At 36.6% G+C, this 57,671-nt stretch carries 54 protein-coding genes, 1 tRNA gene and 1 other annotated feature (2 of these 56 only partly in view); of the genes, 20 read left to right on the top strand and 35 right to left on the bottom strand.

Going from position 1 to position 57,671, the window contains the following annotated elements:
* A protein-coding gene (locus JP39_RS01475; RefSeq protein WP_048698764.1) for a hypothetical protein crosses the window boundary here: on the bottom strand, positions 1-362 show its 5' portion. 421 nt of this gene lie to the left of the window's left edge; only the first 362 of its 783 coding nucleotides appear in the window; its start codon is at positions 360-362; its stop codon lies beyond the left edge, outside the window.
* Between the two features lie 474 nt (positions 363-836).
* On the bottom strand, positions 837-1,706 hold the full coding sequence (locus tag JP39_RS01470) for a DegV family protein (protein WP_041499830.1): 870 nt from the start codon (positions 1,704-1,706) through the stop codon (positions 837-839).
* 334 nt (positions 1,707-2,040) lie between these two features.
* Here JP39_RS01470 and JP39_RS12720 point away from each other — a divergent pair, with 334 nt between their 5' ends.
* The 3 genes from JP39_RS12720 to JP39_RS01455 all read left to right on the top strand — a co-directional run bounded on the left by JP39_RS12720 (position 2,041) and on the right by JP39_RS01455 (position 4,557).
* Positions 2,041-3,006: an SHOCT domain-containing protein gene (locus tag JP39_RS12720; protein ID WP_041499828.1), complete on the top strand. Its 966-nt coding sequence runs from the start codon at positions 2,041-2,043 to the stop codon at positions 3,004-3,006.
* Between the two features lie 305 nt (positions 3,007-3,311).
* Entirely contained in the window at positions 3,312-3,758 is a 447-nt protein-coding gene (locus JP39_RS01460) for a DUF6978 family protein (protein WP_041499826.1), read from the top strand.
* A gap of 28 nt (positions 3,759-3,786) precedes the next feature.
* Complete coding sequence (locus tag JP39_RS01455; RefSeq protein WP_041499824.1) at positions 3,787-4,557, top strand: DUF1828 domain-containing protein; 771 nt, start codon at positions 3,787-3,789, stop codon at positions 4,555-4,557.
* 109 nt (positions 4,558-4,666) lie between these two features.
* On the opposite strand, the gene JP39_RS01450 is transcribed toward JP39_RS01455, so the two are convergent.
* Positions 4,667-4,740 (bottom strand) — tRNA-Thr (locus JP39_RS01450).
* Positions 4,741-4,793: 53 nt separating this feature from the next.
* Positions 4,794-5,315, bottom strand: a complete 522-nt coding sequence (locus JP39_RS01445; RefSeq protein WP_041499822.1) for an HdeD family acid-resistance protein — start codon at positions 5,313-5,315, stop codon at positions 4,794-4,796.
* Positions 5,316-5,431: 116 nt separating this feature from the next.
* Here JP39_RS01445 and JP39_RS01440 point away from each other — a divergent pair, with 116 nt between their 5' ends.
* Complete coding sequence (locus JP39_RS01440) at positions 5,432-6,082, top strand: metal-dependent transcriptional regulator (protein WP_041499821.1); 651 nt, start codon at positions 5,432-5,434, stop codon at positions 6,080-6,082.
* A 525-nt stretch (positions 6,083-6,607) separates the two neighbouring features.
* On the opposite strand, the gene JP39_RS01435 is transcribed toward JP39_RS01440, so the two are convergent.
* Genes JP39_RS01435 through JP39_RS01420 form a run of 4 tightly spaced genes read right to left on the bottom strand, consistent with a single transcriptional unit; the run spans position 6,608 to position 9,354 of the window.
* The gene (locus tag JP39_RS01435) at positions 6,608-7,402 is read right to left on the bottom strand and encodes a DUF975 family protein (protein WP_041499819.1); all 795 of its coding nucleotides are present in this window, start codon (positions 7,400-7,402) and stop codon (positions 6,608-6,610) included.
* Positions 7,403-7,459: 57 nt separating this feature from the next.
* Positions 7,460-8,392, bottom strand: a complete 933-nt coding sequence (locus JP39_RS01430) for a DUF4097 family beta strand repeat-containing protein (protein WP_041499818.1) — start codon at positions 8,390-8,392, stop codon at positions 7,460-7,462.
* Positions 8,385-9,047: a DUF1700 domain-containing protein gene (locus JP39_RS01425; RefSeq protein ID WP_041499816.1), complete on the bottom strand. Its 663-nt coding sequence runs from the start codon at positions 9,045-9,047 to the stop codon at positions 8,385-8,387. The genes JP39_RS01430 and JP39_RS01425 overlap by 8 nt, the downstream gene beginning before the upstream one ends.
* Positions 9,037-9,354: a PadR family transcriptional regulator gene (locus JP39_RS01420; protein WP_041499815.1), complete on the bottom strand. Its 318-nt coding sequence runs from the start codon at positions 9,352-9,354 to the stop codon at positions 9,037-9,039. Before JP39_RS01420 ends, JP39_RS01425 begins: the two co-directional genes overlap by 11 nt.
* A 758-nt stretch (positions 9,355-10,112) precedes the next feature.
* Positions 10,113-10,333: a binding site (T-box leader), on the top strand.
* Positions 10,334-10,505: 172 nt separating this feature from the next.
* On the opposite strand from JP39_RS01420, the gene JP39_RS01415 reads away from it, so the two are divergent.
* Genes JP39_RS01415 through JP39_RS01405 form a run of 3 tightly spaced genes read left to right on the top strand, consistent with a single transcriptional unit; the run spans position 10,506 to position 12,684 of the window.
* The gene (locus JP39_RS01415; RefSeq protein WP_041499813.1) at positions 10,506-11,159 is read left to right on the top strand and encodes an amino acid ABC transporter permease; all 654 of its coding nucleotides are present in this window, start codon (positions 10,506-10,508) and stop codon (positions 11,157-11,159) included.
* A gap of 12 nt (positions 11,160-11,171) precedes the next feature.
* Positions 11,172-11,810 carry an amino acid ABC transporter ATP-binding protein gene (locus JP39_RS01410; protein WP_041499812.1) on the top strand — a complete coding sequence of 213 codons (639 nt, stop codon included), beginning with the start codon at positions 11,172-11,174 and terminating at the stop codon, positions 11,808-11,810.
* Between the two features lie 19 nt (positions 11,811-11,829).
* Entirely contained in the window at positions 11,830-12,684 is an 855-nt protein-coding gene (locus JP39_RS01405; protein ID WP_041499811.1) for an amino acid ABC transporter substrate-binding protein, read from the top strand.
* Positions 12,685-13,304: 620 nt separating this feature from the next.
* Here JP39_RS01405 and JP39_RS01400 read toward each other — a convergent pair.
* Positions 13,305-14,258 (bottom strand): ADP-ribosylglycohydrolase family protein, encoded by a 954-nt coding sequence (locus JP39_RS01400; protein ID WP_082330616.1) that lies wholly within the window; start codon positions 14,256-14,258, stop codon positions 13,305-13,307.
* Between the two features lie 1,022 nt (positions 14,259-15,280).
* On the opposite strand from JP39_RS01400, the gene JP39_RS01390 reads away from it, so the two are divergent.
* From JP39_RS01390 to JP39_RS01380, 3 genes are all read left to right on the top strand, one after another.
* Positions 15,281-15,754 (top strand): nucleoside 2-deoxyribosyltransferase, encoded by a 474-nt coding sequence (locus JP39_RS01390; RefSeq protein WP_041499806.1) that lies wholly within the window; start codon positions 15,281-15,283, stop codon positions 15,752-15,754.
* A gap of 10 nt (positions 15,755-15,764) precedes the next feature.
* Entirely contained in the window at positions 15,765-16,316 is a 552-nt protein-coding gene (locus JP39_RS01385) for a TetR/AcrR family transcriptional regulator (protein WP_041499805.1), read from the top strand.
* 492 nt (positions 16,317-16,808) lie between these two features.
* Positions 16,809-17,987, top strand: a complete 1,179-nt coding sequence (locus JP39_RS01380; RefSeq protein ID WP_041499804.1) for a CynX/NimT family MFS transporter — start codon at positions 16,809-16,811, stop codon at positions 17,985-17,987.
* Positions 17,988-18,030: 43 nt separating this feature from the next.
* Here the strand turns inward: JP39_RS01380 and JP39_RS01375 are convergent, their stop codons facing one another.
* The 6 genes from JP39_RS01375 to JP39_RS01350 form a co-directional block, all read right to left on the bottom strand.
* Positions 18,031-19,302, bottom strand: coding sequence for a PTS galactitol transporter subunit IIC (locus JP39_RS01375; RefSeq protein WP_041499802.1), 1,272 nt, complete (start codon positions 19,300-19,302; stop codon positions 18,031-18,033).
* 16 nt (positions 19,303-19,318) lie between these two features.
* Entirely contained in the window at positions 19,319-20,320 is a 1,002-nt protein-coding gene (locus JP39_RS01370) for a 2-hydroxyacid dehydrogenase (protein ID WP_041499800.1), read from the bottom strand.
* Positions 20,321-20,346: 26 nt separating this feature from the next.
* On the bottom strand, positions 20,347-21,108 hold the full coding sequence (locus tag JP39_RS01365) for an SDR family NAD(P)-dependent oxidoreductase (RefSeq protein ID WP_041499798.1): 762 nt from the start codon (positions 21,106-21,108) through the stop codon (positions 20,347-20,349).
* A gap of 18 nt (positions 21,109-21,126) precedes the next feature.
* Positions 21,127-22,689 (bottom strand): FGGY-family carbohydrate kinase, encoded by a 1,563-nt coding sequence (locus JP39_RS01360; RefSeq protein WP_041499797.1) that lies wholly within the window; start codon positions 22,687-22,689, stop codon positions 21,127-21,129.
* 21 nt (positions 22,690-22,710) lie between these two features.
* Complete coding sequence (locus JP39_RS01355) at positions 22,711-23,259, bottom strand: glycerol-3-phosphate responsive antiterminator (protein ID WP_041499796.1); 549 nt, start codon at positions 23,257-23,259, stop codon at positions 22,711-22,713.
* A gap of 82 nt (positions 23,260-23,341) precedes the next feature.
* Positions 23,342-24,151 carry a class I fructose-bisphosphate aldolase gene (locus JP39_RS01350; protein ID WP_041499794.1) on the bottom strand — a complete coding sequence of 270 codons (810 nt, stop codon included), beginning with the start codon at positions 24,149-24,151 and terminating at the stop codon, positions 23,342-23,344.
* 407 nt (positions 24,152-24,558) lie between these two features.
* On the opposite strand from JP39_RS01350, the gene JP39_RS01345 reads away from it, so the two are divergent.
* From JP39_RS01345 to JP39_RS01335, 3 genes are all read left to right on the top strand, one after another.
* Positions 24,559-25,212: an HAD hydrolase-like protein gene (locus tag JP39_RS01345; protein ID WP_041499793.1), complete on the top strand. Its 654-nt coding sequence runs from the start codon at positions 24,559-24,561 to the stop codon at positions 25,210-25,212.
* Positions 25,205-25,996, top strand: a complete 792-nt coding sequence (locus JP39_RS01340) for an ElyC/SanA/YdcF family protein (RefSeq protein WP_041499791.1) — start codon at positions 25,205-25,207, stop codon at positions 25,994-25,996. Before JP39_RS01345 ends, JP39_RS01340 begins: the two co-directional genes overlap by 8 nt.
* A gap of 123 nt (positions 25,997-26,119) precedes the next feature.
* Positions 26,120-26,569 carry a PTS sugar transporter subunit IIA gene (locus JP39_RS01335; RefSeq protein ID WP_041499789.1) on the top strand — a complete coding sequence of 150 codons (450 nt, stop codon included), beginning with the start codon at positions 26,120-26,122 and terminating at the stop codon, positions 26,567-26,569.
* A 75-nt stretch (positions 26,570-26,644) separates the two neighbouring features.
* On the opposite strand, the gene JP39_RS01330 is transcribed toward JP39_RS01335, so the two are convergent.
* Complete coding sequence (locus JP39_RS01330) at positions 26,645-28,192, bottom strand: ArnT family glycosyltransferase (protein WP_137619785.1); 1,548 nt, start codon at positions 28,190-28,192, stop codon at positions 26,645-26,647.
* A gap of 401 nt (positions 28,193-28,593) precedes the next feature.
* Here JP39_RS01330 and JP39_RS01325 point away from each other — a divergent pair, with 401 nt between their 5' ends.
* Together JP39_RS01325 and JP39_RS01320 are read left to right on the top strand one after the other, a co-directional pair.
* The gene (locus JP39_RS01325) at positions 28,594-29,028 is read left to right on the top strand and encodes a MarR family winged helix-turn-helix transcriptional regulator (RefSeq protein WP_041499786.1); all 435 of its coding nucleotides are present in this window, start codon (positions 28,594-28,596) and stop codon (positions 29,026-29,028) included.
* An 8-nt stretch (positions 29,029-29,036) separates the two neighbouring features.
* The gene (locus tag JP39_RS01320; RefSeq protein WP_041499785.1) at positions 29,037-29,471 is read left to right on the top strand and encodes a GNAT family N-acetyltransferase; all 435 of its coding nucleotides are present in this window, start codon (positions 29,037-29,039) and stop codon (positions 29,469-29,471) included.
* On the opposite strand, the gene JP39_RS01315 is transcribed toward JP39_RS01320, so the two are convergent.
* From JP39_RS01315 to JP39_RS01240, 15 genes are all read right to left on the bottom strand, one after another.
* Positions 29,468-29,956: an NUDIX hydrolase gene (locus JP39_RS01315; RefSeq protein WP_041499783.1), complete on the bottom strand. Its 489-nt coding sequence runs from the start codon at positions 29,954-29,956 to the stop codon at positions 29,468-29,470. The two genes, JP39_RS01320 and JP39_RS01315, sit on opposite strands and share 4 nt — an antisense overlap.
* Positions 29,957-30,091: 135 nt before the next feature.
* Entirely contained in the window at positions 30,092-30,880 is a 789-nt protein-coding gene (locus tag JP39_RS01310; protein ID WP_041499782.1) for a membrane protein, read from the bottom strand.
* A gap of 29 nt (positions 30,881-30,909) precedes the next feature.
* Complete coding sequence (locus JP39_RS01305; protein WP_041499781.1) at positions 30,910-32,034, bottom strand: AI-2E family transporter; 1,125 nt, start codon at positions 32,032-32,034, stop codon at positions 30,910-30,912.
* A 730-nt stretch (positions 32,035-32,764) separates the two neighbouring features.
* The gene (locus tag JP39_RS01300; protein WP_041499779.1) at positions 32,765-33,628 is read right to left on the bottom strand and encodes a helix-turn-helix domain-containing protein; all 864 of its coding nucleotides are present in this window, start codon (positions 33,626-33,628) and stop codon (positions 32,765-32,767) included.
* A gap of 223 nt (positions 33,629-33,851) precedes the next feature.
* Positions 33,852-34,757: a glycine betaine ABC transporter substrate-binding protein gene (locus JP39_RS01295; protein ID WP_041499777.1), complete on the bottom strand. Its 906-nt coding sequence runs from the start codon at positions 34,755-34,757 to the stop codon at positions 33,852-33,854.
* A 13-nt stretch (positions 34,758-34,770) separates the two neighbouring features.
* On the bottom strand, positions 34,771-35,631 hold the full coding sequence (locus JP39_RS01290) for an ABC transporter permease (protein ID WP_174795712.1): 861 nt from the start codon (positions 35,629-35,631) through the stop codon (positions 34,771-34,773).
* Positions 35,624-36,835, bottom strand: a complete 1,212-nt coding sequence (locus JP39_RS01285; protein WP_041499776.1) for a quaternary amine ABC transporter ATP-binding protein — start codon at positions 36,833-36,835, stop codon at positions 35,624-35,626. Before JP39_RS01285 ends, JP39_RS01290 begins: the two co-directional genes overlap by 8 nt.
* 736 nt (positions 36,836-37,571) lie before the next feature.
* On the bottom strand, positions 37,572-38,540 hold the full coding sequence (locus JP39_RS01280) for an electron transfer flavoprotein subunit alpha/FixB family protein (RefSeq protein WP_041499775.1): 969 nt from the start codon (positions 38,538-38,540) through the stop codon (positions 37,572-37,574).
* 1 nt (position 38,541) lies between these two features.
* The gene (locus JP39_RS01275; protein WP_041499774.1) at positions 38,542-39,339 is read right to left on the bottom strand and encodes an electron transfer flavoprotein subunit beta/FixA family protein; all 798 of its coding nucleotides are present in this window, start codon (positions 39,337-39,339) and stop codon (positions 38,542-38,544) included.
* A gap of 9 nt (positions 39,340-39,348) precedes the next feature.
* A complete protein-coding gene (locus tag JP39_RS01270) occupies positions 39,349-40,473 on the bottom strand; it encodes an acyl-CoA dehydrogenase family protein (protein WP_041499773.1) in 1,125 nt (374 codons plus the stop codon).
* Positions 40,474-41,202: 729 nt separating this feature from the next.
* Positions 41,203-42,471 carry a D-alanyl-lipoteichoic acid biosynthesis protein DltD gene (gene dltD, locus JP39_RS01260; RefSeq protein ID WP_041499769.1) on the bottom strand — a complete coding sequence of 423 codons (1,269 nt, stop codon included), beginning with the start codon at positions 42,469-42,471 and terminating at the stop codon, positions 41,203-41,205.
* Between the two features lie 3 nt (positions 42,472-42,474).
* A complete protein-coding gene (dltC, locus tag JP39_RS01255) occupies positions 42,475-42,714 on the bottom strand; it encodes a D-alanine--poly(phosphoribitol) ligase subunit DltC (protein ID WP_041499767.1) in 240 nt (79 codons plus the stop codon).
* Positions 42,715-42,725: 11 nt separating this feature from the next.
* Positions 42,726-43,937, bottom strand: coding sequence for a D-alanyl-lipoteichoic acid biosynthesis protein DltB (gene dltB / locus JP39_RS01250; RefSeq protein ID WP_041499765.1), 1,212 nt, complete (start codon positions 43,935-43,937; stop codon positions 42,726-42,728).
* Positions 43,930-45,450 (bottom strand): D-alanine--poly(phosphoribitol) ligase subunit DltA, encoded by a 1,521-nt coding sequence (gene dltA / locus JP39_RS01245; RefSeq protein WP_041499763.1) that lies wholly within the window; start codon positions 45,448-45,450, stop codon positions 43,930-43,932. The genes dltB and dltA overlap by 8 nt, the downstream gene beginning before the upstream one ends.
* A gap of 20 nt (positions 45,451-45,470) precedes the next feature.
* The gene (locus JP39_RS01240; RefSeq protein WP_041499761.1) at positions 45,471-45,620 is read right to left on the bottom strand and encodes a teichoic acid D-Ala incorporation-associated protein DltX; all 150 of its coding nucleotides are present in this window, start codon (positions 45,618-45,620) and stop codon (positions 45,471-45,473) included.
* A gap of 1,306 nt (positions 45,621-46,926) precedes the next feature.
* On the opposite strand from JP39_RS01240, the gene JP39_RS01235 reads away from it, so the two are divergent.
* The 3 genes from JP39_RS01235 to JP39_RS01225 all read left to right on the top strand — a co-directional run bounded on the left by JP39_RS01235 (position 46,927) and on the right by JP39_RS01225 (position 49,932).
* Positions 46,927-47,778, top strand: coding sequence for a WxL domain-containing protein (locus JP39_RS01235; RefSeq protein WP_041499759.1), 852 nt, complete (start codon positions 46,927-46,929; stop codon positions 47,776-47,778).
* Positions 47,779-47,932: 154 nt separating this feature from the next.
* The gene (locus tag JP39_RS01230) at positions 47,933-48,994 is read left to right on the top strand and encodes a GDSL-type esterase/lipase family protein (protein WP_041499756.1); all 1,062 of its coding nucleotides are present in this window, start codon (positions 47,933-47,935) and stop codon (positions 48,992-48,994) included.
* 215 nt (positions 48,995-49,209) lie between these two features.
* The gene (locus JP39_RS01225; RefSeq protein WP_041499755.1) at positions 49,210-49,932 is read left to right on the top strand and encodes a GntR family transcriptional regulator; all 723 of its coding nucleotides are present in this window, start codon (positions 49,210-49,212) and stop codon (positions 49,930-49,932) included.
* A gap of 614 nt (positions 49,933-50,546) precedes the next feature.
* Here JP39_RS01225 and JP39_RS01220 read toward each other — a convergent pair.
* Positions 50,547-51,278, bottom strand: coding sequence for a GntR family transcriptional regulator (locus JP39_RS01220; RefSeq protein ID WP_041499753.1), 732 nt, complete (start codon positions 51,276-51,278; stop codon positions 50,547-50,549).
* A 68-nt stretch (positions 51,279-51,346) separates the two neighbouring features.
* Complete coding sequence (locus tag JP39_RS01215) at positions 51,347-53,005, bottom strand: alpha,alpha-phosphotrehalase (protein ID WP_041499752.1); 1,659 nt, start codon at positions 53,003-53,005, stop codon at positions 51,347-51,349.
* A gap of 1,027 nt (positions 53,006-54,032) precedes the next feature.
* On the opposite strand from JP39_RS01215, the gene JP39_RS01210 reads away from it, so the two are divergent.
* A complete protein-coding gene (locus tag JP39_RS01210) occupies positions 54,033-54,575 on the top strand; it encodes a GNAT family N-acetyltransferase (RefSeq protein WP_041499751.1) in 543 nt (180 codons plus the stop codon).
* A 55-nt stretch (positions 54,576-54,630) separates the two neighbouring features.
* On the opposite strand, the gene JP39_RS01205 is transcribed toward JP39_RS01210, so the two are convergent.
* On the bottom strand, positions 54,631-55,314 hold the full coding sequence (locus JP39_RS01205) for a GTP pyrophosphokinase (RefSeq protein WP_041499749.1): 684 nt from the start codon (positions 55,312-55,314) through the stop codon (positions 54,631-54,633).
* Between the two features lie 588 nt (positions 55,315-55,902).
* Complete coding sequence (gene codA, locus JP39_RS01200) at positions 55,903-57,135, bottom strand: cytosine deaminase (RefSeq protein WP_041499747.1); 1,233 nt, start codon at positions 57,133-57,135, stop codon at positions 55,903-55,905.
* Between the two features lie 203 nt (positions 57,136-57,338).
* Between codA and JP39_RS01195 the strand changes: the two genes are divergently transcribed.
* A protein-coding gene (locus JP39_RS01195) for a cytosine permease (protein WP_041499745.1) crosses the window boundary here: on the top strand, positions 57,339-57,671 show its 5' end (the start). Its footprint extends 1,023 nt past the window's final position; 333 of the gene's 1,356 nt are visible here — the first part of the coding sequence; the start codon lies at positions 57,339-57,341; its stop codon lies off the right edge, out of view.

The raw sequence follows: 57,671 nt of genomic DNA, 5'->3' as shown, positions 1-57,671 counted from the left end.
ACATTGCCATAAAAATCCCCGACGGCCACGTTACCATTTGTATGTGCATTCAAATGTGCTTCGTTAGCAAAAATATGGAAGTTAGATGCATAACCAAGTTGATTTGAGTCTTCATTAGAGAAGTCATCACTAACATGTCCACCATCTTGAACAGAATCATTAGCAGCTTGAGTTACTGCTGTGCCATTACTTGCAGATTGTGTAGTAGCCACACTATTAATTCCATTTTTAGCAATACTTGTATTTGTTGAATTAGCATTACCAGTTGTATCAGCTTGAACAGTAGTACTGATTCCCATAAGTACAGCTGCACTAAGTGCGACACATGATAAAGCCCATTCTTTTCCCTTTTTATTTAACATAATTAACTAAACCACCCTCATTAATTTAGAATAATTATTATCTGTTATAAATATGGTAATAAATTATTTATGAAAATTATTACGCTACTCTAAAATATTGTCAAATCAGGATTTATATCACTATTAATGCATTTAATGGTCTATACAATCTAAAAATAAGAGACGTAAAATATCCGATAAATTTGAATTAACCTTCTAATATAAGCAAACAAACTAGTCGGAAGAACTGAGAATATTTACCCGCTGTGGGTGTGGCGTTATGGCTTTAGCCATTACACCACTGGGCGTGTTTGGAGACTTACCGGTCTTTGGTAAGGCTTCAAACCGAGGGACGAGACCTTGGCTCGGCCCGATCCGCATAGCAGGTAAATATTCTCAGTTCTGAAGACGGCCAACTAAAAAACGCCTAACAATTTGTTAGACGTTCATTTCTTTTTTTATTTCTTAGTCGTTAAATCGGGGAGGAATTTAACATTAATTTCTTGGTTCATCACCCATAGCAAAGACTGCCACGCAACCAAATCCTGTGTGACTGGAAATCGTCATACCAATCGGATAAATTTGAACGTCAGCTGTACTAATATGTTCAATAATCCGTGCTTTGACAACCTCCGCAGCTTCATAATCGCCACTTGTCGTAACAATCACTGGTTGTGTTGGGTCACTCTTCATTGCTTCTAGCGTTTTGTCAGCTAGTTCAAACAATGATTTCTTGCGCGTTCTCGTTTTAGAAACCATTCGTAATTTACCATCGGGATCAACATCTAAGATAGGTTTCACCTGCAATATTGTCCCTAGAGCGGCTGAGGTTCTGGAAATACGGCCACCATGATAAAGATAATTTAAATTATCAACTGTAAACCATGATTGTAATAACATTTTATTTTCGTCAAACCATTTTACGAATTCATCTAAAGTAGCTCCAGATTTTTGTAACCTGATAGCTTTAAGAACCATTAAACCTTCACCACCACTGGCAGCGAGCGTATCAACAATACGAATATCGGCGTCAGGATAAGTTTCTAACAATATCTCTCTAGCTTGATTAGCACTCGACAATGAACCACTTAGTCCGCCGGAAAATCCGACGTAAACAATTGGTGTTTTACTTTCAACATATGGTTTAAAGAATTCTAAGTATTCGCCAACGTTGACCTGTGTCGTAGTGGGCATAATGCCAGCTTGAATTTTTTTGTAGAAGTCATTGATATCATAACTTTTTCCAAAATCATTGATTAAATCTTGATCACCAATCTTCGTATGAAAACTGATAGCGGCAACGTTACTTGCCTCTAAAGTAGCTAGCGGTAAATCGCATTCTGAATCAGTCAGTATTTGATACATTCTCCCGCCCCCTATGGTTGGATTAGTGAGTTAATTACAGTTCGTATTTAAGCCACTGAATAATAATACCATTTATTTTGGTTTTGTAAACTATGTTATCTAGTTTTTAAAACTAGGTGTATTTCCCAAATAAAATACACTCGATTTAGTTATGGATCATAATTAACACTTTTGTATTCAAATAAAAGTAATGAATTCCCTCTATTCAACAATGGAACTACCTTATTCTAACATTTATAAATCATATCAACTGTTTTTCATATTATGAATTTTATTCATATAGTTACCGGATAGTTGATTTCGTATAATATAATTACTCTAATGGAGGGTTATTATGTTTTATTTTGCAGAAGTATTGTTCATAATTTTAGGCATTCTGTTCATTCACTTGGGACTACAAGGAACTGAATGGAAAAAACGAATAAAGTTCCTATTCTTCGGTGGATTTTCAATAACCATGTTTCTCTGGTCACTGTACCTTCACATAACTACGGGTAACACTGGGTTGCCAGATGAAACTACCCCACTATTTTTATTTGCCATGATTAGTAGTTTATATGTTTTGGTATTAAATACAATTTATTGGTTCGCAATCAAAAACAAATTATACTCAAATTTCAATATTTCACCGTATAAAACGATTAGTTTCTATTCAATTGCGGTCGCATTAATAACCATGTTTTTATTCAACTGGATTGGACCAACAGGTTATCAATTTTTCAGTACACTTTTAACTGTAATAGCAATAATCTTTGCATTCAATATGTGCCGCAAATCCCTATTAATATGGAATCTTAAACTGATACTCCCTGACGACCCTAATAAATATGTTTTCATCAGCTTGGATAACAATTCTAGAAAAGATATTGGTGAGACTCCTAAGCATGTTATTCACTTTATAATGAGGATGGATGATGGTAGTGTCAGATTTCCAGAAGTAACAAGTAATGTTAGATATGCTTTAACCAATGTTAATTTCACACCTAGATTCACATCGCACACAACTACGAATGAACAAACATCAGATATTTTATTAACCCTCATAAATTTAAATAATAGCGAGAAGCACATTATAAAAGCCGTTGGTGAAACTGCTGATGCTAGTCTATTAAAAACAGCTTTCCTATACCCCAAAGATTTAAACAACGATGATGAACTAAAATCAGCTTCTAATAGAAATAATTTAGATAACAAGCACATGGATCTAGATGACTTAGTCAAATTAAAATCACTGCTTGATGACGGCGTGATAACACAAGAAGACTACGATATTAAGAAAAAGCAAATACTAGGTTTGTAATAATAAATAATGTATTAAAAAACAAAAAAGTATGGAAGCATTATCTGGTAGTCTTATTATGCTCTTCGGTAATACTTCACATTTATAAAGACTACTTTATTTACCATATATCAAGTTACTCAAGAGGTATGTTCTATCTCCTGCTTTCAAATCTTTAATCACTTAACTATCTATTAAAGACAGCATTAGTGGATAATGAACCATTTAATTCCCACAATACAAGTATTTTCCCGTTATAAAGATGTATTCCTCGTATGTTCAATATATAATGAATATGCAAATTATATTTTTGAGGAGAACTAATCATGGAAAAAAATGATTTTTCAAAATTAAAGAATCTTGAGAAAGATTCTGAACTTAATTTACTAGCTGTTCCCGCCAAAGGATTACAAAAATATTTTAAAGTAAAGGGAAAATTCACCTCAAAAGAAAAATTTGATAGTATAGTTGCACGGACAGGGCATGTAAATAAAAACAAGCTAACAATAATACTTAATTCTAAGTCACATGGGCCGATGATGAGATTTGATATAATCGGAACGGATCATGACGATATTCCTACACCCCACCTCCATATCTTTAATGGCGGAGATTCTATAATTAATCAAACGGTTTTGTCTAAGGACGAACTACCTGATCAATTGAAAGATTGCATAAATAATTTAGACAATGTTGTAGAAGATTTTACCTTATTTCTAAAATTTATTAATGTAGACCTATCTGACGTACAAATCACTGCTGATTTTGTATAATATACTTACTTGAAAGGAGGAATTAATCATGAACACTGACAAATGGATAAACGATTATATACAATGGATGAAAACTAAATATTCAATTAAATCATTTGACGATGGCGATGAAATAATGACTCCTTTTACAAATATTATCGGGGATCGAATAGCGATATATGTTTCTCAAATCGATGATAATGAAATTCAACTATCTGATGATGGGAATACCCTTAATGATTTAGTTTTGCTGGGTATCGATATCAATAGTAATGTACGATTAAGAATTATAAAAGATATTCTTCAATCCTTTAAAGTCCAATTAACTTCTGATCAAGTCTTAAAGATCAATGGTAAAAAAGAAGACTTTCCAATAATGAAACAGTCATTAATTCAAACCATTCTGAGAATTGATGATTTATTAATGACTCGTAAAAGTAATGTTAAAAATTTATTCTTTGAAGATGTTATGAGTTACTTTGACGATAAAGAATTCAAAGGATTACCTAATTACCCTGTAACTGGAGGCAGTGGAAATACTTATAAAATTTCATATGCAATCGGAAAATCAAAAAGCAGGCCCTTACAATTAATTCAAATACTGAATAATGCAGATTTCCAAAGAATCTCTGCAGAGATTGTTACGTTTGAAGATTTAAGGGGAAATATCGATTACAAAAAAAATAATATGAATTATTCAGTTGTTTTTAACGATATCGACAATAGTATTTCAGACAAAACTAAAAACATTGCGCAAATACGTGGCTTGGATATAATTCCATGGAGTAATAAAGAAACGATTTTAAAGCTGAGAAATTGACGCACAATTTGACGGTCTAACTAACGCAGACCGTTTTTTTGCGTAAAAAAATAGATGGGTACCATTGCCAGCCCACATCTATTAACTGCACTATATACATCATTCATTAAGCCGTCTATCGGATTTGAACCGACGACCCCCACCTTACCATGGTGATGCTCTACCTATCTGAGCTAAGACGGCGTAAACACTTTCTACATTTTAGCAAATTTCCTAAACGTAGAAAATGCTTTTAATTAAAATGCTTCGATAATTTCGGAAATTCCGGTGGCAAAGAAGAAAAATGCCAACATGAAGACGATGAAACTACCGGCCAAAACTGGATTGAATAACAAAATGATAGCGAATAGCAAGTTCAAGCAAGCTAAAATCACAATCAAGATGTAATACTTTTTCCCAAAGAAGTGGTAGAAACGTGATGTTAAAATTTGGAAAATAGCATCTATCAAGAACCAGATGGCAAACATATAGACGATTACTGCGACTCCCACATTCAGGTGAGAAATAAAAATAATACCAATAATAATATTAACAACGGCTCCAAAAATCGTCCAACCACTGCGAACGCCTAGAAATCTTGTCATCTGTGATCCAAACCACAATTGATAAACTCCACGCAAAATAACGAAGACCCCAAAAATTACGGCCAGAGTCGATAAACTCTTCAATGGATACCAAATAACTAAATATCCGGCGTATAAAGAAATCAGCCCAATAATAAAACCGAACCAGTCAAAACGACGCTTTGGTTCACTCATAAATATCCCCTCCTCTCCTCAAAAATATTTTAACATTATCCATTATCAAAGTTGAATGATATGCGCTATAATAGAAAGGCTAAGAATATTATTAGGTTAAGCGAAAGGTTGTAAAATTGTCCCCTAACAAAGAAAATTATTTAAAAACTATATATGAACTAAATTATGACTTTACCAAAATAACTAACAAACGCATCTCCGAAATCATGAATGTTTCCGCCCCATCAGTAACAGAAATGTTGAATGCGTTGGCTAGTGAAGGCTATTTAACACACTCACCATATAACAAAATCGTGTTGACTCCTAAAGGGAATAAAGTTTCCGAAAAACTAGTCCGCACGCATAGATTATGGGAAGTCTTTTTGCATGAGAAGCTTAAATATCCCGTTGATAACGTACACCATAACGCCGATGCCCTAGAACATTCATCAGATGACGACCTAGTTGATCACCTGAATGATTTTCTAGATCATCCACAACGTTGCCCACATGGTGGAATTATCCCCGGAAACGGCCAAGGTGAAACTGATGCCGATGATAAACTACTAAGTATGGTGCCAGATGGTGCCAAAGTTCAAATCGTCAGAGTATCCGATAATTATGACTTCCTACAATATTTTGGAAGTCTAAATTTGGAAATTGACGATACCATAGAAATTATTAAACATGAGAAGTTTGATAATTCATTAGTAGTTCGCAAAGCTGATGGTACCAACATTACAATCGGTGCAAAAGCTATCGATTATATCTTCGTTGAAAATAGATAAATTAAAGAAGTTCGGCAAAAAGCTGAGCTTCTTTTTTTTTGTTGCCGCTTCCGGTGGGCAGTAATGTAGTTCCGCTAGATTTTTTTATCTGATGAATTACCCAGACACAATTTAAAATACTCATTCATGATTTACATACTAATGAATCTAACATAATCAACAATTGAAAATTTATACCACCGTTATAACGAACAAAAAACAATCATTTACAAAATTCCAATCAACCATTAACTCAAGTTTTTTTGAAGATAACTAACCATTCAAGTCTATAAACAAACCCAGCCACCGGGTGCAAGTGATTGGGCTAGCCGTGAAGGTAGTATAAGTGCGTAAGCACTCATACTACGGGACGACTTTTGAGACTTGCCGGTTTTGCAAGGCTCAAAAGCGAGGTTCGAGACCGCTCTTTGGCTCGAACCGGTCCCCACAGCCAGCCCAAATCACTTGCACCCGGTGGCGGCATACTTCAATACACAAACAAAAAAAGTCCCAATGAATAAAAATATATTCATCAGAACTAAGATATTATTTTTGTTGATTATTCTCTAAAACTTTTTGATAAAAGACTGTCATTGTTAATTGCTCGTAAGGCTGTAACCAAACGGACAATAATTCATGCGTCATAGCGTTCAAAATTTCCCAGAAGAAAAATTCTAAGCACAATGAAAAGTACGTCCACTTATAACCTCGCATCAAAATTGAACTACGACTAAAAGTTGAAAATGCCATTCGTAATGACCACTTACCTTGTTGACTCTCAACATCATCCTTAAATACTAAGAATACTTGTGAAAAAATCAACAGGAACCAGACACCTGGAATGAAATACAACATAAACCCTGCTTCCAGAAATAGTCCAAACAGTGCTGTAATGAAAATCATTGGGAAGAAATAACGTCCCGAGAAAGCCTGCAAACTGTCACGTAAAGCATTGATTTGATAATCTGGATTTCGTAATTTATCAAGTACTGTATAGGAAACTCCAACACAAGCCATGATAAAGAAGAACATAAAAGCGTAGACAATAACACTTGTCTGTGGCGTTAAAGTTAACATATATTTATCAACTGAACTTGGATCATTCGCCATGTTAGACGAAATTTCGGCTAAGCGTTGACTTGTCTGATTTGGATCGGCCAAATTAACGTTCAGATTAGCCATCCAAGAAGTATAAAGTTTTGTTCCAAAAAACACTGCCAAGAATCTCAATAAGATTGGAATTACATTTAAAGAAATATTTCCTTTAATATCTTTTCGAAAAGCTCTGTGAGCCTCACGACGAATTTCTATGGCAGATATTCGATTAAAGTTAGTATTCATCAATATCCCTCACAATAGATAACGCCATTATAACAAAGATGACTACAACAACCTAATCTACTTAACTGTAATCGTTCCTTTAGTAGCTTTTACGTCAAGCAAGTTAGTGGCATCAGTTTTATTTTCAAAACTAGTTCCATAACTCTTATCGAAATAACGAACAACACCTTTATCCGTATTGAGTTTTAATCCGTCAACAGTCAACTTCTCACCTTCAAAACGGCTAGTATTCAACAGTCTAACTTGATTATTGTTCATAAAGACAGATTTTTCTATTTCAACTTTTCCATGATTAACAAAAACCTTCATTGAATCAATATTTGATTCATCAACGTCCAAACTGGATTGATCCAAATTAATACTAGGATTTTTTAGTGTTGCATTTTCTGCTTCAATTTCTGAATGTGCGCTGGCAGTCAATGAAAGATTTGTAATATTAGAATTTTTCAATTCAAAGTCAGCGTTATATAAATCAATCTTTTTGGCGTTATGTATCGTTACATCATTCAGCGACATATCGGCATCATAATCCATATCTTTAGCGGTTTTAATCAAATTATTTATCGTTACATCACTGATACGAATTTTGCTATTAGCAGTTCTTAAATCAACGTTATCTAAAGTTTTATTCATTGGAATGGTGATGGTTACTTTTTCACGTCCTAAAACGTCAACACCTACACGTCCCTTTTTGTCGCTGCCATTCACTGTCAAAGTACCATCTTTAACACTATAAGTTGGGGCTTGAGACTTATCACCATCGATATGAATCTTATAACGGTCACCAAACTTAATATTGATATCAGTATCTCGGCCTTCAACGTAAATATTGTCAAAGTCAGATAACGGATAAGTCTCATTTTTAACTTGAGCCACCTTGAAACCGTGATCCCAAACAACTGAACGATTGGCGCCCATTAGGATTCCACCTAGTAATAATAAGCCACCGGCAATCAATAAATAAAATCCCGTCACGAAATACTTACGCATTTTCTTTTTCCCCCTTCATTGGAGTTTTTCTTCCACGTAACATCTTTTTACCTAACCAACGGAAGAAAATCACGATGACACTGAAGAACCATTTGAGTAATGCAATGATGATTGGAATGATGAAGAAGTCGACACCTAGAATCAATAGTCCGACACCAACATAGAAAACTGTTGTCGCAAATGATTGGAACATAACCGATAATCCGATAAAGATAGCTCCAATTCCGCCGACTACTGACATGGCGACCATGAATAGGAATAGAAGAATGAACAAAACTCCTAAACCTAAGAACAAGACAATTAATGGAATCAATATAACAGCAATCATAATTGCCACTGGTGATGCCATTAACGCCAAGATAACTAAGCCAATCATTTTCAAATTTTTGGAAAAACGTTGATTGCCTGTCATCTGTCCATTATCGACACTTTGATAATTTTCCTCTGACATCTTAATCGAATAGTCTGCCAAAACCTTACGTGCCAAATGTTTTGGTGTTCCCAACTCATTAATAATGGCATCTGATGATTGTAAATTAGCATCAATGATATATTCTCGATAAAATTCAAGCACATCTTGTTTTTCTTTATCACTTAATTGATGTAAATATATTTCAAATTCATCAATATAAGTATCAATCGCTTTATTCTTCATTATTCCCCTCCAAGATAGCATCCGTAGCTGCCTTTAATTCTTGCCAATTGCCTCTGATTTCATCCAAACGTCTTAGACCCTGATCGGTAATCTTATAGTAGCGACGATTCCGACCTTCATAGGCCTCATCGTAGGTACTCAACCAATCCTCTTTTTTCAGGCGACGCAAGATGGGATACATAGTTGATTCTGATATGGGAAAAACTTTCTTGATTTCCCTAGTAATCGCATAACCGTAGTAATCCTCTTTGGTCAACAGAGCTAAAACTGAACCCTCAAGAATCTCAGTCGAAACTTGAATTGCCATATTATCTCCTCGTTTCTCAATATTATACGTCGTATAATATGTTTTCATTAACAATATATTATAAAGTATATGCTATGTCAAGTTTGCCGCCGGAGGGGGTGAGGGAGTCTACAAGCCATGCGACCGGTGCGAGCCAAGGTCTCGCGCCTCGATTTTGAGCTTCGCAAGGTTCGCGAATCTCAAAATACGTCAGTGTTGTAAGAACAGAAAAGCACTGTTCTAACAACACTTTCATGGCATTTGGACTCCCTCTCACCCTCCGGCTCGTGTATTTTTTGATTCAGATATTTGATATTCTGCAATTATTAAACATATAAATAACTCAAATCTATTGAGTTTCACGAGGAGAAACTTAATTGAACTAAACTATTGATTACAAATTTCAGATCCTGTCGTTTAAAAATAAAATAATTCTAAATATTTAATAACAATTAGAAAAAAATTCACTGATATAATATCAATTTACCTACCGATACGTAAACAAATATCATTAACATTGCAGAACGCCAATAAAATAGCCGGAGGCTGGCAGTAATTTAACACGCTGTGGAGGTGGCGTTACGGCTTTAGCCGTTACACCACGGGGCGAGCTTTGAAATTTGCGGTCTTTGCAAAGTTCAAAGTCGAGGCGTGAGACCTTGGCTCACGCCGGTCCCCATAGCGAGTTAAATTACTGCCAGCCTCCGGCGGCAAAATAAAAAAAACTTGACTTTGGTTTTAATCCGCATTAAGATAACTTCAACATTTTAAAACAAATATAAAAAGCGACGACAGAAGAGTAATCGAGTAAATCAGTCCAGAGAGTCAACGTTGGTGTGAGTTGACCTGATCCTTGATGAAACACATCTGTAAGTTGAGTGATTGAAACAAGTAGGTCATTTCGGTAGCCCCGTTACAGCTGAAGTTATTGTAACTTCATAAGTCTAGTATCGTGAGATATTAGTAACCAGAGGTGGTACCGCGAATATTCGCCCTCTTAGTCTTTTGACTAAGAGGGTTTTTTGTTTATTTGCGAACCTTTTTACAATAACTTCCTGAGGTCAGTATCGTGAGATATTGGCAAACTCGAGGTGGAACCACGTCAAGACGTCCTCTAGCATATTTGCTAGCGGGCGTCTTTTTTTTATATTTAACAAAGGGGAGAAAAAATTATGATGAATTATATCTTTGAGATTTTACCGTCATTATTAAGCGGTACAGCAATGACATTAAAAGTTTTCTTTTGGACAATCATTTGTTCATTGCCATTAGGGGTCTTGGTATCACTCGGACGCAGCTCCAAATTTAAACCACTCAGCTGGTTGTTATCATTTTATATTTGGGTCATGCGTGGAACTCCATTACTTTTGCAATTAATTTTCGTATTCTACGGATTGCCAAACATGCCATTCGCACATATCGTTTTCGAGAGATATGACGCCGCACTCTTCGCTTTCATCCTGAACTATACAGCTTACTTTGCCGAAATCTTCCGTGGTGGTTTTGGAACTATCAGCAAGGGTCAATTCGAAGGTGCTAAGGTGCTTGGATTGAATTACTGGCAAACAATTAGAAAAATTATTATTCCTCAAGTTGTCAAAATCGTGCTTCCTTCAATTGGTAACGAAGTCATCAACTTGGTCAAGGATTCATCTTTAGTTTACGTAATTGGATTGGGCGACTTGTTGCGAGCCGGAAACATTGCCAGTTCACGTGACGTAACTTTACTTCCATTAGTCTTGGTCGGTGTCATTTATTTACTACTAACTTTGATCTGTACATGGGCATTGAAAGTCTTAGAAAAACGCTTCAGCTATTACCGTTAGGAGAGAGAAAATATGTTGAAATTAGAGAATATTACAAAAAGTTTTGATGGCAAAACCATCTTAGATAATTTAAATCTTGAAGTTAAGGATAATTCAATCCTCAGTATCGTTGGCCCTAGTGGTGCCGGTAAAACTACACTCTTACGCTGTATCGCTGGTCTTGAACGCGTTGATTCCGGAACATTCACTTTAAACGGCAAAACATTCGACCCCTTCGACGAATCAGTCAAGGAACGTGTTGTCGGCGTTGTTTTCCAAGATTTCAACCTCTTCCCTCATCTATCTGTAATGGAAAACGTTGCTTTAGCACCCGAAATGGTACTCAAACAAGACAAGAAAACTGCCGAAAAAAATGTCTCTGATATATTGGCTCAATTAGGTTTGACTAGTCTCAAGAATCAATATCCATTCGAATTATCCGGTGGTCAAAAGCAACGTGTTGCCATCGCCCGAGCTTTAGCAATGAAACCAGAAATTCTATGTTACGATGAACCAACATCAGCATTGGATCCAAGTTTGCGTGATACCGTTGCACAAGTGATCCTTGATTTGAAAAACACTGGCATTACTCAAATCGTCATTACCCATGATCCCGACTTTGCCCAAAAGATTGCTGATCAACTACTTGAAGTTAAACCATTAAACGATTAATCATAGGGGGATTAATAATATGAAGAAAAAGATATTTATATTCTTGAGTTTATTAGCCTTCTTCAGTCTGAGTTTGGCTGGTTGTGGCAATAGTCAAAAATCAGTAGCACAAGAAGCCAACACGACCGACACTTGGTCACACATCAAAAAAAGAGGTCGTGTCATTATTGGACTTGACGATACCTTTGTTCCCATGGGCTTTCGTGAAAAAAACGGCAAATTAGTTGGTTACGATATTGACCTAGCCAAAGCCGTATTCAAGCAATATGGCATCAAGGCAGATTTCCAACCAATCGACTGGAATATGAAGGAAACTGAACTTCGTAATCGGACAATCGACCTAATTTGGAACGGTTATACCATTACACCTGCTCGTAAAAAGCAGCTCCTATTCTCCAGACCTTACATGGCCAACCGCCAAGTTTTAGTAACGAAAACAGCCGAGAATATTACGACATTCAAAGGTATGCAAGGCAAAACTCTAGGAGCTCAAACAAGTTCCTCCGGTGCCAGTCTCCTAGACGAGAAGCCAACCATGTTGAAAGATTACATCAAAGGCAAGACACCGGTTCTTTATGATTCATTCAATAATGCATTGATGGATCTTGATGCCAACCGAATCCAAGGACTACTGATCGACAGTGTCTACGCTGGCTATTACATCAGTAAGGAAAAAGATCCATCATCATATCGTGTAACACGTGGCGGTTTTGATGGTGAAGACTTCGCCGTCGGAATGAGAAAAGGCGACAAGACATTGAAGTCCAAGATTGATAAAGGATTACAAGAACTAGCTAATACTGGCGAACTTCAAAAAATCAACAAGAAGTGGTTCGGAAATTCCGACAACACACTGATTCAACCTGAAAAGTAGAGTTTTGTGTTTGCCGTTCACTGCCGCTGGAGGTTTCGAGGGAGTCTCGCATGCCACGCGACCGGTGAAAGCCTTGTGTCTCGCGCCTCGATTTTGAGCTTCGCAAAGTACGCGAATCTCAAAATACGTCGGTGTTGTAAGAGCAGAAAATCACTGCTCTAACATCACCTGCACGGCATTTCGACTCCCTCGAAACCTCCAGCTATATATAATTTTTTGATGATATATCAATATAAGCCTCAAGTTCATCTTCATATTTAATAATATGTCGGATGAACTTGGGGCTTATTTTTTTAGTTTGGAATTATATAATATAGAGCTTAATTATTAAAACTTCAAAATACGTAAAATCATGACGGAAACTCCAGAGCAATTATCCAGGCCAACTTTATCGACAGAAAACCTAGCCTCCGGTCGTGCGTGATTGAGTACGCTGTGAAGGTGGCGTTACGGCTTCAGCCGTTACACCACGGGGCGACTTTGGATACTTGCCGAACTTGCAAGGATTCAAAGCGAGGTTCGAGACCGCATTTTGGCTCGGACCGGTCCCCATAGCGGACTACAATCACGCACGACCGGAGGCGGCCATACTTCAACAACAAAAAATAAAAAAGAAGCTTCTAGACAAGTGCTCTAGAGGCTTCCTTTTCAGCGAATCGATCAATGATCTTGCTTAGAAGTTCAGGATTTCTCAACTGACTTTTCCACTCATCACTGACATGATAATTTAAATTTTCACAACTGCTAATCGTTGCAGCAATGCTGGCAATTGTATCGGTATCATCACCCAAATTGACAGCAAGAATAATAGCTTTATCAATACTAGTACTGGCCAAGACGCTCCACGTGCTAGCCAACAATGTGTCGACTACATAACCTGAGGACTTAATATCTTTGCGCAAGGTCATACCAAAATTATTTTTGAACATTTCATCATATTGAGGTAATTCAGCCAACTCGTCTGGTCGATTTCGTAAGGCCTGATTCAACTGTTCGGGTAAATAATTCAAGATGGCTCTCAAAGCGCGGCCATTCAATAATCCATGTAAAATTTCTAAATAAATATAACTGCCGACGATTGCTCGTGGATGGCGGTGTGTTAAACAAGTGTACTCATAAGTTAATTGAAGTCTTTTGTTCAAATCCGACTCATCAACCAAATGAATTGCCAAAGGAGCAAGGCGCATCAAAGCACCATTTCCATTAGCTTCCACACTTGGATCTCCACATTCCAAAGCTGGATAGTGATTAACTGACCAATTTCTAACTGCTTTAGCACAAGCACTCCCAATACCAAATGCTAAATTGTCAGGTGTATATTCGTTGTGAAACATATAATTCTCGAACTTTTGCATCAATTCATCATAACTGCCATTTTCGGTTAAACTTTCCATTAATGGCAAAGTGAATGATGTATCGTCCGACCAACTCCCTTTGGTCTGTTCCCACGTTCCGCCCGCAGTCATTGAATCAACATAATAAGAATCACGCTTGGAAAATTCGACTGGAACTCCCAATGCATCCCCAACTACACCGGCGTACAAAATATTTTCTATCTGACGCTTATGCAACAATTCTCATCTCCCGTTTAAAAAACTGGGACCAAATTATTCATTTAGTCTCAGCTTCATTTCAGTCTTCTATTTTAAGAATACTATAAAACTTTTCCCATCTATAAGCACGTTTAATCCTAAAAAATTAATAAAGCAAAAGCCAAAAAGATGCCCAACATAGCGAGCAAACTAACCTTCAACTTATCATCGCGAACATTCCGCAAATTTTTATTCATAAGCATATGCCTCCGTGCCTACAAGTGTTATATCATCTAAAGCAAAAAATGAAAAGGCTTTTTTAAAAAACTTAATTTTATTTTTTTGATTATATTTTGTTTCATTATGCCGTCTCCAGAACCGAGAATATACACCTACTATACGGACCAGCTCGAGCCAAAGAGCGGTCTCGAACCTCGATTTGAAGCCTCGCACAACCCGCGAGTCTCCAAAGTCGCCCGGTGGTGTAACGGCTAAAGCCGTAACGCCACACCCACAGCGGGTGTATATTCTCAGTTCTTCCGACTAATTTAGTTTACTTTGTTAGAGGCTATTACTTCCGTTTTGAAATTTCCATCTCTCTTAAAATAATTAAATGTAGTTAAAATACTATTATGACTTTATCAATTATTAATAAGTCCAAATGATTGATTACAATAAAAACCTTTGTATAGAATTATTTATACGAGCATTTCCCGAACATTTCAGTATAATTAAGATATAACTAACGTGTAGTGCTCGCCCAAAATTTGATAATGTTTACTGACAAATATGAAGTTAGTTACATTTAATTAAAACAATAATTCAGTTGGAAGAGCTGAGAGTATTCATATGCAGCGAAAGTGGCGTTAGAGCTTTAGCTCTTACACCACCGGGCGTGTTGGAGACTTACCGGTCTTTGGTAAGGCTTCAACCGAGGTTCGAGACCGCACTTTGGCTCGGACCGTTCCGCGCAGCAGATGAATACTCTCAGCTCTGGAAACGACATCCTTCAATAATCCACTGGCACACACGTTATAAATATAAAGGAGTGCTCACATACACCTATGGAAAAAAAGAATCGTGTTTATTTAGCCGGACCATTTTTTAGTGAAAATCAAATCAAGCGTCTCGACGAAATTCAAAAGCTTTTAGAAGCTAACCCAACTATCGGAGATATTTTCCGCCCTGGTAAAGATGAATATAGTGATGCTGAATTTGGATCATTTGAATGGCAAACTGCCGTTTACAAACATGATATTAATAATATTAATGTTTCAGATGTTGTGGTCGCAATGTTAGACTATAAAATAGAAGAAAACGAATTAGAGCCTGACTCGGGAACAATGTGGGAATGTGGCTATGCGATAGCTAATAATGTCCCAGTTATCGGTGTCAGAAATATGACAGATGAACCCTTGAATTTGATGTTAGCTGGTAGTTTAACAGCTTTCTTCAATGGTCACGATAGCATTCAAAAAATTAAAGATTATAATTTTAACACATTAATGACACGCTACGAAAACGTTAAAGTACTTTAGGAGGAACGACATGTCACAAGTAACTCAACGAACAGAAAAGTCCATCATCACAGCAATGGTTTCCCTACTACAGAAAAAACCGTTCGAAAAAATCACTGTCGGTGATATTTGTGACGAAGCGTTGATCAACCATAGTACTTTTTACCGCTATTTCAATGATAAATATGCTTTGTTGCACGCAGTATTTTCATATCTATTGGATGACTTGCTCAACAACACATCTAATGCCAAAACAGTCGTCTACCAAATAGCTGACTTTATGGAAAAGAATAGTAGTTTTATTCACCATATTTCACCACAGTATCAAACAAAAGCTAACCTCTACCCTGAATTTCGCAGTATCTTGCAAGATATTGTTAAAACCAAGAGTAAGGATCCGGCCAGTCAAAATGATCCACTGATTAAGATGATTACTAAATCGGACTCGCCCGAGTTGATGATCAGCTTCATTGTTGGTGGCTTGATTGGTTTAGTCGAGTATCTCGAAGATAACGACTTCAACGTCTCACGTGATAAATTTATTGAATTTACTGCTAGCTTCTTTGAGAAATGGTCTAACTAGACTTTTTTGGGGGCCGCCGGAGGGTTCGAGGGAGTCTACAGCCATGCGACCGGTGCGAGCCAAAGTACGGTCTCGCGCCTCGATTTTGAGCTTCGCATAAACCGCGAATCTCAAAATACGTCGGTGGGGTAAGGTCTTACGACCTAACGCCACCTGCACGGCATTCCGACTCCCTCGAACCCTCCGGCTAATGTATTGATGTGCTTCTATATAATATGAGTTTTACTTAATAATCATTAAAGTTAACTCTGGATTTTCAAAAATATAACTTATATCACAAAATCATAGACTTAAAAAATAGTCTATTTTTTTTACGCTTTTTTTACATTAAATAGATTATATATATACATTCCGTCTTCATACTATAGCTACTGACTTATTTTACGGGAAATTCGAAACCGGAGGCGGTATCCTTCAACACATAACCATATTTGTCACAATTCCCTGATAAGTTTACAATTGTAATATTGCGTTTATTTCAAGGAGGTAAAAATGTCATCAGGAAAGATCAATAAAAAATGGTTCCTGCTCAGCATGATGCTGGTTGCAGCCAACTTGCGACTTCCTATTACTATTATTCCGCCACTCTTGAGTACCATTGAAAAAGATCTCGGTATTCCTAAATCATTGGCCGGTTTAATTACATCTATTCCACTAATTACTTTTGCCATTATTTCACCAATTATTGTTAAAGTTGCCAAAAAGCTTGGTAACGAATTGACGATTTTTGTCTTCTTTATTCTCTTAATCCTCGGTAGTTACTTGCGAATTATCCCGACTGTTTGGGCTCTGATGCTGGGAACATTTCTCGCTGGGGTCGGTATCGACAGTGGTAATGTCCTCGTTCCTGCAATAATTAAGGATCACTTGCCTAATCAAATTCCTTTAGGGACCAGTCTTTACACGATGTCGATGCTCCTTATTGGTGCCATCGGAACGGCTTTATCAGGTATCTTGATTACGAAATTCAATCTACAAACTACTTTGGCAATTTTATCAGTCGTTGCCATTGTTGCTTTAGTTTTCTGGATTCCTAATTTGAAATACAATCATCGTGAAACTACTACTATTCAACATAAAACTAATTATCGTAGTGTCTGGACGCAAAATCTCGGTTGGTTGATTACTGCATTTTTCGGATTACAATCAATCGTCTACTACTCACTCATCACTTGGTTACCTTCAGTTTTGGAAAATCATGGCATTAGCACTATCTTTGCCAGCAACCTTCTGACACTGTTACAACTAAGTGGGTTGCCCTGCTCATTCATCGTGCCTTTCTTGTCCGTTAGAAAACACGGGATGAGAACACTGCTAATCATGCTATTTGTTGGCTATGCCATTGCCCCACTGGGGTATCTATTTTCGACAAGCAACGCCGTATTTTTGACAATCATCACTATTGTCACCGGATTCGGTTCTGGCTTAGCTTTCAACATGGCCATCGTTTTCTTCACGGAAAAGACTACCAATCCTTATCAAACCGCAGAAGTTTCCGGTATGGCTCAGTCTGCTGGTTACTTACTGGCGGCTATCGGACCAGTGTTATTCGGTTTTATTGAAAACTCTGTTGGATCTTGGAATGTAATTGTCTTAATTCTCGTTGCATTATCAACATTGTTGGCTTTGTCAGGGTTACTTGTGGCTCGTCATAAACCAATTGCAGAATAAAAAAATCATCGTTTATCAAAAAAGATAAGCGATGATTTTTTAATTAAAACATTCCTTGAACCAATTCAGCCAATTTGATAAATATCCAACCTATCCAAGTTGTCGCTGATCCAACAATATTAGTAATTGCTGTAAAGCTCTTAACTGAACCGATATTACTCATAACAGCTGCTTTAGTAAATTCTGGAGCGATTGATGTTCCGGCATAAAATACAACCGTCACAATCAAAATACCTGCTATCAACATTCTAAACATATTTCTCTTACAGAATGGAGCAACTAGAGCAAATAAGAACATTAGAGATGCTAAATCTGCGAATGGTAATACTTTGTTTCCCGGTAGAACAAAGGCTAGGATAATTGCAAATGGTAGTAGTAACAATCCAGTTGCTAAAACAGATGGATCATCAATCAATAGTGCAGTATCCATACCAATAAAGAACTTTCTTTTTGGGAACCATTCCTTAAGCTGTGCATCAACACGGTCACGTACCATGACAAGACCTGAAACCAAAACATCAACCATGATTGGTAGTAAGTACATAGCTGCAGCAATATTAATACCTAAAGTAACAACTTTGCTTACGTCATACCCTGCTAAAATACCTAAAATAACACCGATAATCGCACCAAATGAAATTGGTTCTCCTAGAGTACCTAAACGTTTATTAACTGCTTCTGGCTGCAAGTTAATCTTGTTTAATCCAGGAATTTTTTCAATAATCCAATCTGCAGCGATACCAAATGGTATCCAAGCTATACAGGTTAGATGTGGAAACGATATTCCCTTTAGATCCTTATTTGGAAATTGCTTTTGAATTATCGGTTGTGTCAAATCTGCAACAACCAAAGTAATTGCATAAATAATCCAATCTGCAACCACAGCAACCCAGAAATTATTAGTCCCTGCATAGATTACAGCTCCCAATAATAGGAAAATCCAAAAGTTGAAAATATCAATATCAACCGTCTTAGTAACATTCAAAACTAAAAGAATAGCATTGATTACTAAGAATCCTACAACTGCAACAGGCATGATTGGAGATCCCCAACCAATTGTGGATGCAGTTGCCCAGCCAACATCTGTAACCGTTAAATGTAATCCTAAACGTGCGACCATTGCTTTTGAGGCCGGACCTAAAGCATTTAAAAGAAGGTTAATAACCATTGATACACCTGTAAAACCAACACCTACAAGCATACCAGCTTTAAACGCTTTAGCTGGTTTCATCTTAAAAATGAGACCTACAATGAAGAAGATAATGGGCATCATGACACTCGCACCTAAAGAAATAATGCTGTTAATTATTGCCATAAGTTACCATTCCCTTCTATTCTTCTATACTTTGTAAGAAACGACTTGCAAACAATTTCGGAGTATTCTTAAATGCATCGGCCGTTGAACCTGCCAAGTGAGATGTTAATGTGATATTGTCTAATGCTAAGAATGGACTATCCTTTGGCAATGGCTCTTCATCAAATGTATCAACAGCAGCACCAGCAATCTTATGATTCTTAAGAGCATCAATCAAAGCACTTTCATCAACAAGTGCGGAACGTGCTGAGTTAATGAAGTAAGTTCCTTCTCCCATCAAATCAAACATATGCTTGTCAATGATGTGATGTGTTTCCTCAGTTGCACGCATATGAATTGAAATAATATCGGCTTGCTTAACTAAATCTTCCAACTTATTTACTTTTTCAAAGCCTTCTACTGAGTCAACATATGGATCATAAAAGATAACGTTAGCATCCATACCCTTCATAAATTGAGCTACTAGACGTCCAATATGTCCAAATCCAATAATACCCATAGTCTTTCCGCCAACTTCGGGAATATTATCTTTGTTAGGGAAGTCTTTTAGCCATATATCTTTATGCATTGCTGCAGAAGTTCTTGCAATATTACGTGTTTCTGACAAAATCAAACCAACGGTAAATTCAGCAACAGCTCTGGCATTACGACCAGCAGTATTCATAACTTTAATGCCTTTACTTTCGGCATAATCTTTATTTACGTTTTCAATTCCACCACGGAGAACACCAATATATTTCAAATTCTTAGCTTTATCAATTAGCTTCTTGCCGATTGGTGTAAATTGTGTAATAATAACATCGAATTTATCAATATCCTTTAACAAACTTGGGTCGGTGATTTCGACGGCATCAGCCCCTTGTTGCTCTACCAGAATATTATCGTTTTGTAATGACTCAACTGAGTCATGACTCCAGTCACGGATTTCAACTTCGAATCCGTGATTTTTTAGTTCTGTCAAACCATTCTCCAACATTTTTGGAGTAATCAAATTATCACCAAATGCTAAAACCTTCATAATAACAAATCCCCTTTTATAAAAATTTAGTGCATTAACATACCACCAGTTAAGTCGACTGTGGCACCAGTCATATATGAATAAATATCGGAAGCAAACAACGTACCCATCTTTGCAACTTCTTCAGGTTCTACAACACGCCCCATAGGAATACGATTTACATAGTAGTTTGGATCTTTATCTAAGTTTGCTTGAATCATCCGTGTATGCATAATACCGATACACAAATTAATAACATTAATTCCATTTTTAGCCTGTTCACGAGCTAATGAAGCGGCAAATGCAATCAATCCTGCTTTAGAAGCTGCATAGTGTGAGTGACCCGTTGTTGATCCATAATATGCTGCTTGACTTGTAATATTAATGATATGACCACCGTGATTCATTGAGTTAGCATCACGAATGAACTCCTGACTCAAAATAAATGGTGCACGTAAATTGGTTTCTAGTTGACGATCCCAATCTTTGACTGAAATTTCATCTACATGACCTGTTAGCCAGATACCAGCGTTATTAACCAATATATCAATCTTCGATAATTTTTCTTTTGCCTGTTTGAAAAATTCACGACATCCCGACTCTTGAGATAAATCAGCCTTTATACCGTATGCCTTAACATCTGTCTTTTCGGCAACAAGCTTTTCAGTTTTTTCAGGATGCTCACTTTCACTGTAGTAAGTAAAAGCAACGTTTACACCTTCATTAGCCAAAGCAATTACGAATTGTTGTCCTAACCCAGTTGCTCCACCGGTTACAATTGCATTTTTACCTTTTAATCCTAATTCCATAATATTTCCTCCACTTCATTACTTATTTTCTAGAACAGGTTCTTCTAATTCTGTATCCTCCATTGTCTTCCATGCACCATGCATGCCTTGTAATTCTTTTTTATACAATGCATATTTTTGTTGATAGATCCTAGCATTGGCTGGATTTGGCTGAATTGTTCTTGAAATCTTCACCATCTTATCTGCTGCAGTTGCAAAGTCTGGATAAACACCTGACATAACAGCAGCTGCCATCGAAGTACCTAGGGCGCCGTTTTCTGAAACATCAACTAGTTCAAGTGGGCATTGGAAAACATCGGCAAACATTTGAAGCCACGTATTACTGTTGGTAATACCGCCAGCAATTCGAATAGGACCACTAATGTCAGGATTTATAGAATTCAATTTTTCACAGTGTGCCATGTGTGCAAAGACAACACCTTCATAAACTGCTCTTACGAATTCGCCCAGGCTGGTTGATTTGGTTGCTCCGACAAAACCAGCAGTAGCATTAGCGACACCAGCATTTGATCCAAAAATGAATGGGAAGAAGATCAACTTACTATCGGCTGGTTCAACGCTGTTAACTAAGCTAGAACAGTAGTCATAAATCGACATTTTTCCTTCTTTTTTCAATTCTGCTTTAATTGGACCCATGAAAGTGTTGATAAACCAAGTTAAATTACTCCCTGATGTGGGACTAGCTTCTGTAATAAGATGATATCCAGGAATTGGATAATCAGAAGTCATAAATAAATCCTTAATAACCTTAATTTCTTTACTGATATACTGATTGATACTCCAAGTACCAGTGACAATTGATAGATTATTTCCTTCTACCAGACCGGTTGAGAGTGCACTTGCAGTGATATCAAACAATCCCCCTGCTACTGGTGTTCCCTCAATTAATCCTGTGGCAGTAGCAGTTTCAGCTGTAACTTGACCACACTCATCATTAGCATTAACTAATTTAGGCATCTTTTTGAGCCAATTCTTGATTCCAAAGAAATCAAATACTTTTTCATCATAATCTTCTGTTTGTTGATTAATCATTGATGTTCCGGATGCATTTGAAAGCTCAAATCCTGCCTTTCCTGTCAACCAATAACGAACTAGATCAGTGATCATAAATACATATTTAGTTTTCTCATAAACGTCTGGTTCATTCTCATCTAACCATTTCAATAATGAAACTGGTTGTGATGCCCAAACCGTTTGATATGTTCTGGGGCGTACATCTGTTTCATACTTTGGATCTGCAAGCCATTTATCTACAATTCTATGTGCTCGATTATCAGTTGAAATGATACCGTTACGAACAACACTGCCGTTTTCTCCCATTAGATATAGGCCATTTCCATGACCTGTACATGAAATACCGACAATATCATGAGCATCTATTCCGGACTTCTTTAGAGCCCCTCGAATAGCTTCAAAGTTAACTTCTTTTAATTCATTCATATCACGTTCAGTCCAATAATGGTGCGGTGTCAACATGGTAGTGTACGTAGTATGCTTAGCAATTTCGTTACCATTAATATCATAGATAGCGGCTTTACTAGATGTTCCACCATTATCTATTCCCATTAAATACTTTGTCATGATTGAATCTTCCCTTCTAGATCATTCCCATAAATCAACCTTGCTTGTGGTGACCGCAGAAATACCTACACCAAAAATTTCTTTGATCATTTCCTTATCTCTTACAAAACCACCAGCGATATAATTGTGTTTATCATTCATCTGCGTTAATTGCTCAATTTCTTGTACACCACACTCGGCTGGTAAAACCTCAATAGCATCAAAGTGGTTATTTCTTAAAATATTAGCCGATCTTTTCAAAGATCGAGAATCAATCATGAACAATCGGTAGACTACTATTATTCCCAAAGCATTTGCCATCCGAGCTGCGTTTACATTCGTTGTAAAAATTCCGTCCAAATGATACATATTCTTTAAAAGTTTCATTCCGGTACTATCCGGCTTAAATCCACCAATCAATTCCAAATCAGCAAATACTTTCTTGCCATGCTTATGTACAAATTCAACTTGTGACATTAAGTTTCCAATATTTGTATCACTGATGAAAACGATTGGAGAATCAGCCTGACAGGCTCTTCTTAAATACTTAATTTCTCTAACCGATGGTATAACGACTGAATTCAATAACATTTTATTTACCTCAACAAAGTTTTGTCTGTGAGTCTAACGACTTATCAGCTACTTAAGCTTATTAAATTTGGGGTTATATGGACTACTTTTCTGACTTAACTTCGTTGTAAATCTTAATAGCTTCATCCACGCTCTTATCATCGTGAATAATAGCGGCCAAAGCAGCAACCTTACCAACAGGATTTGGATCTTGAGTAATATTACGTCCACAGGCAATACCTTTAACACCAGCATCCATCAAGTTACGTACAAATTGGAAGTACTCTTCATTGCTTGTCTTTGGACCACCTAAGGCAACTACTGGACGATGGGCATTTTCAACAATCTTCTTGTCTGTCTCAACATCGCCTGTCATTCTTGTCTTAATTACATCTGCACCATATTCAGCACCTAAACGTGCACCTGTACGTACATTCATTGGATCTCCAGATTCTTCACTGATTACTGGATAACTGTATGGTAATGTTTCAGCCAAAACAGGCACGTTCCATTCCTCACCTTGTTTTGCCAAGTGAGCTAACATCTTATGTGAGAATTCTTCACGTCCCTTTGCACCTGGGAATGTCATACAAACAACACCATCGGCACCCAGTTTCAAGGCATCAGTTACATCGAAGAATTCTGCTGTTTCTGGTACTGTTGGATCAAATACATTTACTGAACCATCGACACGTAATACAGTTGGAACATCAAGCAAATCTTCTTCAAACATTTGAGCTTGGCCATAAGTTACCAATGCAGCATTTAAACCATATTTCAATAAGTTTTTGACATTTTTAACACTGAAATCAACACCCTCGGTATTCTTTGAAAAACCAAATCCGTCCAAGGCGACAATAATAGTTTTGCCATCCTTTCCAAATAGTTTTGACATACGTTTTTGCTTATCCATAACAAATTCCTCCTAAAAATGTGCAAAAAAATAAAGAGCGCCTCAGAAATTACCTATAGCATTACTGCCAAAAGGTCATTTTCCAAAGCGCTCTTTATTTCTTGCTTTGTTGTTACTTATTTTGTTTACGACAACAATATAGCTCGTTATGTAAGCGCTGTCAAGCTTTCGATTAAATTTTGTTCAATAATCTGATGAAATAGTAACTAAATTTAGTACATAATTGCCCGTGTAATCATGTTTTTTTATTGAAACTAAAATATCAAAATAAATTATTTTTTTAGAAAAAATACTCAAATAAATTCCAATCTTAATTAGTCAATTTGAATTTATAATTCATTCTTAGAATAAATAAGCTATATTATAAATAGAGTCTTATTATCATTTAACAGGAGAAAAATACAAATATGAAAAATTTATTTTTTGATTTTGATGGCACTATTGCCAATACCCAAGAAGGTGTCATAAATGCACTTAATTACATGGCTAAAGAAATGAAGATGGAAAATCTGGGTGAAGATATTTATACAAAATTTATCGGACCATCCCTACCAGAAGGCTTGGCTAGATACTATCCTGACTTCCCCAAGTCACGCTACCAAGAAGCTATCAAAACTTATCAAGCCTTCTACAATACTAAAGGTATTTACCAACTGAAACTTTATGATCAAATGGAAGAAACTCTTGCCAAATTACAAACTGACGGATACAAACTTTTCGTTTCTACAGTTAAGCCTGAATCTCTTGTTAAAATTCTTGTCCCTCATCTCGGGCTGGATAAGTACTTCTCAGGCGTTTATGGTGCATCTGACGACGAGACTACCCGCAACACTAAGAAAGCCATTCTACGTTATGGCATGGACGATGCTGGTGTTTCCGCCACTGACACATTAATGATTGGCGACCGTATGACTGATATGGAGGGTGGTTTAGAAAATCATACCCATACCCTCGGCGTTCTTTATGGCTTTGGTGACAAAAAAGAATTGGCTGATTCCGGTGCTGAACGCATTGTTGAACACGTAACCGATATTCCCGCAGGAGTTGAACAATTTGCTTAACCAAAAAGATCTTGAAGCTTTCAATATACTGGGAGAGTTTTGCGGTCAACGTGATATTCCAGAATTAACCACAGCCGCCCTACAACAAAAATACAAAATTTCTCAAGCAGACGTTTTCGTTTTGTTCGGTGGCAGTATTCTTTACGGTGTCGACATTTTAGTGAAAGCCATTCAAAATAAAGTTGCCAAAAAGTATCTCATTGTTGGTGGCTACGGTCATACAACCGCTACTTTGCAACAAACTGTTGCCCATCAATATCCTGACCTGCAAACTAGCGATATGCAAGAAGCTGACTTATTTGCGGCTCTGTTGAAAAAGCGATTCAATTTACAGGCAGATTACTTGGAAACTAAATCAACTAATTGTGGCAATAACATCACCTATTTGTTAGACCTTCTCAAACAAAAACATATTGATTTCCAATCAATTATTCTGGCTCAAGACGCAACTATGCAAAAAAGAATGTCGGCTTGCTTGGATAAGTATGTTTCAGCAGATGTTAAAATAATTAATTTTGCTACATACCAAAATCATTTGACTATCAAAAACCATGAGATAACTTTTACCAAGGACATCCCCGGAATGTGGACACCTGAGCGTTACATGAAATTATTAATGGGAGAAATTCCGCGGCTAACCGATAATACTGACGGTTATGGACCCCAAGGTAAAAATTTCATCAGTCACGTCGATATTCCCGAAAAAGTTCGGCAGACGTATCTTTTTTTGAATGACAAACACCCACAGATCAACCGTCCCAGCAATAATTTGTATTCTTCTTAAAAAAAGTTCAACTTTTCCCTTGCTATGAAACGCGTTCGATAATATATCATACTTTGTGTAGAGAAGTTAAGACATGTCGAACCGCTTCGTTGAATTTATAAAAATGCAAGGGAGATATCAATTATGTTTAAAATTTTTAGAAAAAACCACACAACCGCAAATATCGAATTACAAGATAACAATCAAATGAGTGCTTTGAAATTAGCTGCTAAGAAAGCCGCCGACGAGTTCGGTGTTGATGAACAAACTATTCAAAGCAGTATCTTTGCTAGTGCTGCCGCTGGCAATACTATTATTGAAAACCGTGCTGTCTTCATGTACGCAACTAGTGAAAAGAAGAGCCGTGTTCACACAATGATGCTGACATTCAAGAACCCCGTTGTTTGGGGCAATGACAAGACTCCTATCGACTACTTGATTGTAGGCATGTTCCCAGAAGATTCAGATCAAAATACTGTTGACGCTGTTACTGAAAAAATCACTAATATTATGCACGATAAATCAGAACAACTTGATGATATTAAGTTTAATGATGGTGATTTGAATAAACTTAACCAAGCATTTACTGACTAAAATATATTTATAAAAATAAATGAGCGTACTAAAAAATCAAATTGATTTTTAGTACGCCCATTTGCTATTCAATTATTACTCTTTTTTAAATATTTCAACTTTACGATGATTAAAATACGAATGCTTTACAAAATGCCAACTTTTATCTGATAAAAATCCACCATTCTCGCTCATGTCTTCATCAAAAAGCATGGTTGAATCACCAGACTCTGCCCTACCAACATCATTAAGATCTCTCAAATATCCATAATCTTTCTGTGGAGATGGGACAATACTTTCTTTATTCTTGCGAGGTACCTTTTCCATACTTACGTATTCTGAAGAATTTATTGGCTTTTGAACCAATCTAAAAGTGTTAAAGAAGCTTGAGAGATTTTTAATATATAACTTATGACCTTTGTTATCTTTAGTCATCATTTTATTAATTTGTGCAGTCTCCTCCATTGATCCAGAAGAATTGTTGAACGATGTTATTTGATTATTGAATCCAAAATATGCTTTATATGCAAAAAGCATGAACACCGCTAGTGGCAACAAAATGAAAGTAGTCTTACCAACTTTACCAACAGCTTTAAATGACAAATATACCCCATATCCAGTCAGTACAGCTAATGGGAACCACAAGAAATTCCAGTGATTATAATTGGGTCTAATAACCATTACTCCTGGAATGAAGGCCAGTAATGATTCTAATATAATAATTCTGAAATTCTTTACGTTAGTGTTTAGAAATGAATTCTTTCCAAATAGTCCGATAGCTGTAAAAGCTAACATAAATGGAAAAATCACACCATAAGGATACGTACTATTTTGAGGTAGATTATCGCTACCCAAGTTAATCTGATTAATTCCCATAAATACATTTTGCTTAATACTACTTAAAATTGAACCCTTGGTACTAATCAAAGAACTCACTCTATTTGCTTGTAAATACGGTAGATCAAAGAACATAAATTTTGAAAACTTATCAATATGTTGAACATTTACCCTATATGCAAATACGATTAATGGCAAAACTAGTATCAATATTGCCATTGCCCAGACGAACATTTCCTTCAAAGAAAACCATTTTTTTATTAATCCAGTAAAAAGTAACCCTATTATCAAAAATGGCAAATATATCCATGAGGCAACATAACCATAAGCTGATAGCGATAGTAGTGCTGCTGACCCTAGCAAGAGCAAATATCTACCAATACTTGAAGAATTGACCATAGCCAAATACATTGTCACCAAACCTAAAGTTACAAAGATCGGTGAAATATTAGCGTCTAAGACCCATCGTCCTGAAATCAGAAACCATGGTGTCGTGACCATTGCTAACGTAATACAGATAGATAACCATTTATCGTCCGAAGTAAAATAAATTGCTAATACAATACTTAGAATTGTTACTAAAGTTAACAATGCCATAGGAAACCTAAATAAGAATATAGAAAATCCAAACAACTTTATCAATGGCGTTATAATCCAAGCATATAATATCGACTGTCCTTGTCCCCAAACACTTGCAAAATATATTGGATTCTTAAGTCCATGAATATCCGTTCCAAAATGAGCTTTACTGATAACCTCATTCATATAATTAGTTTCATCAGTATACAAACCTGGTATATAGTCCAATTTGAAAAATAGTAAAAATCCAAATACCATCATCAATATTGCTATTACAAATATTGGTAAACCTTTTTGGATTATTTTATGATAACGTTTCCCTTTAAAAATGATACTTTACCCCCGTTTTTTAACATCAACCTTCTCATTCTACTAAAGGAATTCGTCATTTCAATACTATAATTAAAAAATTTTATTCATTTACTTATATTTAATTAAAAACAGCATAAAATACTAAATAATTTTAAAATATATTGTACATTGATTTTTTCGAGGGTAATTGATTAAACGTAATCCAGACATTCAATGAATTGCTTAATTGGAGGCAGTTCTTTTATTTTGACAAAGTAGTGGACTTTGTCCACTAAAATGCTATAATAAATTTCATTAACTCATAGGAGATGAATTATTTGTTAAATAAATCTGAGATATCTTCCATCAGAAATTTCAACCGAGATTACACCAAACTACTCGGAATCATGAATAAAAAAGTTCTCAACACGCCATTCAGTTGGACTGAGGGTCGTGTCTTACTAGAAATTTCATTTAATAACGACAAAACTCCTATCGAAGTCGCCACAAATTTGGACCTCGATAAGAGTTATACAAGTAGAATTCTCAACCGCTTCGAAAAAAAAGGTCTCATCAGCAAATCACCTTCAGCCACCGATTCCCGTTCAGTCGAACTAAGTCTAACTACTGAAGGACAAAAAATGGTTAAAGAGTTAGACGACCGCTCCGACCAACAGATCAAAGACTTGTTAGCCAATCTATCATCAACTGAGCAACAACAATTTTTCCAATCTATGGCAACTTTAGACAAATTACTCTTTACTAGAAAGTAGGCATCACTATGTGGGAAACAAAAACCTTTTCAGAATTAACCACCAAAGAACTTTATGAAATCCTTTATCTTAGAACTAAAACTTTTGTTGTTGACCAAGAACGAGTTTATCAAGAAGTTGATGAACACGACTTGGAAGCTATCCATATTTTTGACATGATTGATGGCAAGGTTGCCGCCTATGCACGTGTTTTCCCACAAGGAAATAATGTCACTTTTGGACGTGTCGTTACTGCTTCCAAATACCGTGGACAAGGCTTAGGCAAAGAATTAATGGATTACGTGCTAACTGCGATTCAACACAACTTCCCGCATAAGGAAATTGAAATTGAAGCACAAGTCCAAGTTCAGGATTTCTATAAAAAATTTAATTTTGAAAGCCACGGCAAATCATTTTTATTCAACCATACGCCACATATCAAAATGACCCATCCAGCTATCTAATGCAAGACATTCCAGTGGGTATATTTAGTATCAGTTGCAACAAACTTTTTCAACAAGAGGTATTCTTTAGCCTTCAAAACTAAAGGTGAACTATTTTCCAAATTCAAATCTTCAATATCCACCCACTCAGAACCATTAGCGTCTTGACCGATAAACTGCTCATTTTTAATACGTGGAGTGCCTGAATAGTCGTCAATCAAATAGAACGTGCAGACATGATTATTCCAATTAAAGTGTTGATACGTCCAAGGATAAATAAAGCTAATCGTCCCCAACTGTTGAAAATGTAAAGTCTCCAAACCAGTTTCTTCCCTGACTTCACGAACAACAGCCTCACTGATCGACTCGCCTTCATCCAAACTACCACCAGGTAAATCATATCTTTTAATGTAGGGTCCACCGTTCTTGCTAATAACCAAAAGTTTGTTACTGGCAGAAATAATACCGTAAGCCCCAAAAGCGAAATGAACTTTTTTATGACTCATAAATAAACACCTCAAGTTTAATATGTTAATTTCCTCTGTTATGTAGCCCATACATCCATTTTAAACATGTTATTACTAAAAGTTTCAAATAAAAGCCCTTGAGATCAAAGTCTCAAAGGCTTTTTCGAATATTTTTTAATTAAAGAACCCCAATACTTTAATCACACCCATCGACAGAACAATACTGATGATGGCATGAAACATGAACAAGACCGAAAAAGCGATGAAATAAACCGAACCGCTGATAATTGCTGTTCTTATATGGAAAACATAGAAAATTGAACCAAACACAATCAATGTCACGACCCAAGGCAAAATTCCTTTATTAACTGTCATAAAATCGTTGCGGCTCAAGTCATAACCAGTGCTAGCAATCATAATCGTCAATACAACATAGAGGATAATCATCCCCCACGAAGCATTGGCAAAACTGGATTTCAAATTATCCAACACCGAGTCAAATATCATACTTGCCGACAAAGTCGTGTTGATATTCAAACTCTGTGTCAGTGAACTGATACTGAATTGGGCGTTTAACAAATATTTTTGTAATATAAACAATGCCAACGAACACATGTAATACGGCGCTAATCCAATGAAAAAGTTTCCTAATATCTGATAAACGTTACGGTCATTCCAACGATGATCAACTGAACCTAAAGCACCAGACTGTCGATAATTCAAATTCAATAACTGGACGTGGGTCACTTTATGTCCAAATAAATAGGCAAAAATAGCGTGACCTAACTCATGAATAATTACCCCGAGTCCACCCACAACTAATTGACTATTATTTCCTAAATTATCAACCAAAATTATTTTTGATAGATGACCTAACCACGAAGTTATCAGTGACGTCAGGTAAGGCACCAAAGTAAAGATGGCTACGAAAGTTATCACAAATCCAAAATAGCTATTCCACACACTAATCTCTCCTTGTGTAATTTCGTCAATTATACCTTAGCTGGATTTTCTAAACGACGATTTGCTTCATTCTTAACTAATTGATAAATAGTTGCGGCAACAGGAACACCTAATAGCATTCCTACAATACCACCAAGTCCACCACCAACTGTAATGGATGCCAAAACCCAAATACCTGGTAGGCCAATTGATGTCCCGACCACACGTGGATAAATTAAATTACTTTCTAGTTGTTGCAAGACAATAATAAAGACAACGAATAGCACAGCTTGTAATGGTGAATCAACTACGATCAACAAGAAACCAACAGCCCCACCAGCCCAAGCGCCAAGGATTGGTACCAATGATGTAATACCAACGAAAGCACCAACTGATAATGCATATGGAAACTTGAATAGTAGCATCCCTAGGGCACAAAGTGTCCCAAGAATAATTGCTTCCGTAACCTGTCCAACAATAAAACTGCTGAACATATTATTAGTAATATCTAAAACATATTTAATTTTTTTACGAGTATTTTCTTTAATAAATGCTTTACCAGCCTTATTAACTTGACCAATCAATTTTTCTTTAGTTGCCAAGATATAAACGGCAAACGTGACAGCCAGAATAAAGTTAAAAATACCTTTGGCAAATCCTGTCACAATTTTGAAAGTTGAACCAAACAGACCACTGACACCAGAAGTCAGAAATTTCATAACCTTAGATTGAACCGAAGTCCAATTAATATCAATAGCCTTCAATTGATCAGGCACAGCCGAGTGACTATTTATCTTCTCTGCCAAATTAGAAATATCAGAGAACAACGCTGGAATCGACTTGAAGAATTTCGTCAAAGCCAGAATAAACTGTGGCAATACCAAACGAAAGACACCAGTCATAACCAAAATAACAATCACCAAAGTAAGCAAAATAACGATGCCACGGCGACTACCATTTATCCATTTCGACTTACTATTAGGGAAAAAATGTTTCTCCAATTTAACAACCAAAAGATTCAGCACATATGCCAAAACGCCACCTAAAACTATTGGCAGCAAAATTCCAAACAGATTTAAAAAGATACTGTAAATTTGGGCAGGATAAATTAGTCCAACCAAGACAAGTACAACGATTATGCCGTATCTAATAATATTCCGACGATTTATTTCCAAAAGCGTGTCCCCCAGATTTATTTACTAATAAAGGTTTGTTGAAGTATGCCGTTTCCAGAGCTGAGAGTATTCATCTGCTGCGCGGTACGGTCCGAGCCAAAGTACGGTCTCGAACCTCGGTTGAAGCCTTTCCACAGACCGGAAAGTCTCCAACACGACCGGTGGTGTAATGGCTAAAGCCATAACGCCACTTTCACGGCATATGAATACTCTCAGCTCTTCCAACTAAATTTTTTCTTTAAATGAATGGTTCTGATAACTTTGCTTAACAACTAAACTGTTGCAACTATCAGATCCTAATTTTCTAGCATTAAATTACTAACGGTCATCGATTCAACTATCTTAACAAATTATAAATACAATTTGTAATCTTCACGAATAATTTAAAAGGAAATATAACAATTCATCCAACAGATTAACCCGTACTTCCTCCACAAAAGAAGAATAAATTTAAATATTGTGTCATATAACTGATAACTCTCATATTAAAAATAACTTAGCCTCCGGTTGCCAGTGAATTCACCCGCTGTGGAGGTGGCGTTATGGCTTTAGCCATTACACCACAGGGCGACTTTTGAGACTTGCCGAACTTGCAAGGCTCAAAAGCGAGGTCCGAGACCGCACTTTGGCTCGGACCGGTCCTCATAGCGGGTGAAATTCACTGGCAACCGGAGGCGGCCCTCCTTCAACACAAAAAAAGACCATCACACAAAAATGTGACAGCCAATATTTAAAGCTTATTGCTGGCAACCCAGCGTTTTATAACCTCAATCTCTTTGGCATTCTGATTAAATTCAGAAAATACCAGTGCCTTGTTCATATAACCACGAACCTTCTTATTGCTGCCGTTAACTCGACTTTCGTTCATAGCCAATTGGGCATAAATTCTCGCAATATAATAAGTAACATGATTTTCTGAACAAATTTTAACGCCGTAATTTAACAAAGCATTAGCAGTCTCTAAATCGCTGCGTTCGGAATAATACAATGCACAGTAGAAAATAATATTGATATAACGCCAAATTTTCGACACATCATCGATCGACATTGTATAAATATCATTGAAAACTTTGCTGAAGTAATACTCACTCTTACCGTCATCACCTTGTTTGGCATAAACCATTCCCATGCCAACAAATGACAAGAAGGTAAAAATCGTCTCACCTTGAGCATCTAATTCCGACAAAATTCGATTGAAGTCAAATACTGCATCGAACAGATCTCCGCCATCTAAGACATTCAAATAACCTTTTAAGTAATAGTATTGCATTAAAGCATCTTTATCATTTTCTAGGTCGTCAACATTGATAGACTTGATAATATTCCAAGAATCTTCGTACTCCTGAATAATTAGATTAAACTCTGCTTTATTCATTTGTTTGATAACCTTTTGGCTCTTACTATCAGTCACACCAATGATACTATCCAGAGATAAACCTAGACGATTACAAAGTTGAATTAAAATTTTTAGTGATGGTATTTTACCGTTATTTTCAAACTTACTCAAAGTTGCTTGTGTGCAGATTCCGTTACTTAGTTCCTTCTGTGAGAGACCTAACTCTTTTCTTTTATCAATAAACGTCTGTATATCCACGCCATCGCCCCTATATAAATATTTTATATATTGTTTAGATACAATTATATACCCTAGTTTATGCCATGTCATTGTTCGATAAATTCTTGTAACAATTCGTATTGTATATAAATAACATCTTATATGATATATAGAATAAAATCTTCAATAATTATTCCAATATTACATAGAACAATAATTTTGGCATAAAAAAAGTCGGAATTTCTTCCGATTTTTGAGTTTCTTATTTATTTTTTAAATCTTCAATGGAATTAATATTTGTCATATATTTTGGTACGGCTAATCCCACTTTGGCACCTTGTAAATTAGGTCCTAAATCTTCAAATCTACCCTTATAATCTTTATAAAAGAGACCTGAAGTCTTAGGCAACCAAGCACTAACTTGTGCATCGGCAGCTCCTGTGGCAATTGAAGCCCAAACGGGTTGAATTTCCATTGCTTGAATTGTGACCTTATAACCCTGATTTCTCAAGACTTGAGCAATCACATTAGTTGAAGCAATTTCAGAATCCCAAGCCACATAAGTCATCTTCAATGATTGACCATGAACCTTTTTAACACCCTTAGTCCATTCATTAACCAATTTTGGATTGGCCTTAATCCACTGCTTAGCAGCTTTATTAGGGTCCATTCCGTCATTGACCTTTAACATAACCTTAGACATCTGAGTAGGATTCCAGTGGAAACGGTCCAAAATTGTGTAGGCTTCCGGCTTATCAGTCTTCAAACCTTTACGAACAACGGTATTGATATGTTCAGCTTTACCATAGACGTTCTTTGGATCTTTCAAGAATTTGATTGGATATTTAGTAAACATCCAGTGCGGTTGCCAACCTGTTACGACGATTGGACGCTTGTCTTGAATAGCTTTGTCCAAAGTACTAGTCATCGCAGCGGTTGAACTTGTCTGTAGCTGCCAATTGTTCTTTTCCAAACCATATGACTTCAAAGCAGTTTGAGTTGATGACATAATACCAGCACCGGCATCGATACCAGTGATTGTATAGTTGACCTGTGAACCCAATTTTTCTTTGCTGTTGAATGGAGCAGTCTGAGAACTGCAGGCGGAAATAATTGGGATAATCAATAAAGCTAGTAAGAAAAGTTTAATAAACTTTTGTTTCTTCAAATAATCCCTCCTATTATTTTCTGTGTGATCTCGTTAATGATTGTGTTAAACGGTCCAAAATGATAGCTAAGATAACGATAGCCAAACCAGCGGCAAATCCATTACCAGCATCATTTCTACCAACGGCAAAGTAAACTTTTGTTCCCAAGCCCATGGCACCAATCATTGAGGCGATAACAACCATTGATAATGAAAGCATCATGCTTTGGTTGACACCGGCCATCAAACTTGTTTTAGCAATTGGAAGTTCAACCTTGAATAACTTTTGCCATTCAGTTGAACCAAATGAATCAGCAGCTTCAATCAATTCATCAGGCACTTCACGAATACCCATGTTAGTCATTCTAACTGTTGGAGGCATGGCGAAAATAACTGATGCGACGATACCTGGCACCATTCCGATACCAAACAATGCTACAGCTGGAATCAAGTAAACAAAAGCTGGCATTGTCTGCATGAAATCAAGGATTGGTTTCAAAATAACTTCAGCTGTGTGACTCTTAGCCATCAAGATACCCAATGGAATCCCGATTACTAAAGCAATCAAACTAGCTGTTAAAACTAACGTTAATGTTTGGGTCATATCACGCCAGAAATCTAAGTTCCAAATCATCAATAGACCTAGGAATTCAAATATCAGCAAGCCCCAGTTTTGTTTATCACGATTAACATAATATGTTAGAGCTAAAACTAAAATGATAAATAACCAGATTGGAATCAAGTCGAATACCCATTGAAAGGCATTGTTGATTGAACCAATAAAATTAGTTATAGCGTTGAAAAATCCTGTAAATTGAACTAACCAGTCGACAAAACCGTCGATCCAGTGAGCTAATGGAAGTTGTGGAATACTTTCTAAAATTAAACTATTCAAAATCGCTCACCTCATTTCCGGCTAAAGCGCCAAGTACGGCACCACGCACGATAATTCCCAATAATTGCTTCTTATCATTGATAACAGCAAATGGAATCCCTGTTTGTGAAATATCATCCATCAAGTCAGAGATAGGTGTATCTTCTGTAGTCGTTGGAACTTTAGTTTGAACGATCGATGTTAAATCGCCATTCTTTTCTCGAACAAGCTTGATAACATCATTAGCATCAACGATTCCGACTAGATTACGACGGCCATCAACAACATAAGCAGTTGAAACTTCAGTATCTTTCATCATCTTCAAGGCTAAACGTGGACCAGCTTTTTCAATGTTAACGATAGTTGGACGAATCATAACATTTCCAGCAGTAAGAACCTTACTACGATCAACATTTTCAATAAATTGTTCGACATATTCATTAGCTGGGTGTGTCAAAATGTCTTCTGGAGTACCAGTTTGAATTACCTTGGCATCCTTCATAATCATGATTCTATCACCAATTTTTAAGGCTTCATTCAAATCATGACTGATAAAGATGATTGTCTTGTGTAATCTTTCTTGAATATCCAATAACTGATCTTGCATATCAGTTCTGTTCAATGGATCAAGGGCTGAAAAGGCCTCATCCATCAATAAAATTTCGGGATCATTAGCTAAAGCACGAGCCAATCCCACACGTTGTTGCATACCACCTGATAATTGGTCGGGATATTCCTCGTTATAACCAGTAATTCCAACCGTTTCAAGTGCCTCATTGGCTTTTTGTTCGCGAGTGGCTTTATCGACACCCTGAATTTCCAAACCATATTCTGTATTTTCCAAAACAGTTCGATTAGGTAATAATCCGAAATTTTGGAAAACCATACTCATTTTCTTACGACGAACTTCACGAAGCTCTTTCTTATCAATCTTCATTAAGTTCTCACCGTCGATCAGAACCTCACCTTCAGTAGGCTCAATCAAACGGTTAATCATTCTAACTAAAGTTGACTTACCACTACCGGATAGACCCATGATAACGAAAATTTCACCATCATAAATTTTGAAACTTGCTTGGTCAACACCGATTGTGGCACCCGTCTCTTTAAGTATTTGTGTTTTATCTTTTCCTTGACGGCTTAACTCCTTGGCTTTATTAATACGTTTACCAAAGATTTTTGTTAAGTTTTTGACTTCTACTTTTGTACTTTTTTGAGTACTCATTAAATCCCCCATTCTTGGAATTGAAAATGCATACCTCTTACTGGGCATGCATTATATGGAAATAAAAAAGCTATTATTTAACCTATGTAAATAACAGCGACCTATATAACCCTAACAAATATAATTTTCTTATGCAAATTATCAGATTTATTGTAAGCAGTTTAATTGACAATATTGACATATTTTTTTATTGCTCAATGGCAATAGCAGTATACGGTCACGAGTTTTATCATTTTTGGATAAAAAAATTTTATTTATTTTTTAATTTATCATATAGGGCTAATTAAATATGCCGTCTACAGAGCTGGGAAATATTCACTAGCTGTGCGGAACGGTCCGAGCCAAAATACGGTCTCGGGCCTCGGTTTGAAGCCTTGACACGGTTCGTCAAGTCTCCAAACACGTCCGGTGGTATGAGTACGGGAGGCTTCTCCCGTACTCATACCACTACCACGGCACACAAATATTTCCCAGCTCTTCCGACTAATTATTTGTTATTAAGTGAATATAAAAATATTCTAATGCTTTTGTACTCAGACCATTTTAAATACTGAAATATAATTGATGCTAATGTTATCTGTAATTTAAATTCAGGTCGATCTCCGCATTTTATACATTCGTATCAATAATATCTAACCCCCTAAAACTTCCTATAATGTGTTAAACCCATATGCACAAAAAAAACTGACAATTTTTAGTTGTCAGCTTTTTGATTACACATTGAATTTCAGTTTTTCTATAGTATTGCTTCGAGTGCTTTTGAAAATTCCAAAGCATTCCCTACGAAGTAATAATCGGAATATTTGAAGATTTGAGCATTTTCATCAGTATTGACTGAAACAACCGTTTTAGCGTTCGCAATTCCGGCTGTATATTGGACTGCTCCAGAAACTCCTAAATTAATCAATAAATCTGGAGCCACTGTTTGACCACTTTGACCAATTTGTTCAGTAATTGTGTACTGATCTAAGTCTGTCAATGGACGGGTTACACCAACTGTTGCATGAAGCTTTTTAGCTAAGCTATTAGCCATATCAATTCCAGCATCTGTTTTATCCCCTCGTCCTAAAGCAACGATTCTTTGAGCTTGAGTAATATCATTACTTGTTTTTGGTGGCAAAATCTGGCTCTTAATTTGTAATTTAGTGTCTTTTTCCCAGTCAAGATTACTTATTTCTTCTACTTTAAGGGCAGGATTGTTTTCCTTCTCAGCTGTAAAGACATTGGGACGGGCTGTGGCCATCTGTGGATGGTGATTTGGAATCGTTATTTCACACATAATGTTGTCACCGTAAGATGGTTTCGTTTGAACTAACAAGTCGTCTTCAAACTTGAGGTCCAAACAGTCAGCTGTCAAACCAGTTCTCAATCTTGCTTGTAATCTTGGTGCCACTGAACGTCCCACCACTGTAGCTGGAAAGATAAAAGTATTTGGAGTGCCTTGTTTTTGGATCAACTTGTTCAAAGCGTCGGTTAATTCTAGATCGTCACCGGCTTCTAATTCATCATCTTTAATCAGCAAAATCTTATCAGGACCATATTCAGATAATTCTGTCTCTAAATTAGCATCGTTATTTTCAATCAAGACTGCTACGACAGGGTCATGACTGATTTGTTTCATTTTTGTAATCAATTGATAACTAACCGGATTAATCTTATGTAAATCAGTTTCCACAAAAACCCAGTTTTCCTTAATCACTGTCATCTTAATCTTCCTCCGCTAATATATTTTGTTTCTTCAAAGCAGCTACTAATTCGGCGGCAGCTTCTCTCGGATTGTCGGCCAATTTATGTCCAACCTTAGCTGTTTTCTCTGGTGAAGAGATTGAACGAACAATTGTTGGTGAACCGGCTTGACCTACACGACTGTCATCAAGTTGCAGATCACTGGCATGCCAAGTTGTAATTGGTTTTGCAAAACTCTTAGTAATTTCAACGACATTCGTATACTGTGGTTGGTTGATAGTATCAGTAACCGTCAGCAATAATGGCAACTGTGCAGTAATTTCTTGAGCCATATTATCCAAGTTACGTTTGATCAATAATTGATTATTTTCGGCGACAACTTCATTAGCATAAGTTACTTGAGGTACTTGTAATAGCTCGGCCATAATTGGTCCCACTTGTCCCGTATCGGCATCGACTGACTGTTGACCTAGCAAAACTAAATCGACATCGCCAATTTTTTTAATGGCTTTTCCAAGTACATAACCAGTTGCCAAAGTATCTGCTCCGGCAAAGGCACGGTCGGACAATAATACTGAACTGTCAGCACCCAAAGCCAAAGTCTCACGCAATGAAACAGCAAAGTCATCTGGACCCATAGTCATTGTGATAACTTCACCACCGACATTACGTTTAATTTCCAAAGCGGTTTCCAAAGCATGTAGGTCATAGGAATTGATTACGCCACCTAAACCACGACGATCGATATTCTTAGTTTTCTCATTAATCTTCACATTAGTAGTTTCTGGTACTTGTTTAATACAAACGACAATTTTCATAATATCCTCCTAGGCCCGATTCTTTGCTTCAATTAAAGCAATAGCTGTCCGCATCTTCTCAACGGTTCCTTCAGCAATTTCCATAGCTCTGGCATCCCTGATCAAATGTTCCACTGGATAATCCAAACTGTATCCGTAACCACCTAAAATTTGAAGAGCATCATCACCTGATTTAACCGCACTTCTACTACCATATGCTTTCGCCATCGCAGCTTCTTCTTCATAATCTTGACGGTGATCTTTTAGCCAAGCAGCTTTTTGATAAAGTAACTTGGTTGTTTCCTTAGCCACAGCAATATCAGCAATCTTTCTTTGAATACCTTGCATCTGAATAATTGGTGTATCCATTGCTTTTCTGTGTGTTGCGTAGTCAGTTACGATATTCAATTCATGTTCCATAATTCCGGTCAAAACGGCACCCATTAAAACACGAGCATCATTGTGAGCACTATCACCGATTTCCTTACCCATACCAACTTTTCCGAGCAAATGATTTTCGTCAACTTCAATATTATTCATGACAATTTCACCAACCGGAACCCCAGTTAAGCCAAGGAAGTTTTCTTGCTTACCAAATTCGAAACCATCCATATCCTTATCAACCACAAAGAATGACAATTCCTTCGGAGCAGTTTTAACCATGACACAATAAATTTCAGCTAGACCACCATTAGTAATCATGATTTTGTCACCATTGATAATCCATTTGTCACCCTTCTTTTCAGCGTGCGAAGTAATTCCCAATGGATTTGAACCACCACTTGGTTCAGTCATAGAAAAAGCAATGATACGTGACTTGGCTTGTGGCAAATATTCATCCTTCAAAGATTGATTACCATATTTAACAATTTGGTCAATTGACTTGAAATGACCTTCCAAAGTTACACCTAAACTGGCATTACCACGTGCAATTTCGTTAATCATAGCGGCCGTAGTCTCACCATCAAAACCTGCACCACCATATTCTTCTGGCAACATTGTGCTTAGAAAATCATACTTCTTGATTTTATTTAATAAATCATTGACGTAAGAACGAGTCTGGTCAATTTCCATATCATATGGGGCCACTTCATTTTCCGTAAATGATTTAACCATTCTTAAAAGGATTTCTTTACTAGTTTGTTTTTGATCCATCAGAATTCTCCTTGTATGTTAATTTTTTCACATATAAGTGCAAAAAAATATCCAACCGATATTTTTGATGATTTCATCATAAAGCATTTATGGTTAGTTGTAAATATAATTATATTATATATCGGCGATAACTTGCATATATAATGTGTGGTGTTTGCTTGCCATCTCCAGAGCTGAGAGTATTCATCTGCTGCACGGTACGGTCCGAGCCACAGTACGGTCTCGAACCTCGGTTGAAGCCTTTCCACAGACCGGAAAGTCTCCAACACGCCCGGTGGTGTAAGAGCTAAAGCTCTAACGCCACTTTCGCGGCATATGAATACTCTCAACTCTTCCGACTAATTGGTTGTTATAAAATTTTGTATTGCCGTATTTCCTCAATCCTTTAATACATTATTAAAAGATAAAAACGATAAGTCGATTTCTAGTCAGATATTGAAAGTTCTACAACACCTTTCTTCTAATATACTTGGTAGACATAAGTAACCAGATTATTAAAAAACAAACCAGTCGGAAGAACCGTAAATATCCACCCGCTGTGGGTGTGGCGTTATGGCTTTAGCCATTACACCACCGGGCGAGTTTTGAGATTCGCGTACTTTGCGAAGCTCAAAATCGAGGTTCGAGACCGCACTTCGGCTCGGACCGGTCCGCATAGCAGGTGGATATTCACGGTTCTGGAGACGGCCGCACAAAAAAGCTGACAAACTTTAATTTGTCAGCTTTTTGTTATTTATTGTTTGAAAAATCAGTATTGTTAGCCCAAGTGTCAGTTAAGAAATAACTGTCCATCTTATACTGAGTATTCTTAGGATTGGCTTTCTTATCTTTGTAATAATTCTTCAAATGATGATCAAGCATTAACCAACCACGCCAGCCCATGTGAATTGTATCTTCAGCAATATAATTAGGGTCTTTAACGTGCGACAGGTCAACAATATTGTTGAAACCTTGTGACTTCAATTGGTACTTAATCTTTGTATCAAAGTTAGTGATTGTGCTCATTGGCATACCAGTATATTTGATCCAATGTGGATTAACTGGTTGAATTACAAACATTACTTCAGTTTTGTTTTGAGCAAACATGTAAAGCAAAGCTTGGAAATCATTGTATTCTGGTGAATGCGTGTAAGTAACGTGACGGTGAGTATTCTTATACTTAACGATACGTTTCTTCAATTGCTTTCTATAGAAGGAATTACCAATTTGCATATCATTATCAGTTGAATGCTTAGCTGCTAGTTTAGTAGCTAGTTTATTCAAGTTTTTGTAATTATAAGTATCAGGCAATTGGTCAGCCGCATGGTCAATTTGCTTTTCGTGATCATTCATCGAAATCGAACCGAACAAATCATCCTGACTTTGGAGACTGGCACGAGATACTCTCTTAATGTAGAAACGTTGGAAATCAGTAATCTGTTTGCCTTCAGAAATACGTTGAAGTGCATTATCTTCAATAGGTCCCTTGTCGACACCTAAATCGAGAATTCTGTTGGCAATGTACTTATTCATTGCCTTATCGCCATGACTGGAATTTAAGATAAATCCAGTCAATTGTAATGGTGATAAGAAATATTTAAATGCATCAGATTGGACACCGGATTTGGTAAACCATTGTGGAGAAATAATGAAAACAGCCTTATTTCCCTTTAGACTAGTCATCCCACCGACATTCATTGCTTGTGTCAATGAAGCCGTTCCGGGATTACCTTGCAAAAATGGCTTATTCTTCCAATGATATTTCTGCGCCATGGAAGATGGATGGAACGGATCCATTCTAGAAAGTTCCGATGAACCAATGATAGGAATATAATTCTCCTTCTCGGCAGCGTTTTTGACGCTTTCACCCTTTAAAACACGGACATCCAACGAGGTCGAAGCTTGTTGTACTTTTTGTGGAGTCACCGTTTTAAAGTTGATTGGAGCCCAGAGAAGAATTAACAAGGCAGCAATAGCAACTATAACAGGTCCAAAAATCATCCATAACTTTTTTTTCATAATCTATTCCAATTCTTGTACTTGTTGAGCAATTTTGTTAACTGTTGACCATTGTGAACGGTCGAATTCTGAAACTGGTACGGTAATATCAAATTCATCCTGTAAGTTAACCAAAACTTCTACTGTTGCCATTGAATCAAGAACGCCATCTTTGAATAAGTCTTGATCTTTATCTTGACCAGCGTCATCCAAACCTGTTACATCTTGTAAAATATCTACGATCTTTGTTGTAATTTCATCCATAATAAATTCTCCTAACTAAACCATAATGTATTTAAAAATCCTGAGAAGATTAAGAAACTGAAACATACGATATTAAACGTCAAGAAGACGGCAAACGCATGTGTAAATTTGTTGCTAGGAATACTTTCACGATGCTTCTTCTTGTATCTTAGCCAAGCATCGTTGGTGATCATTGCGATGGCGTGGAAAATACCATAAACAATGTAGTACCAAGTTTCACCGTGCCAGAATCCCATGATTAGAAAGAGTGCTACATAGCCGACATTGGCAATTGCAATACGGTTCTTCATCCACTTATGTTTAATAATCGTAAACATCAAACGCATGTAGATAAAATCACGGAACCAGAATGAAAGTGTCATGTGCCATCTGTTCCAAAAATCTTTAATATTCTTGGCCTTGAATGGCGCATTGAAGTTCATTGGTGTTTTGACACCCATGAAATTACTGATTGCTACAGCAAATAGCGAGTAACCAGCAAAGTCAAAGAACAAATACATACTATAAACGTACATATAGGCTAGCACCCACCAAGATAATCCCAGTGGAGCTTGATTCCGGTAAGACATTGCCAAAATTTGAACCTTTGGCAATAATAATGTTCCAAAGAAGTACCCGATAATAAACTTATAAAGAAGACCCTTCATCAGCTTATCGACACCGCTATGCAAGAGTTCAACATACTCTTCACGGCTAGGAACATTGTTAACATCTTTTTGGAAACGTTTGAAACGGTCAATTGGTCCGGAAGTGATGGTTGGGAAGAATAGCAAGAAACGACCAAACTCATATGGTGAAATTTCTTTGATCACGCCATCACGAATTTCCATGATGATTTCAACTGACTTGAAAGTTAAATAACTGATACCCATGAAGCCAAATAGTGAAATGGTTGGGTTTTGTAGCAATGGATCCAGTTTGACGAAAACCAGCGGTATGATTGCCAGCAAGACGAACATCGTAAAGACCCAGAAACTATTGTGTTTCTTACGATACGACAGGTAGATGGAAACTAGAATTATTTCTAAGAGGACGTAGCATAGTAGCGATATCCCCTGCGACATATTTCCACCAAAGAAAGCAGTGATTAGAATGACAACCGTTGCGAAGAAGTCATATGTTCTAAAGCGTTTACCAAACCATAATCCGATGATTATTGGTAGTAAAAGTAGTAATAGATAGATAAAGTAGTGCGGACTACTGTAAGGCGTAATGTTATTCATTAATCTCGCCTATTAAAGTCTTTCTATCAATTTTGCCATTTTTACTAATTGGTAGTTGCTTTACAAACTTCAACACGTTAGGAATCATATATTCCATCGTTGTCGCCTTTAATGAATCTTTAATATCTGCTGCTAAATCTTTTTCGTCGTCGTCGATAAAGTCATTTTCAAGTACGATGCAAGCAATCATTTTGCTGACTTGCTTCTTGTTGTTGTACAAAGGAACGGTACATGATTGCTTAATTTGCTCAAGATTACCCAACATTGAATCTACTTCTTCAAGCTCAATTCGGTATCCGTGCATCTTGATTTGGAAATCAGTTCTACCGTGATAGAACAAGAGTCCGTCGTCGGCAACACTGATCATGTCCCCTGTGTGATAGAACATTTGACCATCAATCATTTCAAAAGCCTTTTCGGTTTGAGTAGGATTGTTCAAATATCCTTTGGAAACATCTGGTCCACTGACCAACAATTCACCTGTCAATTGACCAGTAGTTTCATCGACCAATCCGTTAATACGGTAATCCATATTGGATTTCAAATAACCGATTGGTAAACGATCAAATTTCTCTAGAGAATCTTGATCAATTCTGATTGAAGTAATGGCAACAGTATTTTCTGTAGGACCATAAGTGTTGTAAAGCTCGGCATCAGGGAACTTCTTCAATAACTTCTTGGCTGTTGCATGAGTTAATTCTTCACCACAGAAGATAAATTTGTTCAATTGTGGCATGTGCTCAGCATCAAAACCTCTAAATAAGAGACACATTTCGAAGAATGATGGTGTTGATACCCAAGTGTTGAAATCAGAGTTGATAATAGCTTCCTGTAATTTACCGAAGTTCTTAGTCGTATCCTTATCAACAATATTGAGTGTCACACCGCTCATCAAACCTGGATAAATATCGAAAACTGACAAGTCGAATGAGAATGGTGCTTGCAGCAACATCTTCATTTCACCGGAATAGTCGAATTCATTTTCGGCCCAGTTTGCGAAATCTAAGATATTGTTAGTACTAATTTGAACACCCTTTGGTGTTCCGGTTGTACCTGATGTAAAGATGATATAAAAGTTGTCATCAGGACCAACACTGCGATTGCTATCATAAATATTGTTATCAGATGCCAAGACTTGCGTTAACTCTTCTTTAGTAACTTGTGGAGTATCAACGCCAAAGTCTGTAATATTGCTCCAGTTTAAAATCAAAGCTGGCTTAGCAACTTCATTGATTTGGATAACACGTGATGGATCAGAACCATCATCAACTGGAATATAAGCATGTCCGGCCTTAATAGCACCGAGGAACATAACTAACATTTCAAATTGTTGTCCGCCAAAAATGATAATTGGACTTTTAGCAGGCAAAAATTTATCTTGTAAAAAGCTGGCTATACGATCAGATTTTTGCAATAGCTCCTGATATGTATGTGTTTCTTCACCGTTCTTGTAGCAAATCTTTTCAGGTGCTTGCAATGCAGTGGTGGTAATTTTTTCAATAATTGAGTTCATATATTTTTCCCTTCTTCCTGCTAAAATTCGTTATAAATAAATTTGGCACTTCCCACGCCGTTATATCCGTAAATATATAAGAGCACTAAGAAAATAGCGAAAAATACAACTGTTTTAATAATAAAAAATGTTACTGGTTTCTTTAAAAAAGTCAGCAAATTATTTTTCATAATCTACACCTCACTGAAAGAGTTTGCTTATGCGGAAACTATCTAACCATTGTCAATAAATGGTGTCAAACCCAAAAATGAATCAAAATTATTAAATATAGTTATTTCTATATAACCTGTATAAACATTATAATAAAAAATTGAGTAGGACTAATCGGCATATTTCGTAAAAATATTTTGTCTTTTTTAATGAAATACAGTATTAATGCGGGGTTTGAAGCTATTTGTTTAAACAAATTCATTATAAGAAATTGTTTCGCATTTTTCAAAGTATACGCACCGTATTAGATCTCATTAATACTCGACTAATATGCCAAATGGACAATCAAATCGAAAATAACCTCGACCTCATTACCGTTTTTCATTATTGTTCCCCGACATTTAAAAGTAAATAAGTAATCATTACAATGACCAAAGTGTTAGTCTCATGTGACAGTTTTGTAAGATAATACGCTTACATCAACCGATACTTGACCCCAATTATTTATCAACAATAATGAATATAACTAGTTTGATGAACAATTATTGTTTTAATATTTGCTGTATAAAAAAATAGACTTCCAAAAGGAAATCTATTTTTTATAATTGCTTATTAACGGATGGACATCTCCGCCCTCCAAGTCTACGTATTTTTTATTTGATATTCAGTATTTAATATTTGATTGAAAGTTTCATCCCTGCTTAAGTTCAGAGCAAATTGATATTCCAGACATAGATTCTTTCTTATACTAATGATCTAAATTCTCTGGTTACTTAATTGAATTTCAAGTCACTAAAAATAAAGCAAGTTAAATCCACAAACAGGTTTCACTATTTTTTCGATTTTCGTATCAGCTCGTGGAAATAAATTGATTGCAAGACGACTGATACTTCATCAACGAGAGAAGTTTATAAACAGATATTACTTTGGAATACATTTCTAGCCAGAAGTGTGATTCAGTAACGTTCCCAACAACAGAAATAATTCCCTAAATAATGATTCCGCTGCTATTATCGATTGGATTTTTACGGTAAACTTTTATTTTTACAATTAACAATAATTTGCGGTCAAATTACTTAATAGAAAATAATCGATTCATTTTTTAGATTCTGGAAGAAATATTGCCAAAATGTGATTATCGATCAAAATTATTATTTTAAATATCAGCCAAATTATTTATAGCCTTTGATATTCTAGACTTATTTCAGTTTAGATAAAAAACATTTATAAATTACGATACAATCTGTCTGTATTATTTTGCTAAACTTTAACCATGGAGCGGGTCCGTTATGGATTCGCATTAATTAAAGTTAAGGGGGACAGATAATGAAAATGTTTAAAAACATCGTTAGATTACTAGTATTAACAAGTCTTAGTCTGTCTTTCACACCCTTGACTACAGCTAAGGCAGTTGATGCTATTCAAGTCAAAAATGAAACAACAGCATCAACTGCTAATTCTAAACTTAGAATGACTTACAGTGCACTACCAGAAACTGAAAGTACTTCTACAGATAGTGGAACTACTGGTACAACCACGACAGCCGCAGCCGATACACCCGTAAGTTCAACTGTTAGTGTAAATGTTCTTTCAGGTATCCTTACATTGGAAGCTGTCCCTGATTTCAACTTTGGTACTATGACAGTCGGATCAATTGGTAAATTAAAGAGCAATACTGTTAGTACAGATGGCTTCATGCTAGATAATGGAACAAATACAGCAGATGCAACCGCAGGCCGTGATGGTAATGCTGATGGTACACTTGAGGTTGTTGATTCACGTAACAGTCTTTCAGAGATGCCTGGATTTACTCTTTCCGCTTCAATGGGACAATTAAATCCTACTATGCTCAATAAAGATATCGACTCCCCACTTGATGCGATTTTACATTTAAGTGCAGTTCCACTTTTGGATGATGAAAACAATAACGTTTCAACTACTGGTACAGATTTAAAGACTGACAAAGCTTCTATCAGTAGTGCTGCAGGAAACACCGTTCCCATTATGAATATGAGAGCCGGTTCATATAACGGTGGTCTCATCAAAGCCACTTTCAACACACCTGATTCTGCCAGCTTAGAAATTCCTGGTACAGGTAATAATACAAAGGTTTCTTCTAAGAAAATGAACGCCGTTGTTACTTGGACTTTGAATGCTGCACCAGCCAAAACAGATTAACAATAACCCACAGAATTCTAAATCAGAATTTTATGGGTTATTTTTTAACAAAAAAATTTTAATAATTTAATCGCAAAGTCAATATATCATGTTTAAACATGATACTATAACGATAGAAGCTCATTGGCTTGAAAGTTAAAGTGAGGAAACAATTATGATTGCAACTACAACTTGGAAACACAACTTAACTAATTATCAAAACATCGAAAACATCAACAACTCAGGACTTCAGCATCTTGAGATTTTCCAGCCATTGGCCACTGATAAAATCCGAATACAGCTTAATAATTTGTACGATGAAATTCCGTTAGAAATATCAAAGATGGAAATTTATTCGGATACATCTACCAAGAAAGTCGTTACCTTAGATGGTTCTTCACAATTTACTATCGAACCTCGACTGATCGAGTGGTCAGATTGGATCGATATTTCTCTACCAGCAAATGCCTTCTTGTCGATTGATATTTTTTCATCAAATAAGACCATCCACACTGCTGGATTGACTGTTTCTAATGACCTAATCAAAACCGTTGAAACTGATCCAGCCAATCCAAAGTATTTCTTTGGTCTCTCAGCTATTCAAGTAGAAGCAAAATCAACGCACAAAAAGATTGCATTCTTCGGGGACTCCTTAACTAACCAAGGCAACTATTCAGCTCCTCTATCTTTGGATCTCGAAACTAACTTTCACATCATGACCGCTAATTACGGAATCTCAGGCAATCGATTACTTCGTCCCGGCCATAGCACCTCACAGTGGTCCGCAAGCTTTGGCGAAGCCGGGTTTACTCGATTTGACCATATGCTGACTAATTATCAGCCTAACCTAGTTATCTTTATGGAAGGGCTTAATGACCTGCTACACCCAGGTACAGGAACACCAATAAACGAACTGCCAACAGCCGAAGCAATCGTTAAAGCAATTTATATTTTGAAAGCTAAATGTCGTAAACATGACGCTAAATTTGTACCAATGACCATCTCACCCTTTGGTAACTCAGACGGTTGGACACCTGAAAAAGAAGAAATACGTCAAAAAATCAATTCTGAACTACTAAAAATGCCTCACATTCTCGACATATCGGCATTGGTAGGCAAAGATAATCAGCTATTGCCTGAATTCGATTGTGGTGATCACGTTCATTTTTCCGCAAACGGTGGCAAAATTATCGCCGATTATATCAAGGAACAGTTAATTAGAAAGAAAATGATTTAATCAATCCAAAATTAGAAGAATCATTAAAAAAATAAACTAGTTGGACGAGATGAAGTTTAAAATATTCCTAGAATTCACCATTAATTTGTGATAATGGAATATACGTTTATTAATTTTATTTTAAATTACAATATCCCATTATTATGTTTAAATCATTTTCAATATAATATATTATTGAATAGTATATACAAACAATTGTATTGGAGCGTCGAAATATGGCTGAAACTACTAACAAGGATATTTATCAAGAACTCAAATCACGTGTCATCAATGGAAAATATAATATCAAAATGCGCCTGCCAACAGAAGAAGCACTAATTGCCGAATTTAATGTTAGTCGTTACGCTATCCGTAAAGCTATCAAGCAATTATCCGATGAAGGCCTAGTTTACAGTGTTAAAGGAAAAGGTGTCGTTGTTTTGGAACATACACCTCAAACTCAAGAAATCAATTTGAGCCTCAAAGAAATTGACAGTCTTCACGCCTTAAACAACTCTGAAGACATCAATCGCACGACTATTATTGCTGACTTTCAACAAATCATCGTCGATGAAAAGCTCAGTCACAAGACTTCCTTTGCCGTCGGTATTCCCGTCTACGCCATCAAGCGTGTTCGCCGAATCAACAATAAGAATGCCGTCTTAGATCTCAATTACTTTAACGCTCAAATTGTGCCTGATATAACATCAGAAATTGCCAAAGGATCAATTTATTCATATATTAAAAACACATTGCAAATGAAAATTGCCGTTGTTAAACGTCAGTTGCGAATCGAACATGCCGAACAAGTTGATTATGAACATTTGAATTTGGGTATTAACAATTGTGTGGGAAATATGATCAGTTTTGCCTTCAATGATGATGGAAAACAATTTGAATACACTGAATCACATTTCATACCAGACAACTTTATTTTTAACCAGATTATCAAGTTCTAGGGCCTACGGTTGTCAGAAATATAGTTCTGCGGTGGGGACCGGCACGAGCCAAGGTCTCGCGCCTCGATTTGAAGCCTTGCAAAAACCGCAAGTCTCCAAACTCGCCCCGTGGTGTAATGGCTAAAGCCATAACACCACCCTCACTGCAGACTATATTTCTGACAACCTCCGGCTAGCGTATAATCTGCTTCATAGTTAATTAAATATATCGAATATATTTATTGAGAAAATGGCTGCAAATTATGAAAAATAAATCTGAGGTGCTTTGATTGTTGATACTCATCTATCATCAGTCAAAACACTTTTTTTAATTTCAAAAATAAAATGAATATCAAAAAGAGTAGTACAAGTAATCAAATTAGATTACCAGTACTACTCTTTTCATTTTTAAATTTAAAAATAACTACATATTACAAAAATATATAAATTTAGCCGGAGGTTGGAAGTGATTTTTGCCTGCTGTGGAGGTGGAGTTAGGACTTTAGTCCTTACTCCACGGGACGACTTTGGAGACTTTCCGGTCTGTGGAAAGGCTTCAAAGCGAGGTTCGAGACCGTACTCTGGCTCGAACCGGTCCCCATAGCTGGCAAAAAATCACTTCCAACCGGAGGCGGTTAATAAGATTCAAATCCCACCAATGAATAATGATTAGGAATGTATTTTGTTTCAGTGCATTCAAAGAGACTACCCAAGTCAGTGTAAACATACTTCTTCAATACACCAACACAGTTAGCGTCATCAAGATCCAAATTGTCGAATTCTTTCTTAGTAGCTGATTCTACTGATGCGATTGAACGTGCAGCAGCAATTTTGAAAAGATTTTCATCACGAATATATTGATAAACTGAGCCTTCAGCATCCACGATTGATAAGTTAGGAATACTTTCTTTTCTGAAATAACTTGTATCAATAGCCATTGCTTTTCCATTGACCATTCTTAAACGCTCAATATAGTAAGCTTTGTCGCCAACGGTAAAAGATGTGTGCTTTGAAAGTGTATCGTCAATTTCAATTTCTTTAAATTCTAGGACCTTAGTTGTTAGTTTTTTGATGAATTTATTTTGTGGAAAACTCATCAAATCTTGGAATCCAAAATGATTGGCAGCTGAAAAGATAACTCGGTTGTCAACAATTGGCTCCAAAACGACTACGCCACGGCCTTTAACGGTATAAACTAGTCCATCGGCTTGTAACTTCTTTAGGGCACGGCGAATCGTATTTCTCGTAACGCTAAAACGTGACGACAAATCTTCTTCACCAGGTAAAATTGATTTTGGTGGATAAACGTCGCTGTCAATTTCGCCTTTTAATATATGGTATATATCTGAATATAAATTTTTTGGCATAATGTCTCCTCAATTGGTTCTGCAGTTTAAATAAATTACCCTCTAATGAAAAAATTTTAAAACGCCCCTCACAAACGTTTTTTATTTTCCAACATTACAGATTCATATGGTCGTAAAGTTACTGTCCCATTGCTCATTTCGATGCCTTCATAGTTCCCCAACAATAAATCGAAGCCATCAGAAATTTCCCTCTTTTGGGTTTTATCAGTAAAATTAGCCATTACTAAAATTTTACCCTTGTCATCATATCTTTCATAGCTATAAACGCTATTATCTTGGGCATTTAATAATTTATATTCCCCATCTGCTAATAATACCTTATTTTTACGTAAGAAAATCAAAGCACGATAGAAATTAAAGACATTGTTTTTCATTTTTAAGACTTTTTCAACTGAATAATCGTCATGATAAAGTGGTTCCAACCATGGCTTACCCGTGGTAAATCCGTAATATTTACTTGAATCCCATTGCATAGGCAAACGAGAATTCTCACGCGATTTCTGTTGTAAAATCTTGATAGCTAACTTCTTATCGACACCATTCTTAATCAAATCATTATAAGCATTGATTGATTCGTGGTCCTTATACTGACTAATATCAGTGAAATAGGCATTCTTCATTGCAATTTCGTCACCCTGATAAATATATGGCGTTCCTTGCAAACCGAATTCAACCATGGCCAACAACTTAGCCGATTGATCACGATATTTGTCATCGTCAGTAAAACGAGAAATTGCCCGTGGTTGATCGTGATTATTCCAGAATAATGCGTTCCAGCCACCTTGATGATTCATTTTAATTTGCCAATCGCTCAAGATTTTAGTCAAATCTGTCAATTTATAATGTCCCAAAGTCCATTTGTTGCCACCAGTATAATCGACTTTAACGTGGTGGAAAGTGAATGCCATGGAAAGTTCCTGACGTTTAGGATTGGTATACTTAACAGCTTCAGAAATCGGTGTAGATGACAGCTCACCAACAGTAATGAACTTATTAGGTCCAAAGACTTTCTCGTACATTTCATGAATATATTCGTGCACGTGTGGACCATTGGTATAGAAATTACGACCATCATCTAACGGTGTATCGAAAGAATCATTAGGTAAATTCTTATCCTTAGAAATATTATTGATAACGTCCAAACGGAAGCCATCGATACCTTTCTTAGCCCAATATGTCAGCATTTTGAAAATCTCAGCACGTAATTTTTCATTACGCCAATTTAGATCCGGCATCGTTACATCATACAAATGTAAATAATACTGATTTAATTCAGGAACATATTTCCAAGCGCTGCCACTGAATTTTGAAACCCAATTATTTGGTTCATGTCCATCAACCGGATCACGCCAAATATAGTAGTCATGATAAGGATTGTCTTTTGATTTCAACGCTTCTTGAAACCATTTATTCTCATTTGAAGTATGATTCAAAACCATATCCATGATGATCTTGATGCCACGCTTATGTGCTTCACTTAATAACTTTTCAAAGTCATCCATCGTTCCAAAAATTGGATCGATTTGATAATAATCAGCAATATCATACCCATTATCATTCCCCGGTGAGCGATACATAGGTGTTAGCCAGATTAGCCCGATACCTAATTCTTGCAAATAATCTAATCGAGAAATGATACCGTTGATATCACCGACGCCATCGCCGTTAGAATCTTGAAAGCTGCGCGGATAAATCTGATACACAGTTTCTTTTTGCCATTCCTTCATAAAAGTCGGTACTCCTCATTTTAAATATTAATTTAAGTCTACTTGACGCGTAACAGTTTATAATATGTTTATACACCTGTCAATCGTTTGATAATTTTAAATTTTCCAAAAAAGCACTTCCATTAGTATTATAATAGCTATTTTGTTGAGATTTAGCACGTGAAATTTTTTTTTGAAATTCTCTAAAAAAGGTAAATTTCACTAAGTTTTCCATCTCCAGTGCTGAGAGTAAGGATTTAAGCTCACTCTTGTCTTGATCCAATCCACATAACGCGTAAATATTCGTATCAGTTATATTTTAATATCTAAAATAAACTTAATACAAAAAAATTTGAATATTTTTCGTATTCACTATAATAATCCGGAAAGTGCTTGCATACCAAGGGTCAAGCTTACTCTTTGGCTTGGAATATTCAGCCAGTATTTTAGTTAGTTACCACACAGTGCTAGTCGATAATTTATTGCAGATATTCTCATAGATAATATTTCAGTATACAAATTTGGTTGAACATAAAAGCAATTGAATATTCGTACGTCAAGCTAATATCGCTTAATTAGTCGGAAGAGCTGGGAAATATTTGTGTGCCGTGGTAGTGGAATAAGTACGGGAGATTCCTCCCGTACTTATTCCACCGGACGAGTTTGGAGACTTACCGGTCTGTGGTAAGACTTCAAACCGAGGCCCGAGACCGCTCTTTGGCTCGGGCCGTTCCGCACAGCTTGAGAATATTTCCCAGCTCTCTAGACGGCATATTTAACCAGCATTTTCGTTAATTAAATTTTTTTAATCAAATCATATATAAAGCGTTATAACATCAATTATTCCTATTCTGATTAATTGTCCGTATGACACTATAACCTCTGTTAGAACGAGCTATATTGACTGCTAAGACTATCTGAGGGCAAAACTTAACTTCCGTCATTTTTTCTAAAATTTGAGGCTGATTTTTTTCGAAATAAAATTGTTTACAGCGGCCAAATAATAGTTTATATTCAAATTCTAATTTATGATTTGGAGATAAGAAGGATGCGTCAAATTACAACAGAGAGATTAATCATTCGTCCGCTTCACATGGTGGACCATGATGAATTAGAAGCGATTTTGTTGGATCCAGCAGTCGTTCGGTATACAAGGTATCGTGACGTCAAAACGCCAACTAATTTCACTGCTATTTTTGAAAGCCATTTTTTGAATACGGCTTATACATTTGGAATAGAAACAAAAGATGAACATAAGTTGATCGGTTTCTATGAATTCCATCCTGAAGATGCCACTGGCATTTTAACTTACGCTCTAGCACAAAGTGCTTGGGGCAAAGGCTACGTCGCTGAAGTGGGCAGTGCTATGATGGCCTACGGCTTTAACGTTTTGAATTTTGAAAGAATTGAAGCTCACTACGCCAGCACCAATCCACGTTCTGGCAAAGTTATGCAAAAAATGGGCATGCGCGATCTTGGTTCCATGGGCACTTTCCCTTCACCACACACTGGAGAAATCCGTCAGGTTATGGCTTATGAACTCAAAAAAGCCGACTGGATTATGGATAACCAACAAGTAGAAGCAGTCTAGATGAAAAAGCTCTCTGTGATAATCAAATGATTATTACAGAGAGCTTTTTTGATTTTTAAATTAACTCCTTGTGAATGCCCTGCATGCCACGTTCAATCTGTTCTAGTTCATCAGCGTAACCTTTCAATTGGTCACCATACTTATCAACTAATTCTTGATTGGTATCAGTTTTATAACGTAATTTATGTTCCAAACTAGCCCACATATCCATTCCAACGGTTCTAATCTGAATTTCTACTGGAACATCAATCGGTCCTTTAGCTTGAAAAACTGGTACTTTAACAACGATATGCAAACTACGGTAGCCACTTTCCTTCGGATGTTTAATATAATCCTTACGACGCAACAACGTGACATCGGTCTGATGTGTCAAAAGCTTTTCAACATTATAAATATCATCCATGTAATTGGTAATCACACGAATACCTGCAATATCATAAATATTTGCTTGAATACTGTCAGCCGTCAATTCATAACCTTTACGTTCAGCTTTCTGTACCAAACTTTGGACATCCTTCATACGTGATTCCATATGATGAATGGGATTGTAATCATAATTAACTTGAAATTCGGCATCCAAATTTTCCAATTTAGTACTGATTTCTCTTTGACCAGCCTGATAAAGCTGATACATCTTAATCATTTTAGAAAGTTCCTCAATATCTGGTCGATTGGCGACACCACTCAATTGAGTTTGAAGTTTATTTAAATTAATAGAATTCGATCTTTCTAGTATCATACATTTTTCCTTTGTTAGAGTTATTGTGAGTTCCGCCTCCGAGTTCGAGGGAGAAAAGTTGCCTGCTGTGGGACCGGCTCGAGCCAAAATACGGTCTCGACCCTCGTTTTTGAACTTCGCAAAAACCGCGAATTTCAAAAGACGTCCTGTGCTGTAATGGCTAAAGCCATAACACCACTGCCACTGCTGGCACCTTTTTTCCTCGAACTCTCCGGCTAATTTATTTCTTGAATTTATATTCTAATTTTCTAATTTAACAATATATACGCATGGTGCTAGTTGATAACCTACTACAGACATTTCATAGCCTAAAATTGCTTGAATACTTTTACACTCTAATAATAACGATTAATTAGTCGGAAGAGCTAGGAAATATTTGTGTGCCGTGGTAGTCTGAGACCGCACTTTGGCTCGGGCCGTTCCGCACAGCTTGAGAATATTTCCCAGCTCTGGAGACGGCATATTTAACTAACACCACACGTAAATAATATATACTTGCCCTTATTTAATAATTTCGATTTTTTTCGTTCCCCGTTAAAACAAAAAGACAACCTCAACTCGGTTGTCTTTATTCTATACTTATTTAGTTTAAATATATAATTCTGTTTCAGCTGGCTTAGTCTTGCCAATAATTTTACCGTTATGAACTGACAATAAGACTGAAGCTCGTTTGTTCAAAGCATCATAGAAGTTATGAGCATTGATCAAGACAAAGTTAGCTGGTTTGCCGACTTCAATTCCATACTGATCTTGAACATGCATGGCACGGGCACTGTTAGTTGTAATGAATTTGTATGAATCCATAATTTGTTGGTGACCCATCATTTGTGTAGCGTGCAAGCCTTCTGCCAAAACATCGTACATATTACCGTTACCCATTGGATACCAAGGATCTTTAATATCATCTTCACCAAAGGCTACGTTGATACCATTTGCATTTAGTTCCTTAACGCGTGTTAGGCCACGGCGCTTTGGATATGTATCAAAACGTCCGCCAAGATACATATTAACTAATGGATTTGAGATAAAGTTCATGTTTGACATCTTCAAAAGGCGCATCAATTTGTACATATAAGCATCGTTATACGAACCCATAGCGGTAGTGTGTGACGCCGTTACTCTTTCGCCCATACCACTTTCATAAGCAAGTGTTGCAAGGGTTTCAAGACTTCTAGAACTTGGATCATCTATTTCATCACAGTGTGCATCGAACAACAAGTCATTTTTTTGTGCTAAGTCAAAAGCAAAGTGGAGTGATTCAACTGAATATTCACGATTGAACTCAAAATGTGGAATGGCACCGACAACGTCAACTCCTAAGTCGACAGCTTTTTCCATCAATTGCTTGCCATTCGGATAAGAAAGAATCCCCTCTTGTGGAAAAGCAACCAATTGCAATGTCATCCAGTCTTTAACAGACTCACGCACATCAATCAAAGCCTTGAGAGCTTTCAAGCTGGGGTCAGTTACATCAACATGTGAACGAACGAACTGAATTCCGTGACTAGCCTGCATCTTCAAAGCTAACGTAGCACGTTTTTTGACATCTTGATAAGTCAGGTCTTTTTTACGTTCAGACCAAATACGGATACCGTCAAATAAAGTTCCATTTTCATTCCATTCTGGTTGACCGGCAGTCAAAGTACTGTCCAAGTGAACATGTGGATCAACGAACGGTGGTAAAAGTAATTTTTCGTGACCAACAATAACTTCTTCGTCATCTTTAGGGGTTAGATGATCAGCAATTTCGGCAAATTTGCCATCTTCAATTCTGATATCTTGAGCCGGCTGATTTTCGATTTTGACTTGTTGTAATAACATTGCGATACACTCCTTCGAATTTTTGATATAGTATACATTTTTGAGTTGACAATGCCAAATTTCTACTTTAGACTTTACAGCAATATAGATCTTTTTAAGGGCAGTCCAGCGAGGCTGACAAAAGAGCGGTAAATTTTGACAATCGAGGGGACTGCTCATCCAAGCAGTCCCTTTTTTTACTGCTCACATATGGGGGTAGAAAAATGACAAAAAAAGAACATATTGAAGCAACTACACCAGATCAGCGGGCGATGTCCAGATGGGACATGTTTGCGACTTGGATCGGTGCTAACGCCAATAATGGTACTTGGTATATTGGAGGCGTTATCGCAGCTGTCGGTTTAATCAAAGCATCTTCTCTGTTAGTAGTAGTTGGTTCACTTTCGTACATTTTACTAGGCTTCGCATCATACATGGGTTATAAAACGGGCTTACCAGCTATGGTACTAACTCGACCATCCTTTGGTATCAAAGGTTCAATTATTCCGTCAATCGTCAACGTTGTCCAATTTATTGGTTGGGCAGCTATCAATACT

The organism is Companilactobacillus heilongjiangensis (assembly GCF_000831645.3).
Taxonomy (GTDB): domain Bacteria; phylum Bacillota; class Bacilli; order Lactobacillales; family Lactobacillaceae; genus Companilactobacillus; species Companilactobacillus heilongjiangensis.
Note: the sequence above shows the minus strand (reverse complement) of the source record. Positions and strands in the feature narration are given on the sequence as shown.

Excerpts from the sequence above, each read along its gene's own strand:
- JP39_RS01460 (WP_041499826.1), top strand. The coding sequence starts at position 3,312 with ATGGAAAAAAATGATTTTTCAAAATTAAAGAATCTTGAGAAAGATTCT.
- JP39_RS01375 (WP_041499802.1), bottom strand. The coding sequence starts at position 19,302 with ATGGCAATAATTAACAGCATTATTTCTTTAGGTGCGAGTGTCATGATG.
- dltC (WP_041499767.1), bottom strand. The coding sequence starts at position 42,714 with ATGGATGAAATTACAACAAAGATCGTAGATATTTTACAAGATGTAACA.
- JP39_RS01425 (WP_041499816.1), bottom strand. The coding sequence starts at position 9,047 with ATGAAGAATAAAGCGATTGATACTTATATTGATGAATTTGAAATATAT.
- JP39_RS01380 (WP_041499804.1), top strand. The coding sequence starts at position 16,809 with ATGTCATCAGGAAAGATCAATAAAAAATGGTTCCTGCTCAGCATGATG.
- JP39_RS01415 (WP_041499813.1), top strand. The coding sequence starts at position 10,506 with ATGATGAATTATATCTTTGAGATTTTACCGTCATTATTAAGCGGTACA.
- JP39_RS01365 (WP_041499798.1), bottom strand. The coding sequence starts at position 21,108 with ATGGAATTAGGATTAAAAGGTAAAAATGCAATTGTAACCGGTGGAGCA.
- JP39_RS01350 (WP_041499794.1), bottom strand. The coding sequence starts at position 24,151 with ATGGATAAGCAAAAACGTATGTCAAAACTATTTGGAAAGGATGGCAAA.
- JP39_RS01280 (WP_041499775.1), bottom strand. The coding sequence starts at position 38,540 with ATGACAGTGATTAAGGAAAACTGGGTTTTTGTGGAAACTGATTTACAT.
- dltB (WP_041499765.1), bottom strand. The coding sequence starts at position 43,937 with ATGAATAACATTACGCCTTACAGTAGTCCGCACTACTTTATCTATCTA.
- JP39_RS01315 (WP_041499783.1), bottom strand. The coding sequence starts at position 29,956 with ATGAGTCATAAAAAAGTTCATTTCGCTTTTGGGGCTTACGGTATTATT.
- JP39_RS01215 (WP_041499752.1), bottom strand. The coding sequence starts at position 53,005 with ATGAAGGAATGGCAAAAAGAAACTGTGTATCAGATTTATCCGCGCAGC.
- JP39_RS01210 (WP_041499751.1), top strand. The coding sequence starts at position 54,033 with ATGCGTCAAATTACAACAGAGAGATTAATCATTCGTCCGCTTCACATG.
- JP39_RS01445 (WP_041499822.1), bottom strand. The coding sequence starts at position 5,315 with ATGAGTGAACCAAAGCGTCGTTTTGACTGGTTCGGTTTTATTATTGGG.
- JP39_RS12720 (WP_041499828.1), top strand. The coding sequence starts at position 2,041 with ATGTTTTATTTTGCAGAAGTATTGTTCATAATTTTAGGCATTCTGTTC.
- JP39_RS01420 (WP_041499815.1), bottom strand. The coding sequence starts at position 9,354 with ATGGCAATTCAAGTTTCGACTGAGATTCTTGAGGGTTCAGTTTTAGCT.
- JP39_RS01275 (WP_041499774.1), bottom strand. The coding sequence starts at position 39,339 with ATGAAAATTGTCGTTTGTATTAAACAAGTACCAGAAACTACTAATGTG.
- JP39_RS01240 (WP_041499761.1), bottom strand. The coding sequence starts at position 45,620 with ATGAAAAATAATTTGCTGACTTTTTTAAAGAAACCAGTAACATTTTTT.
- JP39_RS01270 (WP_041499773.1), bottom strand. The coding sequence starts at position 40,473 with ATGGATCAAAAACAAACTAGTAAAGAAATCCTTTTAAGAATGGTTAAA.
- JP39_RS01430 (WP_041499818.1), bottom strand. The coding sequence starts at position 8,392 with ATGCGTAAGTATTTCGTGACGGGATTTTATTTATTGATTGCCGGTGGC.
- dltD (WP_041499769.1), bottom strand. The coding sequence starts at position 42,471 with ATGAAAAAAAAGTTATGGATGATTTTTGGACCTGTTATAGTTGCTATT.
- JP39_RS01205 (WP_041499749.1), bottom strand. The coding sequence starts at position 55,314 with ATGATACTAGAAAGATCGAATTCTATTAATTTAAATAAACTTCAAACT.
- JP39_RS01285 (WP_041499776.1), bottom strand. The coding sequence starts at position 36,835 with ATGAGTACTCAAAAAAGTACAAAAGTAGAAGTCAAAAACTTAACAAAA.
- JP39_RS01390 (WP_041499806.1), top strand. The coding sequence starts at position 15,281 with ATGGAAAAAAAGAATCGTGTTTATTTAGCCGGACCATTTTTTAGTGAA.
- JP39_RS01225 (WP_041499755.1), top strand. The coding sequence starts at position 49,210 with ATGGCTGAAACTACTAACAAGGATATTTATCAAGAACTCAAATCACGT.
- JP39_RS01405 (WP_041499811.1), top strand. The coding sequence starts at position 11,830 with ATGAAGAAAAAGATATTTATATTCTTGAGTTTATTAGCCTTCTTCAGT.
- JP39_RS01235 (WP_041499759.1), top strand. The coding sequence starts at position 46,927 with ATGAAAATGTTTAAAAACATCGTTAGATTACTAGTATTAACAAGTCTT.
- JP39_RS01345 (WP_041499793.1), top strand. The coding sequence starts at position 24,559 with ATGAAAAATTTATTTTTTGATTTTGATGGCACTATTGCCAATACCCAA.
- JP39_RS01385 (WP_041499805.1), top strand. The coding sequence starts at position 15,765 with ATGTCACAAGTAACTCAACGAACAGAAAAGTCCATCATCACAGCAATG.
- JP39_RS01455 (WP_041499824.1), top strand. The coding sequence starts at position 3,787 with ATGAACACTGACAAATGGATAAACGATTATATACAATGGATGAAAACT.
- JP39_RS01320 (WP_041499785.1), top strand. The coding sequence starts at position 29,037 with ATGTGGGAAACAAAAACCTTTTCAGAATTAACCACCAAAGAACTTTAT.
- JP39_RS01435 (WP_041499819.1), bottom strand. The coding sequence starts at position 7,402 with ATGAATACTAACTTTAATCGAATATCTGCCATAGAAATTCGTCGTGAG.
- dltA (WP_041499763.1), bottom strand. The coding sequence starts at position 45,450 with ATGAACTCAATTATTGAAAAAATTACCACCACTGCATTGCAAGCACCT.
- JP39_RS01410 (WP_041499812.1), top strand. The coding sequence starts at position 11,172 with ATGTTGAAATTAGAGAATATTACAAAAAGTTTTGATGGCAAAACCATC.
- JP39_RS01335 (WP_041499789.1), top strand. The coding sequence starts at position 26,120 with ATGTTTAAAATTTTTAGAAAAAACCACACAACCGCAAATATCGAATTA.
- JP39_RS01470 (WP_041499830.1), bottom strand. The coding sequence starts at position 1,706 with ATGTATCAAATACTGACTGATTCAGAATGCGATTTACCGCTAGCTACT.
- JP39_RS01360 (WP_041499797.1), bottom strand. The coding sequence starts at position 22,689 with ATGACAAAGTATTTAATGGGAATAGATAATGGTGGAACATCTAGTAAA.
- JP39_RS01370 (WP_041499800.1), bottom strand. The coding sequence starts at position 20,320 with ATGAAGGTTTTAGCATTTGGTGATAATTTGATTACTCCAAAAATGTTG.
- JP39_RS01355 (WP_041499796.1), bottom strand. The coding sequence starts at position 23,259 with ATGTTATTGAATTCAGTCGTTATACCATCGGTTAGAGAAATTAAGTAT.
- JP39_RS01230 (WP_041499756.1), top strand. The coding sequence starts at position 47,933 with ATGATTGCAACTACAACTTGGAAACACAACTTAACTAATTATCAAAAC.
- codA (WP_041499747.1), bottom strand. The coding sequence starts at position 57,135 with ATGTTATTACAACAAGTCAAAATCGAAAATCAGCCGGCTCAAGATATC.
- JP39_RS01220 (WP_041499753.1), bottom strand. The coding sequence starts at position 51,278 with ATGCCAAAAAATTTATATTCAGATATATACCATATATTAAAAGGCGAA.